The organism is Nocardia sp. NPDC101769 (assembly GCF_044766925.1).
Taxonomy (GTDB): Bacteria; Actinomycetota; Actinomycetes; order Mycobacteriales; family Mycobacteriaceae; genus Nocardia.
This window is the reverse complement of the sequence record NZ_JBIWMX010000018.1, coordinates 1-55,625: the sequence shown is the minus strand read 5'-3', so window position 1 is coordinate 55,625 and position 55,625 is coordinate 1. Positions and strand designations below refer to the sequence as shown.

The following is a 55,625-nucleotide window of genomic DNA, read 5'->3' as shown; positions in this document are numbered from 1 at the left end:
CTCGTGGCGCTCGCCGCACTGTGCCTGGCCCAATTGCTCGAGACCATCGACATCACCGTCGTCAATGTGGCCCTGCCCGCGCTGCGCGCCGGACTGAGCTTTTCCGCGGCCACCCTGCACTGGGTGATCACCGGCTACACCGTCTGCTTCGGCGGCTGCCTGCTGCTCGGCGGCCGCCTCGGTGACCTGCTCGGCCATCGGCGAGTATTCGCGTACGGCACCGCGGTATTCGCGCTCGCCTCGCTGGCGTGCGCGCTGGCCGGCGGTGCGGGCGAGTTCGTGGCGGCGCGCGGCGTGCAAGGGGTGGCGGCCGGATTCGTATCGCCGATGACCCTGGCACTGCTGGCCACCCTCTTTCCCGAGGGCAGGCCCCGCACGGTCGCGGTGACCGTGTGGGGTGCGGCCACGGCGGTCAGCGGATCACTGGGTTTCGTGGCCGGCGGGCTGCTGGTGGACGGGCCCGGCTGGCGCTGGATCTTCGCCGTCAATCCGGTGATCTGCGGTGTGGTCATCGCGGCGGTGCTGCGGTTCGTCCCGGCGTCCGCGCCCGCCGCGCGGGGCCGGTTCGACGTGGTGGGCGCGATCGTATCCACCTGTGCCGCCGGGCTGCTCGTCTACGGGGTGACGCAGATCGGTGTGCGCGGCGGGAATTCGCCGGACGCGCTGGTTCCGCTCGTCCTCGCCGCGCTGCTGCTGGCGTATTTCGTCCTCCACGAGGCGCGCCTCGCCGCCCATCCCCTGATCCCGGTGCGGCTGTTCGCCGTGCGCACGGTGGCGGCGGCGAACCTGGCCCAGTTCCTGATCTCCGGGGCCATCTACGCCCTGTTCTATCTGCTGTCGCTGCAGCTGCAGCAGACACTCGGCCGCAATGCCGTCGGCACCGGGCTGGCCCTCGTGCCGTTCAGCCTGCTGTTGCTGGTGTGCGCGGGCTCGGGCCCGCTCATGGTGCGCTACATCGGTTTCCGGGGCAGTATCGCCGCGGGCGGGCTGCTCGGTGCGGCGGGCATGCTGCTGCTGGCGCACACCGCGACCGCCGGCGACGCGACGCGTGCGGTGATCCTGCCATCGCTGGTCGTGGCGTCCGGTTTCGCACTGACCTTCGTCCCGATCACGGTGGCCGCGGTCACCGGTGTGCCGTCCGCGCAGCACGGCATCGCGTCCGGGCTGGTGAATGTGACCCGGACACTCGGCGGCGCAATCGGTCTCGCGGTGATCGCCGCGGCCGCGAGCGACCGGTCGGATCGCTTGCGCGGCAGCGGTCACACCATCGACGCAGCCCTGGCGAGCGGATTCCGTCTCGGCTACCAGCTGTGTGCGGTGCTGCCGGCCCTCGCGGCCGTGACAGCGCTCCTGCTGCTGCGCGGTGAGGGACGCGGACGCGTGCGGACGCCGAGCCCGTTCCCCGAAACGGCCGGGCCGGTATCGAACTGACGCCGGGTCTCGTACCGAGACTCAGTGAGTGCCCGGCCGGGCGGTATCGGCGGGCACCACCACCGCCGAGCGTGGCTGGGCCGGGGTGCCCGTGTGCTGGAGATAGCCGAGCCAGCCGGTGCCGACGAAGATGGCCAGCAGCACCGCGGTGGGCAGTTCGAAAACCAGCCAGCCGGCGGCGAATACGTCATCTCGGACAGGGTCGGCGGGGCGCCCGGCTACGCGAACGGGTGGGCGCTGGTGCCGGAGTGTGCCGTGATTCGTACGGTACTGCCTGCCCTGCCTGCCCACCATGCCTCCGTTGCTAGAGAAGCGCCGAACCCAGGATGCCGAACCCGCGGCACGCGCGCAGCGGTGAACGAAGGGACATCGCGACGTCCGATCGGGCCTGGGTAGCTCGTCCAGGTGGGGGTGGCGCGCACTCGCATCGGCAGTATGCCGAACAGCACGGGCATTGTGGGCGTATTGACCGGACCTACCGGTGCGTCAACCGGTGTGTCCCTGGTCAACTCGCCGAGGTCTCCGCGCGCAGGCCGGAGAAATCACGCCGGACGACATGATTGCGATCGACAAAACTGCCCAGTGCGTGATCGGGGTGCATGCCCAGGTACTGGCTGCGGGTACGCGTGCTCCACCGCCGCGCCGCCTCGGACCGGGTCTTGCAGAAGTTCACCATGTAGCCACCCTCGTAGACCCGCACCAGGGTGTACCCGCCCGGGTATTCCTTGACCGCGCCCACTTCGAGGAATTCCACGCCGATCCCGGAATCGGGGCGGCTCAGCCGATTCCGGTGCGTGTGGCCGCTGTGGTGCAGGAACACCCCGGGCGCGGTGGCGTAGAGGGCGTGCAGCGCGGCCGCGTTGAACCGGTCCAGCACGAAACCGGGCCCGCCCGGATTGCTCACCGCCGCATGCCTGGTCACCGGGTGGTGACCGAAGATCAGAGTCGGCCGGTCGGGTTCGCCGCGCAACAGTTCGCGCAGGTGGGCCAGCTGCACCGGGTCGAGGGTGCCGCCGGCGCCGCGCGCCCGGGTGGTGTCGAGCCCGATGAGCCGCAGGCCGCCCACGAAGTATTCGACGAGGCGGTCCCGGGCATGGAACACCGCACCCCAGTGGTCGGTCTCCTCCGGTGGCCGGACATCGTGATTTCCCCTGCACACGAAGTAATCCCGGCCCAGATTGCCCCATTGGTCCAGACTGTCCCGGACTCCGCTCGACTGCTCGGCCGTCCCCGAATCGGTCAGATCGCCCGCAACCACCAGATGGTCCGCCCCGCGATCCGGGAGGCGCAGATCCTCCAGCATGGCCTGCAGCATGAACTCCGGATACTCGTCGGTACCGTGCCGCAGGCCTTCGAAGAGTCCCGCGAACAGGCCACTGGCCGGTTCACCGTAGTGCAGGTCGTTGGCCAGGGCGAGGGTCCGCAGCAGCCGCCCCGGCGGTGGCGTCAAGGTGGTGAAAATACCGGTGGATTCGGGGGTTCCGGACCGTCGCGTCACCAGCGTCCGGGCGGGCACCGCACGCTGCCCGTCGGAGTACGCCTCGAATCGATAGGCCCGCCCCGGTTCCAGATCCCGGATCTCGGCGTAGTGGTACGGCGTTCGCATGCCCTCGAACACCTGGACACGGGCCACGCCGCGCCCGTCGGCGGGAGCGATGCGCAGCTCGGTGTCGGCGGGCGCGGGCCGCAGCCGCCCGGCCCGGTTCCGCGTCCGGGTCGTCCAGGTGATGACGGCCGAATGATCGGTCACCGTAACGACTTCCAGATCCGAGGCCACCACGGCCTCGCGCTGCGCCCGCCGCGCCTGGGCAGCGAACACCGGGCGCGGCGTGCGCACGGCGACGGCCGCCGCCCCGCTCGCCGCATTGGCCAGCCACATGGTCCGAAGTCGCGGTTCCAGCATCACATCTCCGTCCGCCGTGATCCTCCAGCCGCGACGGTACGGTCACCAGTTGAACCGCCAGGTGCCCGGACATGACCGATCAGCTTCCGATTCCGGACATTCAGGTCATCTCCGGGCGACCGGGCGTCAGAACGGCTTGGTGGGCAGGTACTTTCCATCCAGCGTGATGACCGCGCGCTCGCCGCCCTCGGGGTCGGCGACCTTCTTGACGTCGAGCTTGAAGTTGATGGCCGAGATGATGCCGTCACCGAACTGCTCGTGCACCAGGGCCTTCAGCGTGGTGCCGTAGACCTGCAGCATCTCGTAGAAGCGGTAGATGGTCGGATCGGTCGGCACGCCACCGGGAATCGAGCCGCGCAGCGGGATGGTCTGCAGCAGCCGGGCGGCGTCGTCGTCGAGCTCGAGCAGTTCGGCCACCGCAAGCGCGGACTTCTCCGGCAGCGGGTGCTGGCCCAGCACCGCGGCGGTGGTGAAGGCAACCGACAGGCCGGCCGCGTCGGCGATCTGCTGCCAGGTCAGGTCCTTGGCGATCTTGGCGGCGACGGCGGCATCGGCCAGCGCCTCGCGGGCGGTCGGATCGAACTGTGCGTGCACCATGGCGGTGCCTCCTTTCGGGAAACCGTTTCGCGGACGCGAAATCGGAGATCGGAATTCGGAGGGAAAACGGGAATCAGGCTGCGAGAGCGCTGAACTCGCCCCCGGCACCGAGCGCCTCGACGCGGCCGGTGCCGATGTCGTACACCCAGCCGTGCAGGGTGAGGGTCCGCCGGGACAGCGCCCGTGCCACCGCGGGATGGGTGGCGAGGTTGGCCAGCTGTGCCACCACATTGTGACGAACCAGCGCGGAAACCGCTGCGGCACCGGTGATGTCGGGATCGACCAGCGCCCGGGCGGCGTCGGCGTGCCCCAGCCAGCCCGCGACCGCGGGCAGCGTCGAGAGGTCCTGCCCCTCGGACAGCGCGGTCATGGCGCCGCAGGCCGAGTGCCCGCACACCACGATGTCGGTGACACCGAGGACACCCACCGCGTACTCGATGCTCGCCACCACACCGTCCGCCGCGCCCGGGGTGTGCGGCGGCACCAGGTTGCCGGCGGTGCGGATGACGAAGAGTTCCCCGGCCTCGGCAGACGTGATCAGTTCCGGCACCACGCGGGCATCGGAGCAGCCGATGAACAGCGCGCCCGGCCGGTGGTCACCGGCGAGGCGGGCGAACAGCCCGGCCTTGGCCGGGAAGACATCGCGCTGGAACCGTCCGAGGCCGGCTGCGAGGTTCGGCATGGGAACTCCTCTCCGAGGGCGACGACCCAGGTGGGCCGACCTGCTCTACCCTGCCCGAGCTGTAGCTATAGTGTCCAAGACTTGATATCGATCCAATCGATTACTGCAATCTATAGCTGCTGGGTGACACCCGAACCGCGTCTATGCTGCGGTCCCCGCGAATTCCGGACGGGCCCTCGGCACTGCTCATCGCGGCGCCTGCCATGCCGGCTGCGGGACTGTACGAGGCTGTCTTCATCGCCGCGAGCGGCAGCACCCACTGTCGCCCGGTGAGCCCCGGTGGAGACTCCGGGACTGCGCTCGACGCGGAGGACACCTCCACCATCAGTGCGGATTGCTGTGCCGCCCAGAGTCTCCCGGGGAGAGCGGGTCAGCGGTCGCTGGCGTCGGGGAGGCGGGCCGGGCAAGGGCCGTCGGGGGTGGTGGCCAATTCGTAGTGCCACCACTCGTTGTCGTACATGCGGCACAGGCCCCAGTGGGAGCCGTTGTCCTCCAGCCACTGTGCGCCCTCGCGGGGGCCTACATCGATGGCTTCGCCTGTGACGTGGGTGGATTCGTTCGGGGGAAGCACCCAGCGGCGCGCGGCCTCGGGGCTGCCGTAGGTCTGGAGGCCGTCCTCCCACAGGGCTTCCTGTTCGGCGGGAGTGCGGTAGCCGGAGGTGATCCAGAGGGAGACGCCGGCATTGTGGGCTTCGGTGGCTGCGGCGTTGTAGGCGGTGGCCAGGCGGGGGTCCAGGCCGTCGGTGCCCGTGGCGATGTCCTTCGCTGCGGGCAGGCCCTCGCCGGCGGGTGCCGCGTCCGAAAGCTGCTGGGCGGCAGCGTGTGCCGCGGTGAGTGAACCGCCCATCAGACCGGCGCTCGCCAGGACGGCCACGGCGGCCGCTCTGCGGGAACCCGGCGGTCGCCGCCGGGCGGTCGACAGGGCAGCGCTCTGCACACCCATCCACTTGTCTCCTGGCTCGACGGTCACGGTCACCGGCTGCTCGCGTCGGGCAGGCGGGCGGGGCAGGCGAAGCCCGGGAGGGTGGCCAGTTCGAAGTGCCACCACTCGTTGTCGTACATGCGGCACAGGCCCCAGCGGTTGCCGTTCGCTTCCAGCCACTCCGCGCCCTGGCGCGGGCCGACGTCGATGGCCCGGCCTGTGACGTGGGTGGATTCACTGGGCGGCAGCACCCAGCGGCGCGCGGCGTCGGGGCTGCCGTAGGTGCGAATTCCGTCCTCCCACAGGGCTTCCTGCTCCGCGGGGGTGCGGTAGCCGGAGACGATCCACAGCGGCACCCCCTGCCCCTGCGCGTCGGCGAGCGCGAACTTGTAGGCCAGCGCCAGCCACGGGTCCAGGCCGTCGGTTTCGCTCGTGACCGGGGTGGCGATCGGTCCGTTGGTCACGGCGGGACGCGCCGGTTCGGCATGGGCGAAAGGCAGTGCGCCCCCGAGCATTCCGGCCCCGGCGAGCAGCGCGAGGACCGTGTAGCGGCCGCCGCGACGCCGGGCGGAAGGCCCCGGATCGGGGTGGTGCCGGGGTTCGATCCGGTGGGCCCTCCGCATTCGCATGCCTCCTGGCGTCAGACGCGTTCCTTGGACCGCTCGCGCACGCGCAGGGCGATCGGCTTCGAGGTCTCGGCGAAGAAGTCGTTGCCCTTGTCGTCGACGACGATGAAGGCGGGGAAGTCCTCGACCTCGATCTTCCACACGGCTTCCATGCCGAGCTCAGGGTATTCGAGGACCTCCACGGACTTGATGCAGTCCAGCGCGAGTCGCGCGGCGGGACCGCCGATCGACCCGAGGTAGAAGCCGCCGTGCTCCTTGCACGCCTTGGTGACCTGCGCGGAGCGGTTGCCCTTGGCGAGCATGACGTGCGAGCCGCCTGCCGCCTGGAACTGGTCGACGTAGGAGTCCATGCGACCGGCGGTGGTGGGGCCGAAGGAACCCGAGGCGTAGCCGTCGGGGGTCTTGGCGGGACCGGCGTAGTAGACGGCCATGTCGCGCATGTACTGCGGCATCGGCTCGCCCGCGTCCAGGCGCTCCTTGATCTTGGCGTGCGCGATGTCGCGCGCCACCACCAGCGGACCGGTCAGTGAGAGCCGAGTCTTCACCGGGTACTTCGACAGCTCGTCGCGGATCTCCGACATCGGCCGGTTGAGGTCGATCTTGACGACATCGCCGCCGAGGATGGCGTCGGTCTGCTCCGGAAGGTACTGCGCCGGTTCACGTTCCAGCTGCTCGAGGAACACGCCCTCGGGGGTGATCTTGGCCAGCGCCTGGCGGTCGGCCGAGCAGGACACCGCGATGGCGACCGGGCAGGACGCGCCGTGGCGCGGCAGGCGGATCACACGCACGTCGTGGCAGAAGTACTTGCCGCCGAACTGTGCACCGATGCCGAAGGACTGAGTCAGCTTGAAGACCTGCTCCTCCAGCTCGAGGTCGCGGAAGCCGTGCGCAGCCATCGAACCCTCGGTCGGCATGTTGTCCAGGTAGTGCGCCGAGGCGTACTTGGCCGTCTTCAGAGCGAATTCGGCCGAGGTGCCGCCGATCACGACCGCCAGGTGATACGGCGGGCAGGCGGCGGTACCCAGCGAGCGGATCTTCTCGTCCAGGAACTCCAGCATGCGGTCCGGGTTCAGGATCGCCTTCGTCTCCTGGTACAGGAACGACTTGTTGGCCGACCCGCCACCCTTGGCCATGTACAGGAACTTGTACGACGGGTGCGCGGGATCGCCTGCGTTGGAGTACAACTCGATCTGCGCGGGCAGGTTGTTGCCGGTGTTCTTCTCGTCCCACATGGTGATCGGGGCGAGCTGCGAGTAGCGCAGGTTCAGCTTGGTGTACGCATCGAACACACCGCGCGAAATCCATTCCGCGTCATCGGCTCCGGTGAGCACGCCCTCGGACTTCTTGCCCATCACGATCGCGGTGCCGGTGTCCTGGCACATGGGCAGGATGCCGCCCGCGGAGATATTGACGTTCTTCAGCAGATCCAGCGCGACGAACCGGTCGTTGCCGCTGGACTCCGGGTCGTCGATGATCTTGCGCAGCTGTGCCAGGTGCGCCGGCCGCAGGTAGTGGCTGATGTCGTGCATCGCCTCAGCGGTGAGCATGCGCAGCACCTCGGGCTCGACCTGCAGGAAGGTCCGCCCGCCCGCCTCGAACGTGCTCACGCCCTCGGTGGTGAGCAGCCGGTACGGCGTCTCGTCCGTACCGATGGGCAGCAGATCCGAGTACAGGAAATCAGGCGCGGTCACGAATCGGACTCCTCGAGCAGGGCTGGGGCTGGTCAGCCGACGGTTCAAGCAGAGTGACTGTACCGACCCGCGCGTGCGCGCCGATGACCAGGCCCGGCCATCTTCGCTCGTTTCCAATTGCATTCGGTGCTGCGCGCGGCGCGGCAACGGGCACCATGGGTCGTGGTCGAGGACACCGCAATCCGCAACAGGATGCCGCGAACAGGTACATGTTGCACCTTCAACCGAGCGGGTGTTACCTGTGCATGATGCGCTTGTCGGCGGCGGGGAGGATTTAGCATGACACCGGAACCCGGGAGTGGAACTGTGGCCGAACCCCGCTGGCTCGATGATGTCGAGATGCGCGCCTGGCTGGGATTCGTGTTCACCCGCGACCTCATCGCCGCCGCGGTCGGACGCGATTCGCTGCGCGAATCCAACCTGACCTACGTGGAATACACCGTGCTGGCCCGGCTCGCCGACGCCCCGGACCACCGGCGCAGCTTCGCCGAACTCGCGGCTGTGCTGGAGTGGTCGCAAAGCCGGCTCTCGCATCAGATCACCCGGATGGAGAAGCGCGGCCTGGTCGCCCGCGAATCCATTCCCGACGACGCCCGCCGCACCGCCGCGGTCCTCACCGAAAAAGGCGCGGAGGTGCTCGATTCCGCCGCACCCTGGCATGTCGAGAGTGTGCGGCGTCACATGGTGGATGTGCTCGATCGTGGCCAGCTCACGGCGCTCGCCGATATCTACGACACACTGCTGGCCCATCACCGCAGACCGGAAACCCGCGACGAGCACACCTGACCCCGAATTCCCAGCCCACCAGCGTTTGGTTTGGCACCCATCGGGTACTGGGTAAGACTAGGCTCGGCATCGGCTTCCGACGGCGGTCGGCACCGAGCACACGACCCGTTATCGGTCGTAGAAGTGAGCACCCGACCTGGCCTTAGCGAAAGGGGCAGGAGTTTTCATGTCCGACGTGTCCATCGGTCTCTCGGCGGATTCGCTGCCCGCAGGTTCCGTCGACAACCTGCTTCCGCAGCTCGTCGAGCACCTGCGGCAGAACCGCACCGAACTGCGCGAGGAGTGGGCCCGTCGCATCACCGATGCCCAGCTGCTCACCGCCATGACGCCCGAGGAAATCTTCTCCGAGGCCACCTCCGTCTACGACAACTACGTCGAGGTGCTCGAGACCGGTAGCGTCGAAGCCCTGCAGGCCTATGCGCGGGACCTGTCCGAGCGCATCATCCCCAGAGGAGTCGAGACCGACGAGGTCGTCGGCATCGTGCTCCTGCTGCGAGACGTGCTGGCGCGCAGCCTCTTCGAGAAGTACCAGTCCGACTTCGAACTGCTGAAGCTGGTGCTCGACGCCTACGAACCGGCCGCGAACCGCATCGCCAACACCGTGGCCGTGTCCTTCGTGCAGGAGCGCGAGCGCGTAATCCGCCAGCAGCAGGAGGCGATTCGCGAGCTGTCCACTCCCGTTCTCCAGGTGCGTGAGCAGCTGCTGATCCTCCCCATCATCGGCGTGCTGGACTCCCAGCGCGCGCGTCAGCTCACCGAGCAGCTGCTGCGCGCCATTCGCGCCAACCGCGCCAAGGTCGTCGTCATCGATATCACCGGTGTGCCCGCGATCGACTCCACGGTCGCCAACCACCTGGTGCAGACGGTCGACGCGTCGGGCCTCATGGGCGCGAATGTCATCATTACCGGCCTGTCGTCGGAGATCGCGCTTACCCTGGTGACCATCGGCCTGGATCTGTCGAAGATGAATGCCGTCGGTGACCTCCAGGGCGGCATCGAGGAAGCGGAGCGGCTGCTCGGCTACGAGGTGTCGCGCGTCACCGATCGCGACGGACGGTAATCAGGCGGGGCAGATGCCGGTACCCATTCTGAAGCAGGGCACCTATCTCATTGCGTCGGTGCAGTCAGCGCTCACCGACGCGGATACCGAACGCCTGCAAGACGATCTGATGACCTACGTCAGCAGATACCGAGCCCAGGGCATCATCGTCGATGTCACCGCAATCGACGTAATGGACTCCTTTGCCGCCAGATCGCTGCGTACCATCGCCCACATGACCAAGCTGCGGGGCGCGGAAACGGTCATTGTGGGCCTGCAGCCCGAAGTCGCTTTCGCCATGGTGCAATTGGGGCTCACGTTCGAGGACATGCACACCGCGCTGGACCTCGAGGAGGGCCTGTCCTGGCTGAACAAGAAGACGCAGGGTCGAGGCCAGCGAGACGGTCGTGACCGTGGCCGCTGACGACGTGGTGATCGCGGTGAACGTGTCGAACGACATCGTGACCGCTCGGCAAGCGGGGCTGGAGTTGGCTGCCAAACTCGGCTTCTCGCTCTCCGATCGCACCATGATCGCAACCGCCATTTCCGAAGTGGCGCGCAATATCACGAGCTACGCGGGCACCGGGGAGATCCGGCTGGCCGTGCAGGATCGCGACGGCCGGCGCTCGATGGTGGTGCAGGCCAAGGACAATGGGCCCGGCATTCCCGACATTCCGCGCGCGATGGAGGACGGCTTCTCCACCGGACGCGGTCTGGGACTGGGCCTTCCGGGCGCCAAGCGGCTGATGGACGGCATGGTCATCAATTCCAGGCCGGGACACGGCACCCTCGTCGAAATGTGGAAGTGGGTGCCCACCGGTGCGTGAGGACGGTTTCGTCGGCGCGGTCGAATGGGCCGTCGCCGGTCGCGCACTGCCCGGGCAACGGGTTTCGGGCGACCGGTCGGTCGTGCTCGACGCGGGCGGGGGCTCGGTGCTCTTCGCCGTACTGGACGGTCTCGGCCATGGTGCGGCGGCGGCCGACGCGTCCGATCGGGCTGCGCAGGTGCTGGCCGAGAACCGCGCCGAGCCACTGGACGTGCTGCTGCTGCTGTGCCATCGTGCCATGTCCGACACCCGCGGCGCGGCGGTCTCGCTGGCGCTGTTCGACTCTCGCGACCGCGTGCACTGGCTGGGCGTCGGCAATGTCGAATCCCGCATCGTCGCAGCGGCTCCCGGCAAGCCGGCCATCCGCGCCACGGCCCTGCTCTCGGGCGGCATCGTCGGCTACCTGCTGCCGCCGAACCTGCAGCCGCAGACCGTGGCCGTGCGCCCCGGCGACCTGCTGCTCATGTCCACCGACGGCATCACCAGCAGTTTCGCCGACGCCGTCGACCTGTCCAAACCGACCACGGAGATCACCGCCGAGATCCTGGCCCGCCACGCCAAGGACACCGACGACGCGCTCGTGCTCGCGGCCCGCCATCGCGGGCAATCCCATCCGTCCCAACCCATTCCGAGTGTGAAGCCATGAGCGAGAATCCGGCATGAGCGGTCCAGGCCCGGAGGCGGAAGCTTGCGTAACCACGCAGGGCCTCCGCTCATGGCCATGGAGCAGGGCGTGAGTGCGGTACTGGCCGCGTTTCGCGAGGCGTACGCCGCCGCGCTCCGGCTGCACCTGCGCGCCCCCAATCAGAACACCCTGGCCGAGGGCTACGAGCTCGGGCGGCGGGCGCTGGTCGAGGGCGTGAGCATCCTCGACCTCACCGAGCACCACTTCCGGCTGCTCGAACTCGAGGGCCTCGGGCCCGCGCCCGACGGCACCGAGGCGGCGCTGGAGTTCCTGCTGCAGACCATGGCGGCACTGGACGTCGCCACCCGCGGCTTCCTGGACGGGACCAGGCGCTACGAGCAACAGCGTTCGCGTGCCGACGATCTCGCGGGCCGCGACGCCTTCCGCACGGCACTGGTGGAGTCGCTGCAGGACGGCTTCTTCGTCGTCGACGCGCAGGGCACGCTGGTCGAGGTCAACTCGGCGTTCGGCGCGCTCACCGGCTATGGGCCCGACGGCATTCCGTATCCGCTCCCCCACCCCTGGACCGTTCCCGAGGCGCCGCGCTACCCGGATCTGGGCGCCGACGCGGCCCGCTTCGTGATGCCCATCCGCCACCGAGACGGGCGGCAGCTGTGGCTCGCGGTGTCGACGTCCTCGCTGGTGAAACCCGAGAACGGGGAACGGATTTTCGTCGGTACGCTGCGCGACGTCACCGCCGAGCACGACGCCCAGGCCCGCGACCAGGCGGTCTCCCGGCTGGCCACCGCGGTCGGCGCGGCCACCAGCGTGGTCGAGGTGCTCACCGTCGGCCTGGAGGAACTGCGGCGCGCTATCGGCGCGGAGGCCGCGGTGGTCTCGGTCTGGCCCAGCCATCACACCGGCCCGGAACTGTATGTCTCCGAGGACAATCCGTACACCGGCGCGGGCCTGGCCCCGCACGACACCCAGCCCATCCGCCGACGCGGGGACGCCGAGCCGGCCGAGGGCGGCGAATCCCGGCGCGTCCTGGACGCCCGGGCGCGCGCCCTGCTCGACCGTGCCCGCCTACAGCCCGGCCGCACCATGTTCGCCATCCCCGAGGGGGCGTCGAGTTCGGAGGGCATCGTGGCGCCGCTCGGCGAGAGCGGCGACTCGGCGCTGTGGCTGCGCTTCGCCGCGCCACGCGTGATCACACCCGGTGACTGGGCGCTGTTCTCGCTGCTGGTGGGGCATCTGAGTCTGGCCGTGCAGCGGGCGCGCAACTTCGACCAGGCCCGTTCCACCTCGCTCACCCTGCAGCGGGCCATGCTCGGCCCGATCGAATTGCCGCCGCGCTTCTCGGTGCACTACGAGCCCGCCCTGCCCCCGCTGGAGATCGGGGGCGACTGGTACGACGTGGTCCGGCTCGAGGACGGCACCATCGGCGTCGTGGTCGGCGACTGCGTCGGCCGTGGTCTCTCGGCGGCGGTGGTGATGGGCCAATTGCGCACGGCCGCACGGGCTCTGCTGCTGCGCGGTGCGGGCCCGGCCCAGCTGCTGGCCGAACTGGATACGGTCGCCTCCCGCATTCCGGGAGCCATGTGCACCACCGTGTGCGCGGCCATCCTGGACCCGGTGCGCGGGCTGGTGCGCTATTCCAATGCCGGGCACATGCCCCCGGTGCTGGCCGAGCCCGGCAAACGCGGCCGGCTGCTGGAGGGCGGTCGCGCAGTCCCGTTGGCCACCTTCGATATTCCGCGCCGCCCGGAGGCCACGACGGCCATGGCGCCGGGCTCCACCCTGGTCCTGTTCACCGACGGCCTGGTCGAGCAGCGCGGGGTCGACATCGACGACCGCTTCGTCGAACTCGCCGACGAATTGTCGCGCGTGGCCGGGCAATTGCCGCGCGAGGTGGCCGATTCGGTGCTGTCGCGGCTGCGGCCCGCCGCCGGCTACGACGATGACGTGGCCATGGTCGTCTACCGGCAGCCGCCCGGGCCGCTGCGCCTGGACGTGCCCGCCGAAGCCCGTGAGCTGTCCGGCATCCGGCGCGCGCTGCGGTCCTGGCTCGCCGCCGCCGCGGTGCCGCACGACACGGCGGTCGACCTGGTCGCGGCCGCGAACGAGGCCTGCAGCAACAGCATCGAGCACGCGTACCTGGGCAGCGAGCCCGGCCGGGTACGGCTCAACGCGGACTGTGGCGTGGACACCCTCACCATCGTGGTGTCCGATACCGGTGTGTGGCGGCCGCTGCCCGCGGATCCCGGTCACCGGGGCCGCGGCATCGCCATGATGCGTGCGCTCACCGATGATCTCGACATCGACAATTCCGGTCCGGGCACCCGGGTGCGGATGTCGGTGCGACTGATGGCCGTTTCATTTTCGGCGGGCGGGCGCATGTGAATCTGGGTCCGCCGGCACAAATTCGGCGGGCGGTTTCGGAGGACTCCGAAAGAGTGCGGTAGCTGCGGTTTTCGCTACAACGCCGGCTACCGAACCAGTACCGATGTGGTAGACGATGCAGCACGAACGGACGGATCATGGCAGATTTAACAAACGTGACCAACACTTCCGGAGACGGCTATCCCTTCGCCGAAACGATGACCACCTCGGTCACCCCGCACGCTGAGGCCACCGTGCTCACCGTGACCGGTGAAGTCGATCTGGCGACCGCCCCCGCCCTCGAGAACGCGATCGACGCGGCCCTCGCGGGCAAACCCGCCGCACTGGTGATCGACCTGTCCGCGGTCAGCTTCCTGGCCTCGGCGGGCATGGCGGTGCTGGTGGGCGTCCACAAGCGCGCCGGGGGCACCCGCCTCGTGGTGGTGGCCGACGGGCCCGCCACCAGCCGCCAGTTGAAGATGACCAGCCTGGACCAGGTGTTCTCGCTGCACTCCACCCTGGACGAAGCGCTCAGCGCGCTGCGCTGAGGGCATTGCCCGCAAACCGCGCTGAGGGCATTGCCCGCAAACCGCTGAGGCCCGCCCGTAAACGACGAAGCCGAGTCCGGTTCGTTCCGGACTCGGCTTCGCGGCGTTCACGGCTCGGTCAGAGGAGCTCGCGCAGCTGTTCGATCAGCTTCACGCGCTCGGCCGGGGTGCCGGCCATCGGGACCACGTTCAGCACGGTGACACCGGCCTCGCGGAAGGCCGCGATTCGCTCCTTCACGAATCCGGCCGAACCGATCAGGTTGATGTCACGGACCAGATCGTCCGGAACCACCTTGGCGGCCTCTTCCTTGCGGCCGGCCAGGTACAGCTCCTGGATCCGGTCGGCCTCGGCGCCGTAGCCGTACTTGGTGGCCAGCGCGTGGTAGAAGTTCTTGCCCTTGGCGCCCATGCCGCCGATGTAGAGGGCCAGGTGCGGCTTGACCCCGTCGCGCCAGCTGTCCACATTGTCGCCGATGGCCAGCGCGGGACCGGCGAACACCTCGAGGTCACCCCGTGCCGGATCGCGCTTGGCCAGACCGGCTTTCAGCGAGTCGCCCCACACCAGGTCGGCCTTCTCCGGGAGGAAGAAGATGGGCTGCCAGCCCTCGGCGATCTCGGCCGCCAACTCCACGTTCTTGGGACCCAGCGCGGCCAGCAGCACCGGAATGTTCTCGCGCACAGGGTGATTGATGAGCTTGAGCGGCTTGCCCAGGCCGGTGCCCTGCCCCTCGGGCAGCGGGATGTTGTAGTACTTGCCGCTGTGCTCAAGGCGTTCGCGCTTCCAGACCTTGCGGCAGATCTCGAGCACCTCACGGGTGCGGCCGATGGGGGCGTCGTAGTTCACGCCGTGGAAGCCCTCGATCACCTGCGGGCCCGAGGCGCCCAGGCCCAGGATGAAGCGGCCGTCGGAGACGTAGTCCAGACCCGCCGCGGTCATGGCCGTCAGCGTGGGCGTGCGGGTGTAGAGCTGCAGGATGCCCGAGGCCAGCTGCACCCGGTCGGTCTTCGCGGCCAGGTATCCGAGCGCGCTCACCGCGTCGAACGAATACGCCTCGGGTACGAACACGATGTCGAGGCCCGCCCGTTCGAGGTCGGCGACCTCGGCGGCGGTCTCCTTGAAGCCGTCGGTGTAATTGATCGACAGTCCGATACGCATGTCCGGGACCTTACCCACCGGTCGGCACACCGACAGCGGGCGGGTTGCCGCGCGCGGCCGCGCGAACGGTACGGTAGGCGGCGAAATCACCCGAATTCCCCGTACTGCCAAGGGAGGCCACCCCTCATGACTCAGGACACCACCACCTTCGGTGATTCGACACTGCGGGGGTACCTGGGTGAACTGGCCGCCAAGGTGCCCGCCCCCGGCGGCGGCGCGGTCGCGGCGCTGCACGCGGCCCAGGGCGCGGCCCTGGTCGCCATGGTCGCGCGCTACACCACCCGGGCCAAGGATGCCGAGAATCGCCCGGTCATCGACCGCATCATCGAGGCCGCGGACGTGGCCCGCGAGCGCTCCCTGGCCCTGGCCGACGCCGACGCCGCCGCCTTCACCGCGGTCGGCGCGGCCTACAAGCTGCCCAAGGAGTCCGATGCCGAGCAGGCCGCCCGCGGCGAAGCCATCACCGCCGCGCTCCTGCAGGCCGCCCGGGTGCCCACGGCCGTGGTGGCCGAGGCAGACGAAATCGTCTCCCTGGCAACGGAATTGCTGCCCATCGGCAACCCGAACGTGGTGACCGACATCGGCGCGGCGGCCGACTGCGCCCGGTCCGCGGCCGCCAGCTCACAACTGAACATCGCCATCAACGTGACATCGCTGGACGGTACAGCCGCCGCCGAGTTCGCACCGGTGCTGAAGCAGATCGAGGAGGTCATCGCCCGCGCCGATGCCCTGCACAACGACGTGGTCGCGGCCATCACCCGCTGACCGTCGCGAATCGGCCGCACTGTGCCCCGTTCCGTTATGGAACGGGGCACTGTCATTTTTCGCCCCTCTACCTGGCGATACGAACTTCGCATAACCCCCACGCCGTGACAAAGGTTACGAACCGGGTACATTTCCAGATGGGACTGATGATCGAGTCATAGTCTGAGAAACCCTGCCCCACACCCTCTCGAAGGGATGGAAGAATGCGGAAAGCGATTCGCTCTCTGTTCGTCGCAAGCTTCGTCGCCGCGGCGGCCGCGTTCGGAACCGGAGCCGCGGGTGCGGCCGACGTAACGCCCAATCTCCCAGCCGTCCAAGCCATTACGCCGGCCTCAGGCCAGGTGGTGGGCATCGCGGCCCCCGTAACCGTCCAGTTCGCCGCCGCGGTCACCGATCGCGCCGCCGCCGAACGCACCGTCGACGTCCGCGCGCAGGACTCCCTCGCCGGCCACTTCACCTGGATCGACGACCGGCAGCTGATGTGGCAACCGGCGAACTTCCTGCCCACCAGCTCGCCGATCACGGTCCTCGCCGGGCGCGAGCACATCAAGTTCCAGACCAATGGCGGTACCAGCGCCGACGCCGACATGTCGGCGCACACGTTCACGGTCTGGGTGGACGGCGTCGCCCACACCATGCCCGCCTCGATGGGCAAGCCGGGGCGCGAAACTCCGGTCGGAACCTTCCCGGTGCTGTCCCGTGAGCGCTCGGTCACCTTCGACTCCCGGACCATCGGCATCCCGCTGAGCGATCCGGAGGGCTACCTGATCACCGGCGAGTTCGCCGAGCGCCTGACCTGGGGTGGCGTCTACGTCCACTCCGCACCCTGGTCCGTGGATTCCCAGGGCAACTCGAACGTCAGCCACGGTTGCATCAACCTCGCCCCCGCCGACGCCGAGTGGTACTACGACAACGTCTCCGTCGGCGACCCCGTCACCACCCACTGGTGAGTCCGAGAGCACCGGTCAGCACAAGATCAGGGAGCTCTCAGCCGGGAATCCGCCGATTCCCCGCGCTGAGAGCTCCCTGATTCTCTGTTGTCAGCGTCCGTTCTCGGCGGCCTGGACCACGTGGCGCATGAGGAGTGCGGTGGTGACCGGGCCGACGCCGCCGGGGACGGGGCTCAGGGCGGCGGCCTTGCCGGTGACCGAGGCCGCGTTCACGTCGCCGGTGATGTTGCCGTTCTCGTCCTCGTTCGTGCCGACATCGATGACGACCGCGCCCTCGCGGACGTGGTCGGCGGTGATGAGGCCCGCGCGGCCGACCGCGGCGACGACGACGTCGGCGGCCGAGGTCACCGCGGGCAGGTCGGTCGTGCGGGAGTGGGCGATGGTGACGGTCGCGTTCTCGGCGAGCAGCAGCTGAAGCAGGGGCTTGCCGACCACATTCGAGCGGCCGACGACCGCGACATGCCGACCGGCGAGCGGGATCTCGTGGAACTTGGCCAGTTCCACGACCGCCTCGGAGGTGGCGGGCGGGAAGCCGCCCGCTCCGCCGCTCCGCGGTCGGCCCGCGGCGAGCAGGCCCAGTGACAGCGGGCTGACGCCGTCCACATCCTTCTCGGCGGCGATAGCGGAGCTGACGTCGTCGAGGCCGACGCCCTCGGGCAGCGGGGTCTGCAGCATGATGGCGTCCACCGACGGGTCCTGCGACAGCTCGGTGAGCTTGGCGCGAATCTCCTCGGCGGTGGCGTCGACACCGAGATCGACGTTCTCGCAAGCGATTCCATTGCGCTCGGCGGCACGGTTGAGGGACTTCACGTACCAGGCGCTGGCCGGGTCGTCGTTCGGGATCACGAGGGCCAGGCGGGGGGCGGCGCCCTGCTCGGTGAGGGCGGCGGCGCGCTGCTTGGTGTCGGCGTTGATGGCGGCGGCGAGTTCCTTGCCGATGAGCGAAGTCGTATCCACGGATGCACAGCTTATCCCGAGCCCCGCTCGCGCCATCCTCGCGCACACCGGCGGCCGGGCGGGCGATGTGTTCCGGGGCCGGTAGGTACTGCGGCACGCTCCGCGCGCACTCCCACCATGACTTCGCACAAAACCCCGAAATCAGTCCGGCAAATACACGACAACCGAGGTGGTCAGTCGTATCGTGTCCCCATTCGGCATACAGACAATAGCCAGCTAATTCCATGGATAGCAGGCAACCGCAATGCGTGACAGCCCCGAAAGGTCGACAGCAGTGCAGATCGCCAAGCGTCTTTCCACCCTGCTCGCGGGGGCGGTCGCCGCCCTCACCATCCTCGGCAGCGGCGCGGCGCACGCGGACCCCGCGGCGCTGTACAACTCCGCGCAGGATAATTTCGCCGCCGGCAACGAGGCGGCCGGGCTGGCCGACCTGCGCCAATTGCTCAGTGAATCACCGAATGACGCGCAGGCGCTGGCGCTGCAGGCGATCTGGTCGGACTACACCGGCGACATCATCACCCGCGAGTTGGCGCTGAACCGCCTCAACGGCGTCGACGGCCGGCTCGCGGACGGCACCCGGAATCTGTTCCGGGCCATCGGCGCCGCAGTGGGCACGCTGCCCAATCCGATTCCGGCCATCGCGGGACCGCAGACCGGCATCGCGGTGCTCGGCTACGGCCTGCTCCCCGACGGGTCCATGCGGCCCGAGCTGGTGAACCGGATGCAGGCGGCCTGGCTGCAGGCGATTGCCTCACCCATGTCGCCCATCCTGGTGACCGGCGGCAATCCGCAGAACGGGATCACCGAGGCGGCGGCCATGCAGGGCTGGCTGATCGGGCACGGCATTCCAGCCAGCCGCATCCTGGCCGACCATCGCGCCGAATCGACCGTGCAGAACGCGCTCTTCGGCGCGCAGATGCTCGAGGACGCGGGCGCGACCAGCGTCATTGTGGTGACCTCCCCCAACCACATTCGCCGCGCGGTGGCCGACTTCATCGTCGCCGGGATCCCGGTCATCGGCGCGACCACCTCCCTCGAGCAGTTCGTCTCGCAGCTGCCGCCGCCCGCGCGCAGCGGCCAGCGCGGCATCTACCTCGACACCATCCGCACCCTGCGGCTCCCCGCCGAACGCTGATCCCCCGCGCCCGGACCCCCGCTCGAACCGGGCGGCAGTCCGGGCGTGCACAATGACGCGGTGACTCCTTCCGCCACCGAAACGCTGGTCGTGCGGCTCCGCGCGGCCGGGTGTGTGTTCGCGGAGGACGAGGCCGCGCTACTGCTCGATGCGGCCACCGACACCCGCCACCTGGAATCGCTTGTCACGCAGCGCATTGCCGGGTTCCCGCTGGAACATCTGCTGGGGTGGGCGGAGTTTCGCGGCCTTCGGGTGGCGGTCGCGCCGGGCGTCTTCGTCCCACGTCAGCGCACGAGCTTTCTGGTCGAACAGGCCATCGCCCTGGGTCGTAGCATGATCCGGCCGCCCGAGTCCGCTGATATCGCGCACGACAGCATCGCCACTGCTGCCAGCACCACCGTCGCTGCTGCTGCCGGTGCGGATGCGCATCAGCCCGTCCGGCCACGAGCCTTGGCGGGCCTGGCCGAGACCGCCGTCGCTCATGCGGACTCTACGCTGGTCGTGCTCGATATATGTTGCGGCTGCGGGGCTCTGGGCTTGGCATTCGCGAAAGAAATGGCGGATGAGGGTACTCGGGTCGAATTGACCGCGACGGATATCGAACCGGCGGCGGTGGCTTGCGCGCGGGAGAATCTCGGCGTGGTGGGGGCGCGGGTCGTGGAGGGCGATCTGTTCGATGCCGTGCCGGCGGATCTGCGCGGCCGCGTGGACATTCTGCTGGCGAATACGCCTTATGTGCCGTCGCGTGACATTGCGTGGATGCCGCCCGAGGCCCGCGATCACGAGCCTCGGCGGGCGCTCGACGGCGGCGTGGACGGGTTGGACGTGCTGCGGCGAATCGCCGCCGTAGCCGGCGAATGGCTTTGTGCCGGTGGGCATCTGCTCGTGGAGGAGAGCGAGGAGCAGGCTCCGGTCGCCGCCGGGATCATGCGGGAGTACGGGCTGGCGGCGCGGATCGCGGAGTGCGAGGAAATGGGGGCGACCGTGGTGATCGGTACGCGCACATGAGTATTCGCGGGGTCTTGTTCGACGTCGATGACACGCTCATCGACTATTCCGCGACGGTGCGGATCGGATTCCTCCGACACCTCGCGGCCGAACAGCTCTTGGATCGCGTCGAGTCACCGGAGGCGACGTTGGCGCTGTGGCGGGCGATCGAGGAGGAAGAGTACCTGCGGTTCCTGACCGGTGAACTGACCTTCAGGGGACAGCAGCGGGTGCGGACCGAGCGATTTCTCGCGCACCTGGGCGTGATGGCCGATGATCCGGTCGCGTGGTTCGCGCGCTATGCGGCACACCGGGATTCCGCGTGGGCGGCGTTCCCCGATGCCGCGCCGGTACTGCAGCGGTTCGATGGGCGGAGGGCGCTCGGCGTGGTGTCGAACGCCTCCCAGCCATACCAGACCGGGAAGCTGCGCACGGTCGGGCTGCTGCACCACTTCGGGGACGCCATCCTGTGCTCGGACGAATTCGGTGCGGCCAAGCCCGATCCGGCGATCTTCCGCGCGGGATGCGAGATGCTCGGGCTGCCGCCGGAGCAGGTGGCGTATGTCGGCGATCGATACGATTGGGACGCGCTGGGCGCCAGAAATGCCGGACTGCAAGCCTTTTGGCTGGTCCGCAGCGGGCCGGCGGTCGCCCCGGACGACGGGATCACGGTCATTCACTCACTGGCGGAACTGGATTCGCCGACCGGGTGAATTCCTCGCTCAGTGTCGCTGTGCCGCCTTGCGGGCCGCGGCCAGCGCGCGGCTACACCGGGAGTCGGTGGGATCCAGCCGAGTTGGGTGGCCTGGCCGAGATTGTCGCGGCTGGCCCAGTGTTCGATGATCTTGCCGTCGGCGATGCGGATCCAGTGCGACTGGGTGACGGCGAACGTCTTGCCGAGCGACGGCATGGCCTGCACCGGTTGGGCGTCGGGACCGTAGACGATGAACGTCCCGATCTGGCGGCCGTGCATCGTGGTGTGCAGGGCCACCAGGTCGCCATCGACGACCACCTCGTGGATGTCCCAGCGCAGATCGGTGTAGGCGGAGCGAAGCCACTCGGCGGACGCGTAGTAGGCGGCCGGGCCGGTGCCGCGCGCCGCCGGTGGCTCGGCCGAGCCCTCACGGTTGGTCGCCTCCGGGTGGATGATCGCCTCGAAATCGGCGAGCTCACCGCCGGCCATCAGCGCGATCGAGTGGATGGCGAGTTTCCTGGCGTCTTCACCGGTGCGGCCATGGTCCCCTCCGATTGTCGACACGACCTCTGCCCCCACAGTCTGCGCGATCACCGCGGGGGCCGCAGCGGTTCCCCCGCTCAGCCCGCCTCGAGCGACTTCCGGATCTCGGCCTGGATCTCGAGCTGCGCCCGGGCCGCGGTCAAGCCCGCGTTCACGTCGGCGGCTGTGCGCTGGGTGGCGGCCGAAACATACTGCGCCACCGCCGCTTCGATGGATTCCACCGCCGTGGTCGCGGTCGACAGCTGGTCGCCGCGGGCGGCGGCGGGCAGGGCGGCCATGGCGACCAGGCGGTCGTCCCAGGCCAGGGCGGCCTGCTCGAGTTCGGCGCGCAGCACGATGGTGGCGCCGTCGTCGAGAGCATCGGCGGTGTGCAGGGCCGTCATGGCGTCGCGCAGGCGGCGGTGCAGGCGTGGCTCCGGGTCGTGCGAGCCCGCCCAGGAGGCGGGGGCGCGGGTGGGGGCGCCGGGGACGACCTGATTGGCTGCCGCGATCGCGGTCTTCTGGCGGGAGGACACCAGCATCACAGCGCCCACGGCGGCCGCGATCAGGACCAGCACAATCAGCACGGCAATCAGCATGGTCGGCTCACTTTCGTCGGTCGGTCAGCGATGGGTGGTGGGGTGCGGCGGGGCGACGGTCGAGTGGCTCGGTCCGGTCGGATGCGCCGGGGTGTGATGGCCGTGCACCTTGCCGTACACCAGGATCACCGTGACGATGATCGCGAGCGCCGCCAAGATCGCGGCGATGATCTTGACCTTGCTCCACGGGCGGTCGCCGGACACCTGGCCGGTGAGGCCGTTGATGTACACCTGGTAGGTCTTGTCCATGTAGACGACCGTCAGCAGCCAGATCGGCAGCAGCAGATGCTTGTACGCCAGCCAGTTCCAGTTCGTGTTCAGCTGGTGGATGCGCTGATGGTCGCCGCCGATATCGCCGCGCACGGTGGATTCGATCGCCGACTCCATCCGCTGCTGCGCTTCCGGGAACGATTGCTCCGCATCATTGTCGTAGGTGCGGCACAGGTGCCCGGCCACGAATTCCGGTGAATAGGCGCGCGCCTGCTCCACCGGCCACGGCTCCAGCGCCCGAATCCGGTTGCGGTTCATATTGTCGTTGGCCAGCACCGGCAGATCCGCGAATTCATTGGCGACCTCACCGGCCACCGGATACCACCGGGTCCGGGTCTCATAGATCGGATCGCCGTCCGAATCCGTCCCGACCCGCACCTTATAGTCGTCGCCGCGCTCACCCTGATACCAGCTCTGGGTATCGGCGTCATAGGTGAAATACGCGGTATACAGGCTGGAGAACGCCCCGATCCGACGGTACTTCCGGAAGTTCGAGGGCGCGAACCACCGCCCCGACACCCACTTCTCGACCAGCTCCCGAGCCTGCTTCTCCCCCACCAGGAACGGCACCACACCGTCCACCGGGAGCCGGGCCGGCGCATTGTGCACATCATCCCGCTGAATGGGCGTGGCGCAGTACGGACACCGAGTAGCGGTGAGACTCCCGTTGAACCCGGTTGTCCCACCACAGTTCTGGCACTTCACCTCCCACTCCCCCGTCACCTGCGGCCCCGCCGCATGCGCCTGCAACTCCCGCAACGCCGCAATCGCAGGCCCCAACTCCCGAGCCTGAACCGCCACAACCGGCGCCGTCACCGGAGACCGGTTCCCGCAACTGGGACACAACAGATCCTGCCCCACCGGATCGAACACCAACTGCGCCCCACACGAAGAACACGGATACGTCCGAGTCAACTCCGTCTGATGCAACATCGCCCGATCCGGCGCCATCGACCCCGGCTGCGCCCCATGACTTTCCGCCTCGACCGGCGCCACAGCCCCGGCGCCCGGCACGATCACCGGCGCGACGATCACCTGCGGCGGCATAGCACCCGCGGGCGCCGGCAGCGGCTGCCCCGGACCGTACCCACCCGGCAGCGGGGGCGGCCCCGCCGTTACTCCGGCGCCCGGAAGCGGCGGCGGCGCGGACGGCGCTGCCACCCGCCGGCCGCCCGCGCCACCAGGCAGCGGCGGCGGCCCAGCCGGCGCGGGCGCCGCGGTCCCCGGCAACGGCGGAGGAGTCCCTGGGCGCGGAAGCGGCGGCGGCGCAACGGCTCCCGGCCCGGCAGCAGCGGCCGGCGGCGGGCCGAAGTTCTGTGGCGGGGCGGCCCGCGGCATGGGCGGGACTCCGCCCTGTCCGCCGCCGACAGGCGGAAATTGTGGCGGCACAGGCGATCCTGCGCCGGGACCACCGGGGAGCGGCGGTTGCGCGGGAGGGAGGCCGCCTTGGCCCTGGTCGTGGGCCGGTCGCGGCGGTGTCCATGGCTGGGGGTCGGCCGGGTGCGGGGCGGCCGGGTCCCTGGCCGGGAGTGGCGGCGGGCCGGACGGGCGTGGGGGCTGCTGGTTATCGTTCATGTGGGCTCACTCGGTGCGGCGGACTCGGGTCGCGCCATGGGGTGGAAGGACTTTGGGGACGCACCCGGGGCTCGAGCATGGGTGCGGGGCAGCCCGGACGGAGATGCCTTCCGGGTGTGCAGCGGGCGGATAGGCGGTAGCCGGGCGACGACGGCCGCGACGCGGCGGCTGCGACCGATGGGCTGTCGTGGGCACCGGAGCCCGGGGCAGCGGAATGAGCTGCGGGAGCTGGGTTCCCACCATCGGGCACTCGTCTCGGCGCGCCGCGCGAACCGGGCCAAGGACACCGCCCGGGCGGGCGATGCCATCGGCCGACGTGCCGCTACTGCGGGGGCAGGGGCGGCGGGGTGCCCGGGAGCGGGGGCGGCGTGGCGAATAGGGGCTGGAGGGCGGGGACGGAGTTGGCTGGTTGCCAGCCCGGCATGCCCTCGGTCCAGACGTTGGTGTCGCGGGTCAGCTGACCGGACGAGACGTATTGGCGTAGTTGCTCGATGGGGAAGGGGCCCGCGGCCTGGCCGGCGTTGTCGAAGTGGAACTGCTGCTGGCCGGGGAGCGGCGGCGGGGCCGCCTGCTGGGGGGCGGCGGGCTGGGCGTAACCGCCCTGCTGGGGCTGGGCGTAGCCGGGTTGCTGGGGCTGGGCGATGCTGCCCTGCATGGCGCCGGCCATCTGGCCGCCGAGGACCACGCCCATACCGGCCTGCATGGCGGCTCCCATTCCGCCGCCGGGGTTCTGGGCGGCGGCGAGCATGGCGTCGGCGGCCTGCATCTGCTGGTAGCGGTTGAGGTCGACATTGTTCATGAAGCCGCCGGCTTCGACGCCGCGCGCCACGCCGCGGGTCATGGCCTGCTGGATTTCCTCCGGCAGGGAGATCGTCATGGTGACGCCCTCGACCCCGATACCGAAGCCGGACAGGCGCTGGCCGACGAATTCGCGCAGCTTGTCGGACAGTTCGACCTGGCGGCCCTGCAGATCGATGGCGCCCAGGCCGCTGGCCAGCACCATGTCGGAGAAGGCCAGGGCGACATTGGCGCGCAGCTGCTCGCTGAGCACGTCGGCGTCGACCTCGGCATTGGTGCCGATCATCTGGCGCAGGAACACCTCGATGTCGGTGACACGGACGTTCGCGGTGCCGTTGGCGCGGATCTGCACCATGCGGAAGTCGGGGTCGCGCACGGTGACCGGTTGCGGTGTGCCCCAGCGCATGTCGGTGACGGCGCGGGTGTTCACGTAGTACACCTCGGACCGGAACGGCGAGTTGAAGCCGTGCCGCCAGGCCTGCAGGGTGGACATGATCGGCATGTTCTCGGTGGTCAGCTGGTAGTGGCCGGGACCGAACTTGTCGGCCAGCTGCCCGCGGTAGACGAAGACCGCCTGCTGTCCCTCCCGGACGATCAGTTCCGCGCCGTTCTTGATCTCGTTCTCGTAGCGGGGAAACCGCCACGCCAGTGTGGTACGAGTGTCATCCAACCATTCGATGACGTCGACGAATTCGCCGCGGATCATGTCGAACAGGCCCATTGAGTTCTCTTTCCTCCCTCGGGCGCTGCGCCCGACCCCGGCCGAGTATGGCACAGGGTCGCCGGCGCGCGCGGTCACCGTCGTGTGGCTATCGAGCCAACCACAGGCAGTGTTAATCATTCATGAACGACCCTGGCCCGCGCGAGGTTTCCCGCGCGGGCCATATCAATCCGCTACTACGGCCAAGCCCAGATCAGACCGCGGGGTTGAAGTCCCCGTCCACCACACCGGCGGTGAAAGCGTCCCACTCGCCGGGGGCAAAGACGAGCGCTGGGCCGGTCGAGTTCTTCGAGTCACGAATCCCGACCATGCCCCCGTCGAGGAACGCGACCTCAACGCATTCCGAGTTTCCAGCACTGTAGGTGCTCTTGAACCACACTCCCCCGGAACGGTGGCGATCGTTCACTGTCCTATGTCCCTTCTTGCGACCTGCCGCAGCAGGTTCCGGCTGGTTACGGCGTCCAGTGCGGCGTGCTGAATCGTTGCGAACGCCCGGCGGTACTTGCCGACGTCGGCCTGTCCTTCAAGGTACATATCGCCGGTGTAGCTCTCGACGTAGATGACTGTCGGTTCAGCGACGCCCTTCGCATCTGGCTTGAAATCGAGCGTGACGAACGGTCCAACCGACATCCCGAGCGGAAACCCGGACCGGAACGGCAGAACACGAACGCTGATGTTCGAGCGGGTGCCCAGGTCGGCAAGATGCCGCAACTGCGCCGCCATGGTCACGTCATTGCCGACCGTCGTGTACAGGGCCGACTCGTGGAGCACCAGATCGACAGTGACGGGCGCCCTCTTGCGGGTGATGATCGTCTGACGTTTGAGCTTCAGTTCGATCCGCCGATCCTGTTCTTCCTCAGAGTCTTTCGGGAAGTAGATCCTGTTCAGCGATCGGGCGTAGTCGGAGGTCTGGAACAGTCCAGGGACGAGATCGGGACGGTAGATCTCCATCGCACCAGCTTCGGTTTCCATCCGCATGTAGACATCGAAGTTCGCCCGGATGAGGTCATTGAAGCTGTTGTACCAGGTCTTTTCGGCAACCTGCCGGGCGAGTTCGATCATGGCGTCGGTCTTCTCGTCCGCGATCTCGAGGATCTTGCCGAGCTCACGAAGGTCTCGATCGAGAATCCTGCCGGGCTCACCCCGTTCCAACCGGGAGTACTTACTGTGGCTCCATTGCATCGCAGCCGCAACCTCGGCCTGCGTGAGTACCGTGTTCTCCTCGCGCTGACGACGTATGTATCGCCCGAGCTGCCGACGTGGCAGCGAAGCGCGCGGATTCTCCTCGGGCATCGCTAACTCCTCGACTCTGTCAGAGTGGCACTGCTCCAATCCCAGAGTGACACCGGTGCTGGGACTTTGCCGTCGTTTCCCGAGAATCCCTGAATGACAATGTCATAAGTGGTCGACGGTGGTCTGCTGGGACTATAGCGACGGCACATAGGTAGGTGACGATGTCCATCAACAACCCGTGGTCTGTGCAAGCGATCATCGACCGTATCGAACGAGAGAAGCGACAAGCCGCCGACACCGAACCTCCATCGAACGAGCCCGCTACGGTCGGCTATTCGGTCCGCGGGCTGTGGTCGTGCTACTCCGATCCCGGCAAACTGACCGCCGCACAAGCGCATATCGCGATGCAACTGCATCTCGAATGCGGAGTCGACACCTGCCTGGTGCGAGGACAAGCGCGCACCGCCCTGGTCGCATCCGGGCGCATGGTCCTCGATCCCCGTGCGGCGCGAACACCGCCGACCCCACACAGATCCCTGTTCACCCTGCTACGAGCCGCGGTATTCGGCTACAGCACACTGCTTTTCGGTGGTCGCCATGCCCTGCGATGATCCAGACCTGATCGAGATCCAGGTTATCCAGGACGTCCTCGACACCATCGAAACCCGTCTGCGCGACCGTGAACGCCACGGCTGGCGCCTGACCGTCCCTCGCTCCCGCGTCTACGCAACCTTGCTGCACGCGGTCATCGTCAGCGCCCGCGAATCCCACCGCCTCCCCGCCACCCTCGACCGCGCCCCCATCCTCGACACCATCCTCGACGGCGCCGAACCCTCGAACCAAACTGCTGCCATCCGACCGATCGAGGACGTCATCAACCACAACACCGTGCCCGTGAACTGAAGCTCTGGACACATCGACGAGCGGCTTCGGCCATCTCTTTTCAAATGCGGCAGGCGCGAACGAGCATCATCGGCATTGCCGCGCACTGCCCTCGGTCGGTCATCCGCCCGAGATGACGCCCGCCCGTAATTCTTCCGAGGTTCCGCGCCGACCGGTTCGGTCGGCGCGGGGTTGCGGCTGCCCACCGCTGCCATGAGCGGATAAATCCGATCGATGGGCCTCGGCAGTCGCCGCGACTCAGTGGTGAAAGAGTCGAACTCCGGTGCGGGCGAGGGTGATGCGGTGTTCGCGGCAGGCATCGGCGATGACGTTCGACTGGAGGGCACCGCCAGGCTCGATGCAGAGCTCAACCCCGTGTTCGGCAGCAACGTCGATATTGTCCCGGAACGGGAGATACCCGTCGGAGACGAGTGAGACGCCCGAGAGCTGATGGGCCCAGCTGGCCCGTTCGGCCTCTTCCAGGAAGCTGTCGGATCGGGTGCGGCCCGAAACGAGCTCACGCGATTGCGCGGGAGTGAGAGTGCCTGCGGCGGTGGATATCTGCCAATTCAACCGTTGCTGACGCGACATCGTCGAAGGCAGTGGCATCTGTTGAACGGCGGGGTGTCGCCGCGTCCACCAGGTGCGTGCCTTACTTCCGGCGAGCAATGTGCAGTCGATTCGCGACTGCTGTCCCGCACCGACACCGATACTCATGCCGTCGCGGACGTAAACGACGGTATTGGACTGGGTGTATCGGGCGGTGACCATGCCCAGCAGTGCGTCGATCGTCGCGTTGCCGCTGATCGGGTCGCCGACAGTCACCTCCAGCAGGTCTTCGGTGATCGGCAAGTGGTCGCGGTCCTGTTCAAAGCTGACGCCGAAAACAGTTCGAACCTCCGACCGGGGTGGCTGGAATGCGGGATCGATCTCGAATACGACGAATCGCCCGCCCTTCTTGCGGCCCAGTGCCGCTACGGTTCCGGGGGCATAACCCGGTGCGATGATGCCATCGGAGACGACCGAGGCCAACAGTTCGGCGAGCTCGTGATCAACCGGTTCGGACACCGCGATCATGTCGCCATAGGATGAACGCGGATCGGCGTCGCGCGCCCGCACATAGGCCGCCGTGATCGGGCCGACCGAGCTGTCGCCCAATCCCCAACTGTGACACATGGTTTCATCGAGGTTTCCGGCGAGTGCGGCACCGGCCGGGGAGACGTGCTTGAACGACGCCGCAGCCACCTTGCCCGTGGCTCGACTGGCCTCGGCGACCAGTTGCCAGGCATTGAGCGCATCGAGGTAGTTGATCATCGACGCCGCGCCGTGCACCACCCGAACATGGTCACCGCCGGCCGATACCCGCGCGCGTTGATGTGGATTCATGCCGTAGCGCAAGCCCATTGCCATACCCCGTCTCTCGTGTCGAGATGGGGAGCACCCAGGCGTACGACGCTCCGATACTGCGCTTCCTCGTGGTCGGCCCACGTGACGCCAGTCGCGATCGACCACACGCTAACCCATGACAGACCGAACATCCAGACGGACGCACTGGAATCGGCCAGCGGATGTTCCTGCGCCGCAGCCGGTCTCTGTGCCGACCATCCCGCTCTGACCGGTTCGGGCAACGCTGTGAGTTTCCCGGCTTCCTTTGCATCCGTGCTCATTTCGACATGCGCGGCTCATGGCTCGTCCGATCGGGTTTTCGGTGTTGTCTCATTGGTTTTGCGCTTTCTGTATTGGAGGGCAAGGGAGTTGACGCAGGGGCGGTCGATGCCCGGCGATTGTGATGACCGGCGACGATGGTGACTGTCGTTAGGATCGCGGCATGGAGAGTCGCATTGTCGATCGAATGTCCGGTGAGACCGTCCGGCGTTCGGTTGTTCTGGGTGGGGGCGGCGTCCCCGGGACGGCGTGGATGGCGGGTTTGGCCGCTGAATTGCGCCGCCGTGGAATCGATTTGGGTTCGGCCGACTCGATTGTCGGCACGTCCGCAGGCGCGGTCGTCGGGGCCGCGCTGATAGCGGGGCGAAATCTGGACTCGTTTGCCGACGATCCACGTCCTCCCGGCAGCACGGAACCACCGTCGGTGGTCAAGCCCGAGCTGGTTGCCGCCGTTTTCTCGGTGCTGTCGGACCGGACGTTGGATCGTGATGCGGCCCGGCGCAAGGTGGGTCGAATGGCGATGGCCGAGGAGCCGGCGCAACCGGCGCATATCGCACCGATGGAGTGGCTGGTCGGCGGCAATGACTGGCCGGATCGCAGGCTGCGGATCGTCGTCGTGGACGCGGCCAGTGGTCAGCGCCAGGTGTGGGACAGCGGCAGCGGTGTGCCCCTGGCGACCGCTGTCGCCGCGAGCCGCTCCCTTCCGGGAGCCTTCCCGCCTGTCGTTGTCGGAGACCGCTACTACATTGATGGCGGGGTCTGGTCGCCCACCAACGCGGACCTCGCCGCGGACTCGGACGTCGTTCTGGTCGTCGAGCCGTTGGCGCACAGGGTCCCGTCCGAACAGGTTCGGGCCGAACTCGCGACGATAGTGACCGATACCGTCGTGCGGTTCCGCCCCGACGCGGCCACGATCGACGTATTCAACGCATTCGCGACCGATCCGGACGTTCTCGCGAGCTGGCCGGAAGCGTTCCAAGCCGGCATTCGCCAGGCAGACGGTCTGGCACAGCAGTTGATCGACGCGGGCTGGTTGTCGCCGAAGCGTTGATGCCCACCCGGGCTACCCGATTGGCTTCGCAGTTCGGGTGCTGGTGCCGGGTCGTGCGAAGGGCGTTTGATCGGCACGGGCTGTGTGAACGCCGGTTCCCAGCACTCCACGGATGGGACTGCCGGAATCGACCGTTGACCCGACAGTCCCTTCCTTCGATTGTCGTGAGCCTACTTCCTGTGGTCTGAGAGTCGTTGGTTCACATCACTTCTGGGGTACCCACGTTAACGGGCCTGTCTTCGCTGCGGCCTGTCGACAACCTGTGATCGGCATGCGCGGATGGTTGAGATGTCAGGAGGCCGAGGCCATGTCGGTGCGAAAGGGTGTAGTTCGAGTGCGGTCGGGTGGCTGAGCGTTCGCAGCCCAGCACGTTCAGCCGAGTGGTCAGAGGGCGAGCATGGCGGCGGCGACCTGGTCGGCTGCGGCGGTCCGCAGGGCGGTGCCCATGTCGTCGAGGACGAGCAGTCGCGCCGCGGGGATCTCGGCGGCGAGGACCTCGCCGTTGCCGACCGGGAAGAACGGATCGGCGCGACCGTGCACCACAAGCGCGGGCATGCCGAGCTCGCCGAGCCGCTCCCGCCATCGCGGGGCGCAGTCGATCCGGGAGAACACCATCGCGAGCTGGTTCGCCTGGTGCACCGCGGGATCGCTCGACGGCGTCCGGTCCCAGATGCGGGACGCCGTCGCTCGCGCCTCCTCCGGATCGTCGCCCTTCGGCTCGGCTCCCTCGGCAGCGAACGCCGCGACGGCATCCCGGTCGGTCCAGTCCGGCAGCGGGCGGGAGAACAGCACGGCCATGACCGCGGGGTCGTGGTCCGGTAAGTCCTCGTCGGCCGGACCTGGCGCTACCGGCCGGGTGCCGACGAGGGTCAGCGCGGAGCACACTTCCGGGTGGTCCAGCGCGGCGACCTGAGCGACCATCCCGCCGACGCCGACCCCACCGAACTGGGCGGTCCCGGCACCGAGGACCTCGACCAGCGCAGCCGCATCCGTGGCGAGGTCTCGCAGGTCGTAACCCGGATTCTGCGGGTCGAGGGTCGTCGACGCGCCGGAGTCGCGCAGGTCGTAGCGGACCACGCGTCGCCCGCCCGACGCGAGCCGCTCGCACACCGCGTCGGGCCACGACAGCATCGTTGGGCCGCCGACCAGCAGGATCAGCGGATCGTCCTCGCGGCCGAAGCTCTCTATACCGAGATCCACACCGTTCGCCCACACCAACGTCATGCCACTTCGAAACGGTCTCGTCATCCCGGGCTCCTGTCTGTCGGTATATCCACAGGTATCGACGACGCATTCACCGGAAAGTCATCGGTGCGGCCGAAATCGTGTACACCACTGCGGAAGCCCTGAAATCGGTGCGCGTCAGGCTGCGGTACCCTTTCCGCTGCCGGGCTCGCCCTACACTGCTCCCATGACGTATTCCGGGGTGGTAGAGGTCGGCGGTCCCGCCGATGTGCACGAGCTGACCGACCTGGTGATTTCAAAGGTTGCCGTCGGCCCCATGAACAACAACGCTTATCTGCTACGTTGCCGCGCCACAGACGAACAGTTGCTGATCGATGCCGCCGCGGAGCCCAAGACACTGCTGACCTTGATCGGTGACTCCGGTATAGCTTCGGTCGTCACCACCCATCGGCATGCCGATCATTGGGGTGCTCTCTCGGAGGTCGTCGATGTCACCGGTGCCCGTACCTATGCCGGGCGCTACGACGCCGAAGGCATTCCCGTGTCGACAGATGTCCCTGTCGAGGACGGTGACGTCATCAGGGTCGGGCGTGTGGAACTCACCGCGCGTCACCTTGTCGGTCATACTCCCGGCAGTGTCGCTCTCGTCTACGACGATCCCCATGGGCACCCGCACGTGTTCACCGGTGACTGCCTCTTCCCAGGGGGCGTCGGCAACACCCACAACGACCCCCGAGCGTTCGCCAGCCTCATCGACGACGTCGAGACCAAACTGTTCGATCAACTTCCCGACGAAACCTGGGTCTATCCGGGGCACGGCAACGACACAACTCTCGGTGCGGAACGCCCTCACCTCGCGGAGTGGCGACAGCGCGGCTGGTGACGAACCACCGCGCGTGGTGTCCGCGTTGTGCACACTTTCGACCCGACTCGGCGCAGCGCCCATCCGGGCCAAGGCGCCCTGAAATCGGCTAGTAAGAGGACGTTCTGCACCGCACCAGGTTCCGGGCCTCGGCGCCCCGCGATGGCCGGTTCGGTCGACGCGGTCTGCGGCAGGAGCGGACGTTCACACGTGAAGTTCGACGTGTTGCGCGCCTCGAATCCGCCGAATAGCACACGCTCTTCGGGTGTTTCGCCCGCAGGGCGGATCAACACCAGCCAGCCTGGGCGGTGCGAGTCCGTGGAACGCAGTGCGAGCCAACCGTCGTCGCCGTGGGATACACCTCCGAGCAACGGTCACCCAAGCCTTCACTCGCGAATACGGGGCAGCGCCGAGGGCTTGGCGGGCCGTTTATAAAAACGGATTGACCGAGCGTTTCTGCAAAGAACATGAGCGAACGGGTCATGTTGCTTTCCCGATCGTCCACATAGCCAACAAAAATCGTGCCGTGCCGATCACGGAGAAGGATTTCCACTATGCCTTCACCAACAATCTGACCGATGAGGATTCCAAGGCCGTCTACGACCGCTACTCAGTCCCCGTATCGGGCCGCATCCTCTTCCAGGGCGGCTTCGCGAACTTCACCCCGAGCACTCTCGAGCGATCACGGCGTACAAACTGTTCCCCGGCCGCAGCCACTACACCTGCGGTGAGGACGGATGGGAAGCAGTCGCCGATCTCGCACTCGACTGGGCACTCGCACCCAAACCCGGAGATCTCGACCGGAACTGACCACCACCGCGCAGATCGATTCCGCCGAGCAGGCTGCGCGCGGCCCTCCCCCGAAAACTCAATGGAACATCATCGGCATGAGCGTGCACTGGCGGCGGACCGAATCGCTGCCTGAGGTGATCGTGGCCCGTTGATATCTGGAGACCTGTTATTCGAACTCAGTAGAACTGTTATTCGAACTCGGCGGCGCACAGCTTGTTCCGGGCGGGACGGACGCCCCAGCCACAGGCGCACAATGAGGGATGCGCGCACTCAGCGTCCTGGTGATCGGCGCCGGTGTCATCGGCAGAATCCATGCTTGCCGACTGGTCGACGCCGGACACGCGGTGACGGTGCTCGCCCGTGGGGATACAGCGGCCGAGCTGGCCTCGCAGGGCATCACGCTGTGTGAAGGGTCGACCCGCACCAGCGCGAGGGTGCGCGTGGTCGAGGCGGTGCCTGAGGAGTTCTTCGATTTCATCCTGATCGCCGTGCGCCGCGATCAGAGCGTGGCGGCGATCGATGTGGCCGTCACCGTGCCCGCCGGTGTCCTCGTACCGATGTTCAACAACCCCTTGGGCCTCGGCCCGCTGCGCGAGCGCTGTGGCGCCGATCGTGTGATCGGTGCTTTTCCGGGAGTCGGTGGCTACATAACGCCCGACGGCACGGTGCACTACCTGCAGATCAAACAGCAGCCGACCACGGTGGAATTCTGCGGTGGACGTGAGGACCCGCTGGTCCAGGCACTCGTCGAAGCGGGTTTTCGGGTCGAACGCACCGATGACATGGATGCCTGGCTGGCCACGCACGCGGTGTTCGTGCTGGCCCTGTCCGCCGCCCTCGCCCGCGACGATTACTCGTTGCAGAGCCTCACCGCCGACCACATCGCTATGCGGACGATGGTGCGAGCCGTCCGAGACGGCTTCCACGCCTTGGAAGTCCGCGGCATCACGATCACCCCGCCCGCCCTGAGCACGATCTTCACGCGCGTACCGGTCGCTTTCGCTGCCTACTACTGGAGTCGCCTCCTGCGCGGGCCCCTGGGCCAGGTGGCGGTTCTCCCTCATGCCCGCGCGACCCGCGACACTGAAATGGCCGTCCTTCGAACCGATATCGCCGAACTGATCCCGCCCGGCGCCGCCCCGCGATTCGACCACCTACTGAGCTGAGGTGCCGGGATCTGAAACTGGTACGAGCGGAACTACCGCTCGTACGCTTCTTTCGTGCCACGAGTTCACAACATTCGGCTAGTTAGAGACTGGTGCCAGGATCGGATCCCGGCCAGGATCTGATCCAGGTGCCCGGTGGGATGCTCCCTATATTCGGCTGCCCACCGTCTGGATTGGTGTGGCTCTCTATTGGCTTGCCTCCCACCGGGTGCCGTGCAGGGAGTGGCTGAAGAGGGGCCTGCCCCATGCTCGAACTAGCGGTGCCCTCCCTCACGGACACCAGTTGTTTCTGCCGGACAAGGGAGGGATGTTGAAGGTCATCATCGGGATGGATCCGCACAAACGCTCGGGACGTTCAGCAGGCCTCGGATCGGCACGGCCAGTTGATCTTCCGACGGCGCTCGCCGGCCGGTTTGGTCAGCGCGGTATGCGGCAATAGCGTGCGTTCAGCTCAGCGTATGAGCCGACGCATCGTAGGCGGTCGTTAGTCTCTTTGCCGCCGCGCCTGCAGGGTGTGAGGCGTTCCGGTACATAACCTGGAGGTTCGGCCAGGAAAGCAATGGGCGAAGCACCGAGTGAGAGGAGATCTGCCGTGTCCGGCTCCAGTGATCCGATGGCGACGGTGCGCCAGTACGTCGACGCCTTCAACAACGGTGACGAGAAGGCGATGGCGGCGTTGTGCGCTGACCCTATGCAGATACTCGACGGTATGTCGCCGCATGTGTGGCAGGGGCCGACAGCCGCGCAGGACTGGTGGCGGGATGCGCTCGTAGAAGCCGAGCGCACCGGGGCTTCCGACTATCACATCGATCTCGGTGAACCACGGCATGTCGATGTCACCGTCGACTACGGGTATGTCGTTGTTCCGGTGACCTTCTCGTACAACCTTCGGGGTAGGCGGGTCACGCAGACCGGCGCCGTCTTCATCGTGGCACTTCGTAAGGTCGGCACCGACTGGCGATTGACGGCGTGGGCGTGGGCAAAAGGCTGAGGGGACTCAGGCTGCAAGTCTCGGAATGTCGGGTCATCGGCTTATGGTGCGTCGCTGGCGCTCGGCCGCGGCCTGAGACGACCTCGACGAGTTGATCTTCCGCAGGCCCATGCTGGCCGGTTCGGTCAGCGCGGTATGCGGCATGAGCGTGCGTCGCCGAACATCATCGGGCCGAGCGAGATCGGAGATCGAACTGCCCGCAAGGGTTATGCCTGATGCTTGAGGATGTAGCCGGCCGCATCGCCCACGGTCTTGAGGTTCTTCACGTCCTCGTCGGGAATCTTCACGTCGAAGCGTTCCTCCACCGCGACAACTACTTCAACCATCGAGAGCGCATCGACGTCCAGGTCATCGGTGAAGGACTTGTCGAGTTGAACTTCCTCGACCGGGATTCCTGCTACCTCGTTGACGATCTCAGCCAGCCCTTCGAGAATCTGCTCCTGTGTGTGCGCCATGACCGTCCCCGCCCGTCAGGTTGAGTGCTTCCGTGCCTGCTCAATAGTGACGGACGTAACGCGCCGACACACCGAATTGCTCTCGAACATCCCGCAATCGGCAATGCCACGTCCATCCGCGCCGGATAGCCTCAGCCAGCTGATCTTCCAGCGGACCGCGCTGGCCGGTTCGGTCAGCGCGGTATGCGGCATAGAGCGGATACGCTGTGCAATCACGCTTCTGACGTCGCTTCAGAGCATTTCATCTTTCCTGGGCCGAGTCCTATTGGGATTGCGTGTGTTGCTCGTCGTAGCGTCGCCGCGCGAGTGCCACATCGGGCGAGTGTTTCAGGATGGTGGATACCAGCGCGCCGAGGGAGTCGACGACCTCTTCGCCGATCGGGGTCAGGCTGTATTCGACGTGGGAGGGAACGGCGCGCACGAGGTTGCGGTCGACCACCCCGTCGCGTTCGAGCAGTTTGAGCGTCTGCGAGAGCCTGCGCTCGCTGACCCCACCCACCGCGCGTTTGAGCTCGTTGTAGCGCAGGGTGCCGTCCTGCAGGGCGAGCAGGATCAACAGCGACCATGTGTCGGCGATCGTCTGGAAGGCCGCCCGCACCGTGCTCGCCCGCTCGAGCACCTCACGTGCCTGCACACGGCGCCCCGCCCGCATGTCGTCCATCACACCCGTACTCCTTCCGCGGAATGAAGCTCGCCCGTCCCCATGTCTACTCTCACATCGATGGTACTCTCATTTTGAGAGCACATATTTCAAAGGAAGGTCAATCATGGGTACCGAGTTCAACGACTGGATCATCGGTGACAGCAACACTGTCACCTTCAACGCCCCCGCCGGCGCGGTGTTCGACCTGGTCACCCAGGCCCGCTTCTGGCCCGAGTGGCACGTCGCCAACCGCGGCGTCGGCGGCGTCACCGAGCGTCCGTACCGCGTCGGTGACGTCATCTACGAAGCCGGCCTTCTCGAAGACGGCAGCGAACACCACCTCTACTGGCACGTCGTCGACCAGGAATACGGCAAGTCCTCCCTGATCATCGACCACGAGCTCGGCGCGGGTCTGCAGTACCTGCTCACCGAGGACGGGCAGGGCACCACGACATTCACCCGCAACACCCTCTACCGCCCCGATGCCCCCTATTCCCCTGCGCAGATCGCCCTCATCGCCGAGGCCAGCGCCGAAAGCGTGCGCGGCCTGCACCGCCACATCAGCCCCCTTCTCGAGCGCGAACGCATCAACACCCGCCGCTGACCGCACAACCCGACACGGGCCCGGCCCGAGCCGGGCCGGAGGAAGGAAACGAAAGGAAACGACAGCAGTGCGCATCGAGGCATCCCCAGAGTTCTTCCACACCATGATCTCGACCCCCGCCAACTGGATCGAAATGAACCCGGCGTGCATCGGCGTCGAACACACCCGGGCCGGGCGCCTATTGACCGGCAGGCCTGCGCAGACGGGCGACCGCGTCACCCAGTACGTGCTCGTCGACGGCAGCGACAGAGTGACCACCTCGCAGTGGGAAGTGACCGCCTCACACCCCGGACGGGAGTTCGCGATCCGCGACCGCGACGCGGGGACCCATGTCGCGTGGATCCTCACCGAAGACGCCGGGGCGACCGAGGCGGCACGGGAAAGCAGCGCAGGCCCCGACGTCGACCGGTACGCGCTCGACGCGGCACAGGTTCTCGCCGAGCGCACATGGCGAGAGCTGGGATCGGTGATCGCGCGCGATCGCGGCACCGGCACACTCAGCGACTACTACACCGAGACCAACGAGCAGGTGGTCGGCGACGCCGAGACACGCGGAGCGCACACCGCGATGCGTGTACACGTCCACCCGGAGGCCTCACCGCCGTTGCACGTGCACACTCGCGAGGACGAAGCCTGGATCGTGCTCTCCGGTGCCGTGCGGTTCTGGTTCGGCGGCCGCACCATCGACACCTGCGACACGATCGATGTCGAGGCCGGCGCCTACGTGTTCGGTCCGCGCTTCGTACCGCACACCTTCAAGACCCTCACCGATTCCAGCGAACTGATCATCACCAACACCCCGGGCAACGTCGAGGGCTACTTCCTTTCGATCGGCGCCGGTCACGTCCGCGACGACGCAGCACACCAGGACCTGTTCGACAGGTATGGCCTCGTCGTGTTCACCGACCAACTGCCACCTCACTGATCGCGGCGCCCGGGATCCAGCACGGTGTCTTCGACCGAGGCAACGATATCGAGCACAAGCCCAGAAGATATCGAGCCGCAGAGTTTGCCACCCACTGCTGCGGTACCGCCAGCTGTCGGGTGAGTGTCGAGAATCGATCCAGCTCGGCCTTCTCGGCCTTGGCGTCGCCGCCGAGGATCGGACGTAGGCCGAGCAGGACACCGAATCGATCAGCCGGCGAGTTCAACTGTCTGGACTGCGAGCTATCCCAGCTGCCATACCTGCGGCCAGTCCCAGCCGCGGAACGCCGCGTCGGTGCCGCCGTCGACGAAGACCACCGAACCGACGAAATAGCTCGACTCCGGGCCCAGCAGATACCTCACCACCGACGCGACCTCCTCTGGCCGGCCCCCACGCCCGGCCGGGATGGTCGCCAGGAACTGCTCCATGCCTGCACCGAGCAGCGGATCCTTGCGGCCTTCCCGGGTCATGGGCGTATCGATCAGACCTGGCGTGATCGCATTGAGCCGCACCCCCTGCGCGATGTACTGCGCCGACCGGGTCCGCGCGTAGTAGGCCAGCGCAGCCTTGGTCGCCGGATACGCGTGCACCGCGGCGTACTCGCCGAGGCCACCAGCGATCGCGTGCGCTCGCCACTCGTCGCCGTCGAGGCAGGCCTACGCCAGCTCGAGCGGCCAATTCGGCTGGCAGGTCGTCGAATTGGAACTGACCAGCACCACCGACGGATCGACGCCGGCGGGACCTCGTTCAGCGGCACGACCGCGGGCGGCGGGCACGCGATCGGACCACGGTGCGAATGACGCCGAAATCGGCCCGGGCGGTGAGTAGGTCGTGCGACCATGTTGATGTGTAGCCGTACTTCCCTTGGTAGAGAACGTCTTTCACATCCAGTGGGGCTGATCATGGCTCACATCTTCATATTTCGGTACGGCAGATCGAACCGTTCTAGGTCGGCAAGCCCGGAGCACCGGGAAGTCACGGCAGTCCACGCGGCAAACAGGTAACACGATCCACTCGTCACTGTTCGACCGGGGAGGCAATGAGATGACTTGGCTGGATGGGAAGGTTTGGGCGGCACCTTGACGAGCGCACCCGCTGCGGCGTCGTGGACATCCGGCCGCCCGGATGTGTTCACGCGAGGCGTCAACAGCACACGTTGCAGCACAAGTGGTACGAGAACGGCTGGCAGGGCTGGAGGGACCTCGGCGGTGTACTGACCGCCGCACCCGCCGCGGTGTCATGGGGGCAAAGGACCGCATCGACGTCTTCGCCGTCAGCAGCGCCAGCGCACTGCGGCACAGATGGTTTGCATGACGGTCGAAGGACCGAGCCAGTGCCTCGGCATCGGAGGGATGCTGCCCCACCTGTGCGCACCGATCGACCGCCCGGGCGCGATCTCGGCTCCACGCCGACGGAGGTTCCTGACGATTTCGTTTGGTGGACATGCGATCTCGGTATTTCGCCGGGTCGCTCCGGCCCGCAAGGAGATAGGAGTCGAAAACCCTCTTTACCGACCTATTCGGGGTCAGGACAAGTGAGTTACAAAGCAGTTCTAGAAAGGATGTGATCGGCATGGCGGATTGGGTGAAGGTCGTGGGCGGCCTCAGTGTGATCTCGGCAGGGTCCAGGACCACGGTGTGGGGGGTGAACGGGGCGACCGCCATCTTCCGGTACACCAACTACGACGCCAACCCATGGATCAACATCCCCGGGGGGCTCAGTGACATCGGTGCGGCCGCAGACGGCACCGTCTGGGGGGTCAACGGCAGCAACCAGATCTACCGGTACACCGGAGACCAGGGGGCCTCGGTGTGGGTGGGGATCACCGGGAGCCTGGTCCGTATCGATGCGGGCTCCCGGACGAACGTGTGGGGGGTGGACTCCGCCGCCGCCGTCTACCGCTACACCAACTACGACGCCAACCCATGGATCAAAATCCCTGGGGCGCTGAGTGACATCGGTGCGGCCGCCGACGGCACCGTCTGGGGGGTCAACGGCGGCAACCAGGTCTTCCGGTACACCGGGGACCAGGACAGCTCGACCCCGTGGACGAGCGTCGCCGGCAGCCTCACGCGGATCGCGGTGGGCTCCCGGACCAATGTGTGGGGCGTCGATCCCGCCGGCAGCATCTACCGGTACACCAACAACGACGCCAGCGGCGTCAACCCGTGGATCAAGATCCCCGGCACCGCCACCGACATCGCCGCGGGCGCCGACGGCACCGTGTGGCACGTCAACGCCGCCGGCGAGATCTACCGGTACACCGGCGACCAGCCGAGCTGATTCCGGCTCCCTGCAAGCCTCTTGCAGGGGATGGGCCGGGGTGGCTGTGGGTCCCCGGCCCATCCCTGCTATTCGGTGTCGCCGTAGTGAAGCCCTGAACTCCGGAACTCTCGCTCTCGGATGGATTCCGCTCAGATAACCCCTCGACTCAACGACAGCGGGCCTCCAGGCAATTGGAGACCCGCTGTCGTCTCTGCCCTGCGCGTCGGGCTCGACCGGGGATTTCGATCAAGCGGTCCAAGTGTCTGTGAACAGACTGATCGCAGAGTGATTCGATGGTTGAGCTGCTGAATCGGTACGGACGTTCCGGCCCGGCTACGCCACTTCGAACCGCCACAGCTGGTGAGGAGCGCCCTCGTCATCCAGCACGGCTGTATAGGTGCCATCCCCGTTCCCTGCGAGGCCGACGAGCTTCTTCCCCTCCCCTTGAGGCACTGGGAGGAAGTCGAAGAGCCCAGTTCCCGCACGCGGCCGGGCCTCCCACTGGTTTTGGTTGGGGGTCCCGCGTCCTACGAGTTCCAGCTCGCACGCGCCGCTTCCGAAGTTCCGGTCCCAAGCGTAGAGGTTGTACCAGCTACGAATGTCCTTGTTGAGGTTCACCAGATGCCAGAGCTCGTAACCCCAGGAGTTCTTGTTGTTGTCGAGGAACCACAGCTCACCCTTGTCACCCTTGGGCTTCGCCACCCCGAGCACCTGGTCCTTCGTGTGCTGATACGGGACATCAACCAACTCGCCAGTGAGGCGGTCCCTTTCCTGCCCAATACCCCCGGACATCCCCCCGAACAGGGCGACCAAGCAGAGCCCCGTGTCGGCGTTGATGATGCGGAAGTTCCCATCGGGAAAACCTTGCGCCATGTCGACCTCCGATTCGATGTATCTCCTTGTGTGGACATGATCAGCGTCGCACACTCAGTCTGCGACGGAAGCGATACACGCATTGGCGTGCTGGATCCTGCCCTGTAATTCGTTGTGCGAGTTGGTATTAGATGCGTTATGTGGCCGGTCGCGGCGAGTCGACGAAGCGCTCGATAGCGAGAACCTCGAACACCTGTTCGTCCAGGCTGGGGTGTGGTGGCAGTCGATGATCGGGTGAAGTTGGTCAGCAGTGGGGTGTCGGTGTTCGAGGTCCTCGCTATCTGGGGGGTCGCCGTAGTACTCGCCGAAAATCGGGCAGATATCGGAGTTACCACAGCTGAGGGCGCTATCGGTCGTGACGTTTGGGTCCAAAGAGGCGTCGCCACCGATAGATCACCTGGCAAGGCTCGCAGCCAGGGCGGCTATCGAAAATCCTTGCCGCGCTGGCCGATCCGGTGCGGTTGCGGGCAGTGCGAGCGCTCTCCGAGGCGGGAGAATTGCCGTGTACCGAGCTTCATCGACGCGCATCAGCTGCGAGCAAGTCGCACCCGATGCGATCCTCCGGCGGGGCATGTCCGCAGACCTTCGTTCGTTGACGAGACACCGTGCACCCGCCTCGCCATGAGCGAACAGTCAGACCGTGACGTCCGGTTGATCTCGGAAGCTGTCAAACCAGATGAGACCGGTCAGGCCACGAATTCTGTGTTGATGTTCTCCTTCGGGGGTTCGTTGATCCAGGCCGATGTCGGCAGTTTCGGTGGGTTCGGTGGCCGTCGGAAACGTCCGGGGTTGGCGGCGTAGGCGGCGGTGAGGACCTTGCGGCGTTCGGCCCGTATTTGGTGGGCGGTGCCGTCGTGAACCGTTGCGGGAGTGTGTAATCCGATCCCGGAGTGGCGGTGGTGGTTGTTGTAGTGGGTGAAGAACGCCTGGCAGAACCGGTCGGCCTCGCGGATCGAGGCGAAGCGGCCCGGAAACGCCGGGCAGTACTTCAGGGTCTTGAAATTCGCCTCGCTGTAGGGATTGTCATTGGACACGTGTGGCCGTGAGTGCGAGCGGGTGATGTGCAGGTCGACCAGCAGCTCGGCGACCGGTTTGCTGGTCATCGGGCCGCCGTTGTCGGCGTGGATGTAGTCCGGGATGATGCCGTTGTTCGCCGCGATGGCGTCGAGCTGGAATTGCTTGGCGATCCACTGGGATTCGGCGGGGATGACCTTCCAGGCAACGGCCTTGCGGGAGAAGATGTCCAGCATCACCAGCAGTGTGTAGTACTTGCCTTTGAACGGCCCGGCCAATTTCGTTGCGTCCCAACTCCATACCTGATTCGGGCCGGTCGCAACCAGCTCCGGTTTCGTCCGTGGCGGGTGGCTGGCCTGCCGGCGGCGTTCGCGCACCTCACCGTGGCCGCGCAGCAGCCGATACATCGTCGAGATCGAACACAGATACCGGCCCTCATCGAGCAGGATCGCCCACACCTGCGCCGGCGATTTGTCCACGAACCGGTCGCTGCGCAACTCGGTCAGCACCGCGGCCCGCTCGGTACTCGACAGCGCGGCCGGATGCACCACCGGCCGCCGCGGACCGTGGCGGGGCGGTTGCGGGTGGCGGTGCCGGTGCAGGGTGGCGCGTGACTTGCCGGTCAGCGCGCACGCTGCCCGGGTGCCACACAACGGCTCCAGCTCACCGGTCACCTCATCGATCACTTCGGTTGCTTGCCCACGGAATCCGCGCTCTCGGAGAGCATTTCCAAGAGCTCGACAGCTTTTCCCAGGACCGCCAGGGCTTTGTCCTTGCGCGCCAACTCTTCTTCCATCCGCGCCAGCTTCGCCGCCAACCGCTCGTTCTCCCGCTCGGCCGCCGTCTTGGTCGGCTTGGGGCCAGTTGGCTTGGCCGCCAACGCATCCAACGCGCCCGCATCCCGGGCGCGACGCCACTCGATCACGTGCGAGTGATACAAACCCTCCCGCCGCAACAGCGCCCCGCGCGCCCCCGGCTCGGTCAACCCGTCGTACTCGGCCACGATCGCCAACTTGTACTCCGGCGTGAACCTGCGCCGCTTCGGCCGCGCCGACTCACCCCTCTTCGACCGCTTCACTGCCGCGCCGTCCTCGGCGGGCAGATCGGCCGCACCCATCGTCACCTTGCTCTATATCCCTGAACTCGCCCTACATCACCTACAAGGAACATACAGACCAATTGGTCTCATACGAGTCTGACAGGAAGGGTCTTTCATACGGCCTGTATCTCTGGCAGCCCTTGGTGGTCGGTGGGTTTCACGACTCCACGATGTCGACCAACTGCTTACCGAGATTGCCGCCCTCGAAGACAGCGCGCAGTGCACTCGGCGCGGATTCCAAGCCGCTGCTTACGGTTTCGGCGATGGTGAGCTTGCCCCTGTCGTGCCAGTCTCGCAACGCCGCGAACGCCTCCGGAAAACGGTCGAGGTAGTCGAGAAAGATGAACCCTTCCATGCGTGCTCGGCGCATGGCCAGCTGCATGTAGTTCCGCGGCCCGCACTCTGGATCCGCACCTTGATACCCGGAAGAGATTGCGCCGGCCAGAACAACACGAGCACGGGGCGCCAGGTGCGCCAGACCATGCTCCAGGACACGGCCGCCGACACCATCGAAGAAGACATCGACACCGTCCGGGGCCAGGCGGGTCAAACAGGCGTCGATGTCATCATGTTTGTAGTCGATGGCGGCATGCAGGCCCGCACGATCAGTGATCCAGGAGCACTTGCCCGGACCGCCTGCGGTGCCGATGACAGTGCAGCCCAAGGCTTTCGCTATCTGGCCCGCAATCGATCCGGTCACACCGGCCGCAGCCGACACCAGCACCGTCTGGCCGGGCTCGGGCCGGCCGATATCCGTCATGCCGAAGTACGCGGTCAAGCCGGGCGCTCCGAACAGGCTCAGCATCAGCGTGGGGGGTACACCGTCGGGCACCACGTTCAGCCCGAACAATCCACCTTCGGACGCGACGGCATAATCCTGCCAGCCGACCATACCGGCGACCCAGCTGCCCACCGGATAGCTCGGGGTGTTCGAGCGCACCACCTGCCCCACCCCGCTACCCCGCATCACGGTGCCGACTTCGACCGCATCAATGTAGTTGTCCGCATCGTTGAGCCAACCGCGCTGCGTGGGATCAATACCCAGCCGATGCACCCTGATCAAGGCTTCCCCCGGCCCAGGAACCGGAACCGGAACGCTCCTGAGCTCGAAATCCCCATCCCGCAACGCGCCCTCGGGCCGCCTCCGCAAAATCCACCGCCGGTTCACCGTATCCACCACCAGGCGATGCTAAATCACACACATCGCAGTCTTCGAACCGTTTTCCACCGCACGGTATGCGGCATGATAGGGCGTTCGCAGCACGTCCCTTGGCGACCGGACTCGATCTGGCGAGTCTGGTCTGTCCATGGGAGGACCGAGCTGATCCGCGGGAATGGTTTTCCGGGGCTGGTTGGCGATCCCACTACGACTTTGCCCGAGGTCGGGTGAGGGCGGTCCGCCAGCATAACCCCGTGGCGTGAGGAAGTGCGTTATCCCCTTATCCCTGCAGCGACTTCGCTACACCGCGGGCGATGAAACCGGAGCCGCGAGAGCTCGCGGTGCGTCGCATAGTCGGCGACTATGCGGATCTCGGCGTCGTCGATGGAGCCGTCGTGGACCTCGAGATTGTTGCCGCGGATGTAGATGAACCAGCTGAGTGTGCCAGCGGGCGTGTTGGCCCGGCCGAGTGGCGGGCTCGTGAGGTCTTCGCAGATGGAGTAGTCGAGTGAGCCGAGATTGTGGCCTTGCAGCAGATCCGTGATGATCGACTTGACGGCGTCGAGCCATTCAGGGCTCCATGCCTGTAGGTGCCATCTGAAGGATGGTTCCACGGGTCGGTGGGCTGATCTTGCGGTGGTTTGTGAAGGCGTGGGCCACGGTTTGCGAAGCCGGTTTCGTTGGGGCTGTTTGATTTCCGTCACGGCGTGGACGGCATCGCAGCGACGGTCGGACAAGACTGGCCGCTTCGCAATTTCCTTCTACCACAAAAAAAGTGGGCTAAATCTCCGTGGGTGCCGATCCCAGGCGCTGTGCGAAGCCGTCGAGCATGGCGGCCAGGCCGATGTCGAAGTGGTCGGTGTCGGCGGCGGCGTCCGCGGCGGCGGCGAGCGGGGTGTAGTCGGGAGAATCGGGTGCGGGCTTACGGCTGCGCCCGGTCACCGCCGCCGCCCAGCCCAGGACGTGCCCAATGGTGTATTCGCGCACGCAACGTGCCAGCTGTAAGGCGAGCACCGGGGCGAATCCGGCCGCGCACAGTCCGGCGATCATTTGGTCGCCGATCTCGATCGCGGCACGGTCGCGGACCGGGCGGGTGGCGAACACCGGTACCGCGTGCGGATGATCCTGGAGCGTCTTGCGCAGCCGGTCGGCGTAGCCGGACATCAGGTCGCGCCAATCGGACTGCCATGCAAGAGTTTCGAGGTCCATCTCGACGAACAACCGGACCGCGACGGCATCGAACAAGTCCTGCTGATCGGCGACGTGACGGTAGGCGGCCATCGGATCCGCGCCGAGCGCCGTCGCCAGTTTGCGCATCGAGAAACCGTCCAGGCCGGTCTCGTCGAGCACCGACAAGGCCACCGCCGCAATGTAATCGCGATTCAACGTGGCCCGCGCTGTCCGCTGCGGGGCACGTTTGCCGGTCATCGGGTCAGCTCCGCGAAGGTCTGCACCAACTGCTGCGCGAACTCGCCGGGATGGGTCTGATAGGCGGTGTGCCCGCCGGGGAACTCGACACAGGGGGTTTCGAGCGCGGTGGCGAGCGCCTCGGTGGCGACGAAGTATGGGCGGCCGACGCTGGCGTGGCCGACGGCCGGTCGCCATGGCACCGAAGTCGTTCGCAGCGCGGCAAGATCCGGCTGGTAGTCGAAGAAGTCGGGTAGTTCCCGCCGCATCAGCAGATCGGTGTTGCCGAGCATCCGCATCATCGGCGACGGCGGCCTGCCGGTGACCGCGCGCAGGACCGGCGCGACGGCCAGCGCCGCCGAACTTGCTGCAGCCAGCGCCGCCTGCCCGGCCCGCGACCGCAGCGCCGCAGGTAGATTCGGTGCGGTCATTGCCCCGAACGCCGCGAACCCGCGCATCGGACCGCTGTCGACGGCCAGTTGATGGATATGCGTGATCTCCTGCCGCGCCGGATCATTCGCCGCCAGCAATTGCACCAGTGGCGGTTCGTGTGCGATCGCCGCCCGCACCCGTTCGCCGTGGTGGGCGATCAGTTCCACGGTGATGATCGCGCCGCTGCTGTTGCCGAATACCAATGCCCGGTCGATCCGGTAGGCATCGAGAATCGCTACGACGTCCTCGGCCTGCGTCTCTATCGCGATGTCTGCATCCGATTCGGTGAATTCGCTACGCGAATTGCCGCGCCGATCGAAGGTGATCACCGTGAAGTGGTCGGTCAACAACGGAACCACGTGCTCGTACATTGCCGCGTCGCCGCCACCCCCGGACACCAGCACCAACTCCGGGCCCGACCCTGCCGACTCCACATACAACCGAGCGCCATTCGACTCGACCGCATGCACTGACCGATCCTGTGTCATACGCACCTCCAACACACCTTAGTCTACGTTGTAGACTAAGTCTACATTGTAGATGCCAGCGCGACGAGACCACCGCCACAGTGGACGATCGGAACAGCTTCCGCGGTAGTCGACAGATTCAGTGGATGAGCACCATTCGGCGGTATCGGACGTTCCGCCAGCCTCGGATCGACACGGCCAGTTGACCTTCCGATGTCCTGCGCTGGCCGGTTCGGTCAGCGCGGTATGCGGCAGAATAGTGCGTTTGCTATGTCGGGATCAGCTCGAGCCTGCCGTGTGCTCGGTTGAGTTTTCGGTCCGGTGTATCCGGGTTTCCATGGTGCATGCCAGGTCCTGTAGGGCCTGGAGGATCCCTGCTCGGTCCGGGCCCAGTGCGGAGAGCAGCATCGCGTGGGATTCGAGTTCCCGTGGGAACACGTCGTCGATCGCCTCGATTCCGGTAGAGGTCAGACACACCAGCGCCGAGCGCCGATCGTCGGGATTCGGTGAACGAGTGATCAGACCCCTATGTTCGAGCCTTCCGAGGGTCTTGCTGACCCCCGCCCGCGACATACCCAGATGCTCCGCCAGACGGATCGCTGTAATCCCCTCGCCCGCGTAGCGCAGAGGCACAAGCAATTCCACGTCGGCCGCGCTGAGCCCAGCAGCGGCGTAGACGGGTTCGACTGCGTGGTCGAGCAACTCGGAGATTCGTTTGATCTGACTGACCAGCTCCATCGGGGAGGTGTCCAAGGCGGGGTTGTGCTCGCGCCATCGCTCGATGGTGCGTTCTCGCAGCGTCTTCACGACCACCTCACCCTTCTTTGTTAACTGGTGAACAATCGGTTAGGTTCGATCCTAACGCGGTGTCGAGACGACAACGTCGCGGGGACAGTTGGGGCGGAAGGGAACTCGTATGCAACATGACGTCGTGGTGATCGGTGCCGGCGCCGCAGGGCTGAGCGCGGCAACGGTGCTGGCGAGAGCCTGTCGTGGCGTGGTCGTCGTCGATGCCGGTGAACCACGTAACGCTCCCGCGCAGCATGTTCACGGTTTCTTGTCGCGCGACGGCGTCGAGCCGGCCGAGTTGTTCGCAGCCGGACGTGCTGAAATGCTCGGTTACGGCGCCCGGCTGCTCGATGATCGGGTCACGAGCATCGAAGCCTGGCAGGGCGGGTTCGCTGTGCGCGCGCAGAACTCGACGCTGACGACCCGCACAGTCCTCGTCGCGACCGGTCTGCGCGACAAGTTGCCGCAGATCCCGGGACTGCACGAACAGTGGGGCATCGGTGTCCTGCACTGCCCGTACTGCCATGGCCACGAGGTACGCGACACCGCGATCGCCGTCATCGGCGGGGACAACAGGCCGTTCACACTCCATCAGGCATCGCTGGTTCGCCAGTGGTCGGCCGACGTGATCTTCTTCCCGAACGGAATCGGTCTATCCGAGCAGGAACGCCGCGTACTGACCACCCGCGGCATCCGCATCGACGACAGGGTCGTCACGCGAATCATCCTCCGCGACAGTCAGATTTACGGCATCGAACTCGGTGATGGTCGACTGGTGCGACGACAGACGGTGTTCATCGGACCGACCTTCCTCCCGAATGATGAACTGCTGACAGACCTCGGATGCGCAGTCGGCGACGATGGCTGGGTCACGGTCGACCCGACAGGGCTCACCAGCGTCGAAGGAGTGTGGGCGGCAGGCAACGTCGTCGACTCCCCGGCACAACTGATCAGCGCCGCGGCAGCAGGATCGAAGACAGCCATCGCCATCAACCACCACCTCCTCGCTCGAGACATCGAACACGCTCTTGCACTAGCGAGCACCGGTCCCCATGAGTAACCGAGATGCTCACCGAGGGCGGACAACGCACGGAACTCGGCAATAGCGGACGTTCTGTGCCGCAACGTGTTCTGGCCTCCGACCGCCCCGCTCTGGCCGATTCGGTCAGCGCGCTATGCGGCAATATAGTGCGTTGACAGCCGCGCATCCGGAGACATCCGGTCGCGGCCGTTCGGTATCACGGGCAGGGAAACGGCTGATCCTCCCGGGCCCTCACCCGGACAGTGACGACGGCGAAGATAGCGAAGTGATCATGGGCGAAGCGGTCATCCGGCGCGTGGTCTGCCCGGGCTCCTTCGACCCGGTGACCAACGGCCACCTCGACATCATCGGCCGCGTCGCGACGCTGTTCGACGAGGTGATCGTCGGCGTCGGCAGGAACGCTGGCAAGCGCGCGCTGTTCACCGCCGAGGAGCGGATCGCCATGATCCGCAACGTCACCGGCGAATACCCGAACATCCGCGTCGAGGCCATCGACGGGCTGCTCGTCGACTTCTGCGTGCAACACGGCGCGCACGCCATGGTGAAGGGCCTGCGCGCGGTGAGCGACTACGAATACGAACTCACGATGTCGCACATGAACCACCGGCTGTCCAATGTGGAGACGCTGTTCGTGGCCACCGATCCGGACTACAGCCACCTGTCCTCGTCGCTGATCAAAGAGGTCGCGGGGCTCGGTGGCGACATCTCCGGGCTGGTCCCCGATCATGTGCTCGACCAGCTCACGACGCGACTGGCCGAGCGCAAGGCGAACTCCGATTGACTGCCTACCGGCAGCATCGGCGTCATTGAGCATCGTGACCGGGTCGCCACCCTCGAATCAGCACGGCCAGTTGATCTTTGCCTGCACCCCGCTGGCGGTTCGGTCAGCGCGCCATGCGGCATGTGTGTGCACTCGCCCGGGTGGTCTCGTTCAGACCGGAGATGACACGAGCTGTGGGACGTTGTGGGTTCTGTAGCATTCGTTGCGTGCCGATAGATTTCAGCGACCAGGCCCTGGTGCTGAAGTTCCTCGCTGCCTCGATCCTGCTGTTCATGCTGCCGGTCACCGCCGGGAGCGCGGCACAGGCGATGGCCGCGGCCGTTGTGGTCCTTGCGGTGGCAATCGCGGCCGCACTGATCGGTGATTCGGCACGGTCGACGGGCTACTCGTTGACCAATGCATGTGACGACACCCTGATAACCGTCTCGTGCAGGCACAGTGACCCCGATGCCGCCGGGCATGTTCAAGCGCGCGCCCCAGGACTGAGCATCGCGGCAGCCTAGACCTTCTTCGGCAGGATCTCGGAGGGGATTGCGGCGGCCGGATTGGTTTCCGTACCTGTGTTGTCCCGCACCTGCTCTGGTGAGTATCGGCATGCCTGCCGTGGTGCATGTCCCTGGGGTGTTTCGATGGTTCTGTCGATCATGTCTATCTTTGCGCGATGTGCGCAGTGTCTGCGCACTGCAATTTCGCGTGTCACTGGATATCTTTGCCTTGCCTATTTCTCTGCCGCGCAATCGATTTCGGTGGGGAGTCTGTGGGCTGGCGCGTTGTTGCTGGTTGCGATCCCGATCGCCGAGATCGCCGTCGGCCTGGATGTGATCACGACGGTCGCGCTCATCGCACCTGGATGGGCTGTGCTGCTCGTGATCGTGATGGCGGGCGTCTACATGTACCGCCGACGACGGCACCGCAAGTCAGCCGAGTGACGAGACTTTTCGCCGATGCCAGCCAGCGGGCCGCGCGGATCCGGTGCCGGGCCTCCGTACGAGGGGGGCGCCGACCGCCCCGCGCTGGCTGCATCGGTCGGCGCGACCAGCGGCATAGGATGTCGCGTTGGTCGGTCACGGGTCGATCTATGTGGTGGCGTTCCGGAGGATCGAGTTCAGTTCTTGGCGTATAGCGGTCGGCGTGTTCGGCTGCACTTGCTGTTGCACAACAGTGCCCAGCAGCCAGGACAGCAGCATGCGCGCCGTTGTCGCGGAATCCTCGACGGGGAGTTGGGCGGTGATCTCGCTCAGCAGCGTGTGCATGTCGTCGAGGGTTGCGCCGACCGTTTCGTACGAGCGATGGCGGCCGGTGTCGATCCAGTACTCGAACCACAGGAACGCGGCGTTGGGCTGCTCAGCGAACGTCGTCAAGTAGGCGTTGACCACCGCCCACACCTTTTCGGCCGGATCGTTTTCGGCGTCAGCGGCCTGACGCAGAACCTTCACCATCGCGGTCACATGTTCACGCATGGCGAGATCCACGAGCTGGTGGATGTCGTCGAAGTAGTAGTGCACCGCGCTCTTGGTGAGCGGGCTCGCCTGCGCGACCGAGCGCGCTGTACATGCGGCCAAACCATCGCGTGCGAGAACCTGTTTGGCCGCGTCGACGATCTGCTCGCGCTTGCCGCGCCGGTTGGCCTCGATCACTGGTCTCGTCGCTGTCACAGCTCCAATCTACCCACCCCGTTGCCAAGTTGGGACACCCGACCTAAAGTCAGGACACATGTCCCAAGTTTTCGTTTTCCACGATGTCCGCACCACCGACCTCGACGCCTCGCGCCGCTTCTATTCCGAGCTGTTCGGCTGGCCGATCACCGAATCCCCCGCAGGCCCGATGCTCGGCACCAGCGACGGGGTCTGGGGAGGATTCACCCCGCTCGCCGACGACGATTCGCGTCGCCCTCAATGGATCCCATACGTGCCGGTACCCGACGTGGATGCCGCAGCCCAGCAGGCGGTCGCGCTCGGCGCGCGAATCATCAAGCCCCGCATCGACCTACCACCAGGGTCGGTGGTCGTGATCGACGAACCCGGCGGTGCGACACTGGCGCTGTGGCAGGCCGCGCAGCAGTAGCAGCCGTGCGCCAGCACTGCGCGCTGCCGCCATCGGCGGCGATCACCGACCATGCCCGCCACGCCGAATGACTCGGCTACCGCCGAGTGTGGGCGTGTGAATCGCCTGCGCTACACGGCGATCTGTGGATCGCGCTCTCACGTATCGCGGAGGCGACCGACCACATCGACCTGGGCGCCTCGGTTAGGTTTTCGGGGTTGAGGGGATCCACCTGAGCCTTCAAAAGCGTTATGCCACTTGCCGAATGCACTCGCAGTTCAAAGAAAGGTAGGGCAGAACTTGACTTCGACCAGGTACGACGGAGACAGCTGGGATCTGGCATCCGGTGTCGGCGCCACCGCCACCATGGCCGCGGCGGCCCGGGCGATAGCGACCCGCACACATCGGCAGCTCATCGACGACCCGTTCGCCGAACCGCTCGTGCGGGCGGTTGGCGTCGAGCTTGCCACCCAGTTGGCGACCGGCGAGGTGGCCCCCGTCGGCTTGGTCGAACAGATATGGATCGACGTGGCCAAGGTACGGACCAAGTTTTACGACGAGTTCTTCCGTGATGCGACGAACGCGGGCACCACGCAGGTCGTGATCCTGGCGTCGGGGCTGGATTCCCGCGCCTACCGGCTGGCCTGGCCGGCCGGGACCGTGGTGTATGAGGTCGACCAGCCGCAAGTCATCGAATTCAAGACCCGCACACTGGCCGAGCTGGGTGCTGTGCCCACCGCCGACCGCCGAGTGGCCGCGGTCGATCTACGTGAGGATTGGCCCACCGTATTGCGCACCGCCGGATTCGACCCGGCCCGCCCGACCGCATGGAGCGCCGAAGGACTGCTGGGCTACCTGCCGCCCGAGGCGCAGGACCGCCTGCTGGACACCATCACCAACCTCAGCGCACCCGGAAGCCGGGTGGCCACCGAGAGCAGGCCCAACCCGCAACCGGGCCAGGAGGACAAGACGAGAGAACACCTGCACGGCATCTCCGACCGCTGGCGTACGCAGGGTTTCGATCCCGATATGGCCAGGCTGCGGTATTTCGGTGAACGCAATGAAGCCGCTCCCTACCTGACCGACCGCGGCTGGGCACTGAACGAAATCAGCGTCCGAGACCTGCTCGCCGCCAACAACCTTCCACCACTGAAGGACGACGACATCCGCTTGGGCGACATGCTCTACGTCAGCGGCACCCTCGCCAAGACCACGAGGTAGCGGCTACCCGCCACGTCGCAGGTTTCGACATGGGCACAAGACTATTGGGTTCGCTGGTACACGCTCATCGGCTACGAGAGTGTATTGACGAGACGTTCTCGGAGCGCTGAACAATTGAGTAGTCGTGCTGTGGGCGACCTTGGCATACTGCGCGGCATGGAGGCGGAGAAGCGGCTGTCGTGCGGCTCGCGCGGTGGGCCATTCGAGACCGAGTCCGATCAACCGGATCCTGGACTCGCGCCGACGCTGGAAGCACTCGACGAAGCCTTCGGCTCAGTTGGGCCGCCCGTCGCGGTCGACTGCTGCCAGCACTGCAAGAACGCGCACGACTATGCTCCCCTCCTGACACGCCCGCGTCATCAGCTGACCGGGACCGAACTGGGAGCCTATGCCTTCAGCGTGTTGAACACCGTTGGCTCCGAAGCTGATCTGCACTACTTGACCGGACGCATTCTGCAACTGCTGCACAGCGACGACAGCCGAATGCCCGACATCGAAGTGTTCTACGACAAACTCCGCGAGGCTGGTTGGCAATCCTGGCCGCAGGCCGAGGCCATCGGTGCCGTCTTCGATGCCCTCTGGCATGATCTGCTGACCCGCGACTCTTCGCGTGAGTCGGTCGAGACTCTGTTGTGCGCATTGGGTTTGGCCGAGAACACGATTGCACCTCGGCTGTCGCGTTGGGCCGACCTCGACTGCGAGACCACGATCTGCCGACTGTACGAGTTCGCCATGTGGGGTTGCCGACAGAAGGACGGACTTCTGCTTCCGCGCAACGCCTTCTGGAACCGGGAGTTGCCGACTTACCGCGAACTGGTCGTCTGGCTCAACGAGGGACCGGCGCTGTGCGCGGTCATCGCGGCCTTTGATCGTTACGAGGACCCCCACCTGCTCGAGGTCCTCGCGGATATTCACAGTCTCCTGGTGATGTCCGGCCCCGAGCCCGACAACACCACGTAATCGGTAGTAGCGGACGTTCTGCACCGCAACAGGTTCCAGGCGCCGGCACCTTGCGCTGGCCGGTTCGGTCAGCGCGGTATGCGGCAGAATAGTGCGTTCCATGAATGCACAGTCTGTGCGTATCGGTCGGCCCTGGGGCTTGAGCGGCCTAGTACTCCAGCCAGACTTCGTGATCGATGATGCTGCTGGTCAGGGTGTTGGGAGTGGAGCGGCCACCGCGTGATCATGTTGTGTTTGTGTGGGACACAACTGAATTGGCGGTGGCCGCGCTCGACAGCGTAGCCGCTGGCCTGTGGCGGCGACAGTTCGACGAGTTCACCGGCACGATCGGGCGCGGTTCGCGCGGGTGGAGACTCGCCGCACCGCCGCAAGGATGCTGGCCGCGATGATGTCGGAGCTGCCGAGCAAGAACTGCTGGACACTCGCCGAGCACGCCGGCGATCGGTCGCCGGACGCGATGCAACATCTGCTCGCGTCGGCGGTGGTCGATGAGGATGGGCTTCGAGATGACCTGCGCGGCTTTGTGGTCGAGCATTTGGGCGACACCGACGCAACACTCGTGGTCGATGAAACCGGCGACCTGAAGAAGGGCGTGCACACCGTCGGGGTCCAGCGTCAATACACCGGCACTGCCGGCCGGATCGAAAACAGTCAGGTCGCGGTGTATCTCACCTACGCCACGACAGTCGGGCACGCCTTTCTCGATCGCGCCCTCTACCTGCCGAAATCGTGGACCACCGACCCGGACCGCTGCCGGCAGGCGGGCGTCCCGGCCCAGGCGCGCTTCGCCACCAAACCCGCTCTCGCGAAGCGGCTGATAATCGGTGCTCTCGACGCCGGTGTCCCCGCGTCGTGGGTGACCGGCGACGAGGTCTACGGCGGCGATCCGAAATTGCGCGCAGCCCTCGAATCCCGTGACACCGGTTATGTTTTCGCCGTCGCCTGCGATCACCGTGTCACCACAGCGACCGGCCGCGTCCGCGCCGACGTTCTCGCGAAAGGCTTGCCGAAAGGAGCGTGGCAGCCGCTCTGGGCCGGTGATGGGGCCAAAGGCTCCCGCGTCTATGACTGGGCCTGGATCGAGATCGACGCCGATGACGATGACGCCGTCCCCGGACATCGCTGGCTGGTAGTCCGCCGCAACCAGCGCACCGGGGAACTGGCCTACTACCGCTGCTGGAATACCGAGCTGGTGGCGTTGGCGCGGCTGGTGAAAGTGGCCGGTCGCCGCTGGTCGACAGAGGAGAATTTCCAAACCGCCAAGACCCTGACCGGACTCGATCAGCACCAGGTACGAAGCTGGCGCTCGTGGCACCGCTGGACCCTGCTGTCCATGCTCGCCCACGCCTTCCTCACAGTCCTCGCCATCGCCCACCACGCCGACACAAGCCCCGCTGACCTGATTGCCTTGACCCGCAACGAAATCCGGCATCTGTTCACCACGCTGGTTCTCACACCGGCCTGCACCGTCGGCCACCGGATGCGCTGGTCGCACTGGCGACGCCGACATCAATACCGCGCCCGCCGCAGCCACTACCAGCGACGATCCCGACTCACACCATGATCACGAAGTCCTGCTGGAGTACCAGGGAATCTGTCAGCCGCACAGCACCTTCCACCACCACAATATTTCAGCAATGCGGAAGCCTCAATAAGCCTCGATCCACCGAGGTAATCGAGAATCGAAAGGGCGGTGGAATAGCGAAAGTGTCCTCTGACCTGGAATGATTGGTGTTCTTCACGCAACAATCAGATCCAGTTCGGAAAGACACTTTCAGTGCGATTGTTCCACACGTTCGCCGAGGACTCGGCACGCTTCGATGACGACAACCTGGTGTCGGTGGCCGGGTTGGTGCCGGTGATGACGTTGGCCGAGCAAACCGGCCTGACCAGCATGTTGGCCGACAAGGTCGCGATCACCGCGCCGCGGATCAAGTCCGGATCGGCGAATCCAGGCCCGAAGCTGTCCACTCTGATCGCGGGAATGTGCGTCGGCGCGGACAGCATCGACGACATCGATCTGTTGCGCAGCGGCGGCGGCAAGAACCTGTTCGGCGGGGTGTATGCGCCCTCGACAGTGGGAACATTGTTGCGGGAGTTCACCTTCGGACACAGTAAGCAGTTGGAGTCGGTGCTGAGTGAGCACCTGTGCGCCTTGGTCGATCGGGTTGATCTGTTGCCCGGCAAGCAGATGCGGTGTTTCGTCGATATCGACTCGTTGCTGCGCCCGGTCTATGGGCACCAGAAACAAGGCGCGTCCTACGGTCACACCAAGATCGCGGGCAAACAGGTTCTCCGCAAAGGACTTTCACCGTTGGTCGCGACGATCAGCACCGACCTCGCCGCCCCGGTCATCGCGGGGATGAGGTTACGCGCGGGCAAGACCGGTTCCGGCAAGGGCGCCGCCTCGATGGTCACCCGAGCGATCAAC

At 66.6% G+C, this 55,625-nt stretch carries 60 protein-coding genes and 1 pseudogene (1 of these 61 running past the window's edge); 32 read left to right on the top strand and 29 right to left on the bottom strand.

The window, feature by feature from the left end:
- A protein-coding gene (locus ACIRRA_RS26100) for an MFS transporter (RefSeq protein WP_402773018.1) crosses the window boundary here: on the top strand, window positions 1–1,431 show its 3' portion. The gene continues 63 nt to the left of window position 1, outside the view; only the last 1,431 of its 1,494 coding nucleotides appear in the window; the start codon falls outside the window, past its left edge; the stop codon is at window positions 1,429–1,431.
- Window positions 1,432–1,452: 21 nt separating this feature from the next.
- On the opposite strand, the gene ACIRRA_RS26095 is transcribed toward ACIRRA_RS26100, so the two are convergent.
- The 7 genes from ACIRRA_RS26095 to ACIRRA_RS26065 all read right to left on the bottom strand — a co-directional run bounded on the left by ACIRRA_RS26095 (window position 1,453) and on the right by ACIRRA_RS26065 (window position 7,852).
- Window positions 1,453–1,725: a hypothetical protein gene (locus tag ACIRRA_RS26095; protein WP_402773015.1), complete on the bottom strand. Its 273-nt coding sequence runs from the start codon at window positions 1,723–1,725 to the stop codon at window positions 1,453–1,455.
- A gap of 211 nt (window positions 1,726–1,936) precedes the next feature.
- A complete protein-coding gene (locus ACIRRA_RS26090) occupies window positions 1,937–3,334 on the bottom strand; it encodes a metallophosphoesterase family protein (protein WP_402773012.1) in 1,398 nt (465 codons plus the stop codon).
- A gap of 126 nt (window positions 3,335–3,460) precedes the next feature.
- The gene (gene cynS / locus ACIRRA_RS26085) at window positions 3,461–3,931 is read right to left on the bottom strand and encodes a cyanase (RefSeq protein ID WP_356996524.1); all 471 of its coding nucleotides are present in this window, start codon (window positions 3,929–3,931) and stop codon (window positions 3,461–3,463) included.
- Window positions 3,932–4,004: 73 nt separating this feature from the next.
- Complete coding sequence (locus ACIRRA_RS26080) at window positions 4,005–4,613, bottom strand: carbonic anhydrase (RefSeq protein ID WP_402773009.1); 609 nt, start codon at window positions 4,611–4,613, stop codon at window positions 4,005–4,007.
- 370 nt (window positions 4,614–4,983) lie between these two features.
- Window positions 4,984–5,556, bottom strand: a complete 573-nt coding sequence (locus ACIRRA_RS26075; RefSeq protein ID WP_402773006.1) for a M15 family metallopeptidase — start codon at window positions 5,554–5,556, stop codon at window positions 4,984–4,986.
- 29 nt (window positions 5,557–5,585) lie between these two features.
- Window positions 5,586–6,050, bottom strand: a complete 465-nt coding sequence (locus ACIRRA_RS26070; RefSeq protein WP_402773337.1) for a M15 family metallopeptidase — start codon at window positions 6,048–6,050, stop codon at window positions 5,586–5,588.
- Window positions 6,051–6,175: 125 nt separating this feature from the next.
- A complete protein-coding gene (locus ACIRRA_RS26065) occupies window positions 6,176–7,852 on the bottom strand; it encodes a fumarate hydratase (protein ID WP_402773003.1) in 1,677 nt (558 codons plus the stop codon).
- Between the two features lie 279 nt (window positions 7,853–8,131).
- Here ACIRRA_RS26065 and ACIRRA_RS26060 point away from each other — a divergent pair, with 279 nt between their 5' ends.
- From ACIRRA_RS26060 to ACIRRA_RS26030, 7 genes are all read left to right on the top strand, one after another.
- Complete coding sequence (locus tag ACIRRA_RS26060) at window positions 8,132–8,638, top strand: MarR family winged helix-turn-helix transcriptional regulator (RefSeq protein WP_402773000.1); 507 nt, start codon at window positions 8,132–8,134, stop codon at window positions 8,636–8,638.
- Window positions 8,639–8,804: 166 nt separating this feature from the next.
- Window positions 8,805–9,698 carry an STAS domain-containing protein gene (locus ACIRRA_RS26055; RefSeq protein WP_354832015.1) on the top strand — a complete coding sequence of 298 codons (894 nt, stop codon included), beginning with the start codon at window positions 8,805–8,807 and terminating at the stop codon, window positions 9,696–9,698.
- Between the two features lie 13 nt (window positions 9,699–9,711).
- On the top strand, window positions 9,712–10,101 hold the full coding sequence (locus ACIRRA_RS26050; RefSeq protein ID WP_402772997.1) for an STAS domain-containing protein: 390 nt from the start codon (window positions 9,712–9,714) through the stop codon (window positions 10,099–10,101).
- On the top strand, window positions 10,091–10,504 hold the full coding sequence (locus ACIRRA_RS26045) for an ATP-binding protein (RefSeq protein WP_356996859.1): 414 nt from the start codon (window positions 10,091–10,093) through the stop codon (window positions 10,502–10,504). The genes ACIRRA_RS26050 and ACIRRA_RS26045 overlap by 11 nt, the downstream gene beginning before the upstream one ends.
- The gene (locus tag ACIRRA_RS26040; RefSeq protein WP_402772994.1) at window positions 10,497–11,150 is read left to right on the top strand and encodes a SpoIIE family protein phosphatase; all 654 of its coding nucleotides are present in this window, start codon (window positions 10,497–10,499) and stop codon (window positions 11,148–11,150) included. The genes ACIRRA_RS26045 and ACIRRA_RS26040 overlap by 8 nt, the downstream gene beginning before the upstream one ends.
- An 87-nt stretch (window positions 11,151–11,237) precedes the next feature.
- Window positions 11,238–13,532, top strand: a complete 2,295-nt coding sequence (locus tag ACIRRA_RS26035; RefSeq protein ID WP_402772991.1) for a SpoIIE family protein phosphatase — start codon at window positions 11,238–11,240, stop codon at window positions 13,530–13,532.
- A 197-nt stretch (window positions 13,533–13,729) separates the two neighbouring features.
- The gene (locus tag ACIRRA_RS26030) at window positions 13,730–14,059 is read left to right on the top strand and encodes an STAS domain-containing protein (protein WP_356996858.1); all 330 of its coding nucleotides are present in this window, start codon (window positions 13,730–13,732) and stop codon (window positions 14,057–14,059) included.
- A 118-nt stretch (window positions 14,060–14,177) separates the two neighbouring features.
- Here ACIRRA_RS26030 and ACIRRA_RS26025 read toward each other — a convergent pair whose 3' ends face one another.
- Window positions 14,178–15,215, bottom strand: coding sequence for an LLM class F420-dependent oxidoreductase (locus tag ACIRRA_RS26025; protein WP_356996516.1), 1,038 nt, complete (start codon window positions 15,213–15,215; stop codon window positions 14,178–14,180).
- A 126-nt stretch (window positions 15,216–15,341) separates the two neighbouring features.
- Between ACIRRA_RS26025 and ACIRRA_RS26020 the strand changes: the two genes are divergently transcribed.
- Window positions 15,342–15,980, top strand: coding sequence for a cyclodeaminase/cyclohydrolase family protein (locus ACIRRA_RS26020; protein ID WP_402772988.1), 639 nt, complete (start codon window positions 15,342–15,344; stop codon window positions 15,978–15,980).
- Window positions 15,981–16,183: 203 nt separating this feature from the next.
- Window positions 16,184–16,930, top strand: a complete 747-nt coding sequence (locus ACIRRA_RS26015) for a L,D-transpeptidase (protein WP_402772985.1) — start codon at window positions 16,184–16,186, stop codon at window positions 16,928–16,930.
- Between the two features lie 90 nt (window positions 16,931–17,020).
- Here the strand turns inward: ACIRRA_RS26015 and ACIRRA_RS26010 are convergent, their stop codons facing one another.
- A complete protein-coding gene (locus tag ACIRRA_RS26010; RefSeq protein ID WP_402772982.1) occupies window positions 17,021–17,887 on the bottom strand; it encodes a bifunctional 5,10-methylenetetrahydrofolate dehydrogenase/5,10-methenyltetrahydrofolate cyclohydrolase in 867 nt (288 codons plus the stop codon).
- A gap of 274 nt (window positions 17,888–18,161) precedes the next feature.
- Here ACIRRA_RS26010 and ACIRRA_RS26005 point away from each other — a divergent pair, with 274 nt between their 5' ends.
- From ACIRRA_RS26005 to ACIRRA_RS25995, 3 genes are all read left to right on the top strand, one after another.
- Window positions 18,162–19,022 carry a YdcF family protein gene (locus ACIRRA_RS26005; RefSeq protein WP_402772979.1) on the top strand — a complete coding sequence of 287 codons (861 nt, stop codon included), beginning with the start codon at window positions 18,162–18,164 and terminating at the stop codon, window positions 19,020–19,022.
- Between the two features lie 114 nt (window positions 19,023–19,136).
- Window positions 19,137–20,030: a methyltransferase gene (locus ACIRRA_RS26000; RefSeq protein ID WP_402772977.1), complete on the top strand. Its 894-nt coding sequence runs from the start codon at window positions 19,137–19,139 to the stop codon at window positions 20,028–20,030.
- Window positions 20,027–20,722, top strand: a complete 696-nt coding sequence (locus ACIRRA_RS25995; RefSeq protein ID WP_402772974.1) for an HAD family hydrolase — start codon at window positions 20,027–20,029, stop codon at window positions 20,720–20,722. The genes ACIRRA_RS26000 and ACIRRA_RS25995 overlap by 4 nt, the downstream gene beginning before the upstream one ends.
- Here ACIRRA_RS25995 and ACIRRA_RS25990 read toward each other — a convergent pair.
- The 6 genes from ACIRRA_RS25990 to ACIRRA_RS25965 all read right to left on the bottom strand — a co-directional run bounded on the left by ACIRRA_RS25990 (window position 20,686) and on the right by ACIRRA_RS25965 (window position 26,481).
- On the bottom strand, window positions 20,686–21,267 hold the full coding sequence (locus ACIRRA_RS25990) for an ester cyclase (protein WP_402772971.1): 582 nt from the start codon (window positions 21,265–21,267) through the stop codon (window positions 20,686–20,688). The two genes, ACIRRA_RS25995 and ACIRRA_RS25990, sit on opposite strands and share 37 nt — an antisense overlap.
- A gap of 56 nt (window positions 21,268–21,323) precedes the next feature.
- A complete protein-coding gene (locus ACIRRA_RS25985; protein WP_356996508.1) occupies window positions 21,324–21,824 on the bottom strand; it encodes a hypothetical protein in 501 nt (166 codons plus the stop codon).
- 24 nt (window positions 21,825–21,848) lie between these two features.
- The gene (locus tag ACIRRA_RS25980; protein WP_402772968.1) at window positions 21,849–22,874 is read right to left on the bottom strand and encodes a hypothetical protein; all 1,026 of its coding nucleotides are present in this window, start codon (window positions 22,872–22,874) and stop codon (window positions 21,849–21,851) included.
- A gap of 1,117 nt (window positions 22,875–23,991) precedes the next feature.
- Complete coding sequence (locus tag ACIRRA_RS25975) at window positions 23,992–25,188, bottom strand: SPFH domain-containing protein (RefSeq protein WP_356996506.1); 1,197 nt, start codon at window positions 25,186–25,188, stop codon at window positions 23,992–23,994.
- 193 nt (window positions 25,189–25,381) lie between these two features.
- Window positions 25,382–25,594 (bottom strand): DUF397 domain-containing protein, encoded by a 213-nt coding sequence (locus ACIRRA_RS25970; RefSeq protein ID WP_402772965.1) that lies wholly within the window; start codon window positions 25,592–25,594, stop codon window positions 25,382–25,384.
- Window positions 25,591–26,481, bottom strand: a complete 891-nt coding sequence (locus tag ACIRRA_RS25965) for a helix-turn-helix domain-containing protein (RefSeq protein WP_402772962.1) — start codon at window positions 26,479–26,481, stop codon at window positions 25,591–25,593. Before ACIRRA_RS25965 ends, ACIRRA_RS25970 begins: the two co-directional genes overlap by 4 nt.
- 161 nt (window positions 26,482–26,642) lie before the next feature.
- Between ACIRRA_RS25965 and ACIRRA_RS25960 the strand changes: the two genes are divergently transcribed.
- Together ACIRRA_RS25960 and ACIRRA_RS25955 are read left to right on the top strand one after the other, a co-directional pair.
- Window positions 26,643–27,032 (top strand): hypothetical protein, encoded by a 390-nt coding sequence (locus ACIRRA_RS25960; RefSeq protein ID WP_402772959.1) that lies wholly within the window; start codon window positions 26,643–26,645, stop codon window positions 27,030–27,032.
- A complete protein-coding gene (locus tag ACIRRA_RS25955) occupies window positions 27,010–27,324 on the top strand; it encodes a hypothetical protein (protein WP_402772956.1) in 315 nt (104 codons plus the stop codon). Before ACIRRA_RS25960 ends, ACIRRA_RS25955 begins: the two co-directional genes overlap by 23 nt.
- 237 nt (window positions 27,325–27,561) lie before the next feature.
- Here the strand turns inward: ACIRRA_RS25955 and ACIRRA_RS25950 are convergent, their stop codons facing one another.
- Window positions 27,562–28,713, bottom strand: a complete 1,152-nt coding sequence (locus ACIRRA_RS25950; RefSeq protein WP_402772953.1) for a phosphoribosylaminoimidazolecarboxamide formyltransferase — start codon at window positions 28,711–28,713, stop codon at window positions 27,562–27,564.
- 442 nt (window positions 28,714–29,155) lie between these two features.
- On the opposite strand from ACIRRA_RS25950, the gene ACIRRA_RS25945 reads away from it, so the two are divergent.
- Window positions 29,156–30,019 (top strand): patatin-like phospholipase family protein, encoded by an 864-nt coding sequence (locus tag ACIRRA_RS25945; RefSeq protein ID WP_402772951.1) that lies wholly within the window; start codon window positions 29,156–29,158, stop codon window positions 30,017–30,019.
- 384 nt (window positions 30,020–30,403) lie between these two features.
- Here the strand turns inward: ACIRRA_RS25945 and ACIRRA_RS25940 are convergent, their stop codons facing one another.
- Entirely contained in the window at window positions 30,404–31,267 is an 864-nt protein-coding gene (locus ACIRRA_RS25940; RefSeq protein ID WP_402772948.1) for an alpha/beta fold hydrolase, read from the bottom strand.
- 163 nt (window positions 31,268–31,430) lie between these two features.
- Between ACIRRA_RS25940 and ACIRRA_RS25935 the strand changes: the two genes are divergently transcribed.
- The 4 genes from ACIRRA_RS25935 (at window position 31,431) to ACIRRA_RS25920 (ending at window position 35,015) form a co-directional block, all read left to right on the top strand.
- Window positions 31,431–32,087 carry an MBL fold metallo-hydrolase gene (locus ACIRRA_RS25935; protein ID WP_402772945.1) on the top strand — a complete coding sequence of 219 codons (657 nt, stop codon included), beginning with the start codon at window positions 31,431–31,433 and terminating at the stop codon, window positions 32,085–32,087.
- 421 nt (window positions 32,088–32,508) lie between these two features.
- A complete protein-coding gene (locus tag ACIRRA_RS25930; RefSeq protein ID WP_402772943.1) occupies window positions 32,509–32,991 on the top strand; it encodes a hypothetical protein in 483 nt (160 codons plus the stop codon).
- 127 nt (window positions 32,992–33,118) lie between these two features.
- Complete coding sequence (locus tag ACIRRA_RS25925; RefSeq protein WP_402772940.1) at window positions 33,119–34,024, top strand: ketopantoate reductase family protein; 906 nt, start codon at window positions 33,119–33,121, stop codon at window positions 34,022–34,024.
- Between the two features lie 613 nt (window positions 34,025–34,637).
- Complete coding sequence (locus ACIRRA_RS25920; protein ID WP_402772937.1) at window positions 34,638–35,015, top strand: nuclear transport factor 2 family protein; 378 nt, start codon at window positions 34,638–34,640, stop codon at window positions 35,013–35,015.
- Window positions 35,016–35,221: 206 nt separating this feature from the next.
- On the opposite strand, the gene ACIRRA_RS25915 is transcribed toward ACIRRA_RS25920, so the two are convergent.
- Window positions 35,222–35,470, bottom strand: coding sequence for an acyl carrier protein (locus ACIRRA_RS25915; RefSeq protein WP_402772934.1), 249 nt, complete (start codon window positions 35,468–35,470; stop codon window positions 35,222–35,224).
- A gap of 262 nt (window positions 35,471–35,732) precedes the next feature.
- Complete coding sequence (locus ACIRRA_RS25910; protein WP_402773334.1) at window positions 35,733–36,131, bottom strand: winged helix-turn-helix transcriptional regulator; 399 nt, start codon at window positions 36,129–36,131, stop codon at window positions 35,733–35,735.
- A gap of 106 nt (window positions 36,132–36,237) precedes the next feature.
- Between ACIRRA_RS25910 and ACIRRA_RS25905 the strand changes: the two genes are divergently transcribed.
- Window positions 36,238–36,717 carry an SRPBCC family protein gene (locus ACIRRA_RS25905; RefSeq protein ID WP_402772931.1) on the top strand — a complete coding sequence of 160 codons (480 nt, stop codon included), beginning with the start codon at window positions 36,238–36,240 and terminating at the stop codon, window positions 36,715–36,717.
- Window positions 36,718–36,784: 67 nt separating this feature from the next.
- Window positions 36,785–37,642: a cupin domain-containing protein gene (locus ACIRRA_RS25900; protein WP_402772928.1), complete on the top strand. Its 858-nt coding sequence runs from the start codon at window positions 36,785–36,787 to the stop codon at window positions 37,640–37,642.
- Window positions 37,643–37,884: 242 nt separating this feature from the next.
- Here ACIRRA_RS25900 and ACIRRA_RS25895 read toward each other — a convergent pair whose 3' ends face one another.
- Entirely contained in the window at window positions 37,885–38,262 is a 378-nt protein-coding gene (locus ACIRRA_RS25895) for an SDR family NAD(P)-dependent oxidoreductase (RefSeq protein WP_402773331.1), read from the bottom strand.
- Between the two features lie 952 nt (window positions 38,263–39,214).
- Between ACIRRA_RS25895 and ACIRRA_RS25890 the strand changes: the two genes are divergently transcribed.
- A complete protein-coding gene (locus ACIRRA_RS25890) occupies window positions 39,215–39,925 on the top strand; it encodes a tectonin domain-containing protein (RefSeq protein WP_402772925.1) in 711 nt (236 codons plus the stop codon).
- A gap of 315 nt (window positions 39,926–40,240) precedes the next feature.
- Here the strand turns inward: ACIRRA_RS25890 and ACIRRA_RS25885 are convergent, their stop codons facing one another.
- The 8 genes from ACIRRA_RS25885 to ACIRRA_RS25850 form a co-directional block, all read right to left on the bottom strand.
- Window positions 40,241–40,780, bottom strand: a complete 540-nt coding sequence (locus ACIRRA_RS25885; protein ID WP_402772922.1) for a hypothetical protein — start codon at window positions 40,778–40,780, stop codon at window positions 40,241–40,243.
- Between the two features lie 686 nt (window positions 40,781–41,466).
- Window positions 41,467–42,480: a transposase gene (locus ACIRRA_RS25880; RefSeq protein WP_402772920.1), complete on the bottom strand. Its 1,014-nt coding sequence runs from the start codon at window positions 42,478–42,480 to the stop codon at window positions 41,467–41,469.
- The gene (locus ACIRRA_RS25875) at window positions 42,477–42,911 is read right to left on the bottom strand and encodes a transposase (protein ID WP_402772917.1); all 435 of its coding nucleotides are present in this window, start codon (window positions 42,909–42,911) and stop codon (window positions 42,477–42,479) included. The genes ACIRRA_RS25880 and ACIRRA_RS25875 overlap by 4 nt, the downstream gene beginning before the upstream one ends.
- A 139-nt stretch (window positions 42,912–43,050) precedes the next feature.
- On the bottom strand, window positions 43,051–44,073 hold the full coding sequence (locus tag ACIRRA_RS25870; protein WP_402772914.1) for an NADP-dependent oxidoreductase: 1,023 nt from the start codon (window positions 44,071–44,073) through the stop codon (window positions 43,051–43,053).
- 251 nt (window positions 44,074–44,324) lie between these two features.
- Window positions 44,325–44,666: a hypothetical protein gene (locus ACIRRA_RS25865; protein ID WP_402772911.1), complete on the bottom strand. Its 342-nt coding sequence runs from the start codon at window positions 44,664–44,666 to the stop codon at window positions 44,325–44,327.
- A 166-nt stretch (window positions 44,667–44,832) separates the two neighbouring features.
- On the bottom strand, window positions 44,833–45,480 hold the full coding sequence (locus ACIRRA_RS25860; protein WP_402772909.1) for a TetR/AcrR family transcriptional regulator C-terminal domain-containing protein: 648 nt from the start codon (window positions 45,478–45,480) through the stop codon (window positions 44,833–44,835).
- Window positions 45,477–46,379, bottom strand: a complete 903-nt coding sequence (locus tag ACIRRA_RS25855; RefSeq protein WP_402772906.1) for an alpha/beta fold hydrolase — start codon at window positions 46,377–46,379, stop codon at window positions 45,477–45,479. The genes ACIRRA_RS25860 and ACIRRA_RS25855 overlap by 4 nt, the downstream gene beginning before the upstream one ends.
- 258 nt (window positions 46,380–46,637) lie before the next feature.
- Window positions 46,638–47,165 carry a MarR family winged helix-turn-helix transcriptional regulator gene (locus ACIRRA_RS25850; RefSeq protein ID WP_402772903.1) on the bottom strand — a complete coding sequence of 176 codons (528 nt, stop codon included), beginning with the start codon at window positions 47,163–47,165 and terminating at the stop codon, window positions 46,638–46,640.
- A gap of 124 nt (window positions 47,166–47,289) precedes the next feature.
- Between ACIRRA_RS25850 and ACIRRA_RS25845 the strand changes: the two genes are divergently transcribed.
- The 4 genes from ACIRRA_RS25845 (at window position 47,290) to ACIRRA_RS25830 (ending at window position 49,899) form a co-directional block, all read left to right on the top strand.
- Window positions 47,290–48,207 carry an NAD(P)/FAD-dependent oxidoreductase gene (locus ACIRRA_RS25845; protein WP_402772901.1) on the top strand — a complete coding sequence of 306 codons (918 nt, stop codon included), beginning with the start codon at window positions 47,290–47,292 and terminating at the stop codon, window positions 48,205–48,207.
- 268 nt (window positions 48,208–48,475) lie between these two features.
- Entirely contained in the window at window positions 48,476–48,970 is a 495-nt protein-coding gene (coaD, locus tag ACIRRA_RS25840; protein ID WP_402773328.1) for a pantetheine-phosphate adenylyltransferase, read from the top strand.
- A gap of 206 nt (window positions 48,971–49,176) precedes the next feature.
- Window positions 49,177–49,473 (top strand): DUF6412 domain-containing protein, encoded by a 297-nt coding sequence (locus tag ACIRRA_RS25835; protein WP_402772899.1) that lies wholly within the window; start codon window positions 49,177–49,179, stop codon window positions 49,471–49,473.
- Between the two features lie 126 nt (window positions 49,474–49,599).
- A complete protein-coding gene (locus ACIRRA_RS25830) occupies window positions 49,600–49,899 on the top strand; it encodes a hypothetical protein (protein ID WP_402772896.1) in 300 nt (99 codons plus the stop codon).
- A gap of 147 nt (window positions 49,900–50,046) precedes the next feature.
- Here the strand turns inward: ACIRRA_RS25830 and ACIRRA_RS25825 are convergent, their stop codons facing one another.
- Window positions 50,047–50,625 carry a TetR/AcrR family transcriptional regulator gene (locus tag ACIRRA_RS25825; protein WP_402772893.1) on the bottom strand — a complete coding sequence of 193 codons (579 nt, stop codon included), beginning with the start codon at window positions 50,623–50,625 and terminating at the stop codon, window positions 50,047–50,049.
- Window positions 50,626–50,683: 58 nt separating this feature from the next.
- Between ACIRRA_RS25825 and ACIRRA_RS25820 the strand changes: the two genes are divergently transcribed.
- The 5 genes and pseudogenes from ACIRRA_RS25820 to ACIRRA_RS25800 all read left to right on the top strand — a co-directional run.
- Entirely contained in the window at window positions 50,684–51,034 is a 351-nt protein-coding gene (locus ACIRRA_RS25820) for a VOC family protein (RefSeq protein WP_402772890.1), read from the top strand.
- 279 nt (window positions 51,035–51,313) lie between these two features.
- Entirely contained in the window at window positions 51,314–52,234 is a 921-nt protein-coding gene (locus ACIRRA_RS25815; RefSeq protein ID WP_402772887.1) for an SAM-dependent methyltransferase, read from the top strand.
- Window positions 52,235–52,390: 156 nt separating this feature from the next.
- Window positions 52,391–53,194 (top strand): hypothetical protein, encoded by an 804-nt coding sequence (locus tag ACIRRA_RS25810; protein WP_402772884.1) that lies wholly within the window; start codon window positions 52,391–52,393, stop codon window positions 53,192–53,194.
- 373 nt (window positions 53,195–53,567) lie between these two features.
- Window positions 53,568–54,758 carry an IS701 family transposase gene (locus ACIRRA_RS25805; protein WP_402773326.1) on the top strand — a complete coding sequence of 397 codons (1,191 nt, stop codon included), beginning with the start codon at window positions 53,568–53,570 and terminating at the stop codon, window positions 54,756–54,758.
- 213 nt (window positions 54,759–54,971) lie between these two features.
- Window positions 54,972–55,625, top strand: a pseudogene (locus ACIRRA_RS25800) (IS1380 family transposase); the annotation flags it as partial.

Coding starts and splice junctions, on each gene's coding strand:
- ACIRRA_RS25975 (WP_356996506.1), bottom strand. CDS start 25,188: ATGGGCCTGTTCGACATGATCCGCGGCGAATTCGTCGACGTCATCGAA.
- ACIRRA_RS25915 (WP_402772934.1), bottom strand. CDS start 35,470: ATGGCGCACACACAGGAGCAGATTCTCGAAGGGCTGGCTGAGATCGTC.
- ACIRRA_RS26075 (WP_402773006.1), bottom strand. CDS start 5,556: ATGGGTGTGCAGAGCGCTGCCCTGTCGACCGCCCGGCGGCGACCGCCG.
- ACIRRA_RS25885 (WP_402772922.1), bottom strand. CDS start 40,780: ATGGCGCAAGGTTTTCCCGATGGGAACTTCCGCATCATCAACGCCGAC.
- ACIRRA_RS25855 (WP_402772906.1), bottom strand. CDS start 46,379: ATGACACAGGATCGGTCAGTGCATGCGGTCGAGTCGAATGGCGCTCGG.
- ACIRRA_RS26025 (WP_356996516.1), bottom strand. CDS start 15,215: ATGCGTATCGGACTGTCGATCAATTACACCGACGGCTTCAAGGAGACC.
- ACIRRA_RS25925 (WP_402772940.1), top strand. CDS start 33,119: ATGCGCGCACTCAGCGTCCTGGTGATCGGCGCCGGTGTCATCGGCAGA.
- ACIRRA_RS26070 (WP_402773337.1), bottom strand. CDS start 6,050: ATGCTCGGGGGCGCACTGCCTTTCGCCCATGCCGAACCGGCGCGTCCC.
- ACIRRA_RS25950 (WP_402772953.1), bottom strand. CDS start 28,713: ATGGCAATGGGCTTGCGCTACGGCATGAATCCACATCAACGCGCGCGG.
- ACIRRA_RS25860 (WP_402772909.1), bottom strand. CDS start 45,480: ATGACCGGCAAACGTGCCCCGCAGCGGACAGCGCGGGCCACGTTGAAT.
- ACIRRA_RS25875 (WP_402772917.1), bottom strand. CDS start 42,911: ATGGGTGCGGCCGATCTGCCCGCCGAGGACGGCGCGGCAGTGAAGCGG.
- ACIRRA_RS25905 (WP_402772931.1), top strand. CDS start 36,238: ATGGGTACCGAGTTCAACGACTGGATCATCGGTGACAGCAACACTGTC.
- ACIRRA_RS25940 (WP_402772948.1), bottom strand. CDS start 31,267: ATGACGAGACCGTTTCGAAGTGGCATGACGTTGGTGTGGGCGAACGGT.
- ACIRRA_RS25960 (WP_402772959.1), top strand. CDS start 26,643: ATGTCCATCAACAACCCGTGGTCTGTGCAAGCGATCATCGACCGTATC.
- ACIRRA_RS26055 (WP_354832015.1), top strand. CDS start 8,805: ATGTCCGACGTGTCCATCGGTCTCTCGGCGGATTCGCTGCCCGCAGGT.
- ACIRRA_RS26080 (WP_402773009.1), bottom strand. CDS start 4,613: ATGCCGAACCTCGCAGCCGGCCTCGGACGGTTCCAGCGCGATGTCTTC.
- ACIRRA_RS25945 (WP_402772951.1), top strand. CDS start 29,156: ATGTCCGGTGAGACCGTCCGGCGTTCGGTTGTTCTGGGTGGGGGCGGC.
- ACIRRA_RS26090 (WP_402773012.1), bottom strand. CDS start 3,334: ATGCTGGAACCGCGACTTCGGACCATGTGGCTGGCCAATGCGGCGAGC.
- ACIRRA_RS25920 (WP_402772937.1), top strand. CDS start 34,638: ATGGCGACGGTGCGCCAGTACGTCGACGCCTTCAACAACGGTGACGAG.
- cynS (WP_356996524.1), bottom strand. CDS start 3,931: ATGGTGCACGCACAGTTCGATCCGACCGCCCGCGAGGCGCTGGCCGAT.
- ACIRRA_RS25820 (WP_402772890.1), top strand. CDS start 50,684: ATGTCCCAAGTTTTCGTTTTCCACGATGTCCGCACCACCGACCTCGAC.
- ACIRRA_RS25810 (WP_402772884.1), top strand. CDS start 52,391: ATGGAGGCGGAGAAGCGGCTGTCGTGCGGCTCGCGCGGTGGGCCATTC.
- ACIRRA_RS26015 (WP_402772985.1), top strand. CDS start 16,184: ATGCGGAAAGCGATTCGCTCTCTGTTCGTCGCAAGCTTCGTCGCCGCG.
- ACIRRA_RS25890 (WP_402772925.1), top strand. CDS start 39,215: ATGGCGGATTGGGTGAAGGTCGTGGGCGGCCTCAGTGTGATCTCGGCA.
- ACIRRA_RS25805 (WP_402773326.1), top strand. CDS start 53,568: ATGCTGGCCGCGATGATGTCGGAGCTGCCGAGCAAGAACTGCTGGACA.
- ACIRRA_RS25910 (WP_402773334.1), bottom strand. CDS start 36,131: ATGGACGACATGCGGGCGGGGCGCCGTGTGCAGGCACGTGAGGTGCTC.
- ACIRRA_RS26060 (WP_402773000.1), top strand. CDS start 8,132: ATGACACCGGAACCCGGGAGTGGAACTGTGGCCGAACCCCGCTGGCTC.
- ACIRRA_RS25985 (WP_356996508.1), bottom strand. CDS start 21,824: ATGCTGATTGCCGTGCTGATTGTGCTGGTCCTGATCGCGGCCGCCGTG.
- ACIRRA_RS26095 (WP_402773015.1), bottom strand. CDS start 1,725: ATGGTGGGCAGGCAGGGCAGGCAGTACCGTACGAATCACGGCACACTC.
- ACIRRA_RS25965 (WP_402772962.1), bottom strand. CDS start 26,481: ATGCCCGAGGAGAATCCGCGCGCTTCGCTGCCACGTCGGCAGCTCGGG.
- ACIRRA_RS25935 (WP_402772945.1), top strand. CDS start 31,431: ATGACGTATTCCGGGGTGGTAGAGGTCGGCGGTCCCGCCGATGTGCAC.
- ACIRRA_RS25830 (WP_402772896.1), top strand. CDS start 49,600: ATGGTTCTGTCGATCATGTCTATCTTTGCGCGATGTGCGCAGTGTCTG.
- ACIRRA_RS26030 (WP_356996858.1), top strand. CDS start 13,730: ATGACCACCTCGGTCACCCCGCACGCTGAGGCCACCGTGCTCACCGTG.
- ACIRRA_RS26020 (WP_402772988.1), top strand. CDS start 15,342: ATGACTCAGGACACCACCACCTTCGGTGATTCGACACTGCGGGGGTAC.
- ACIRRA_RS26050 (WP_402772997.1), top strand. CDS start 9,712: ATGCCGGTACCCATTCTGAAGCAGGGCACCTATCTCATTGCGTCGGTG.
- ACIRRA_RS25995 (WP_402772974.1), top strand. CDS start 20,027: ATGAGTATTCGCGGGGTCTTGTTCGACGTCGATGACACGCTCATCGAC.